The organism is Dechloromonas sp. ZY10 (assembly GCF_041378895.1).
GTDB lineage: Bacteria > Pseudomonadota > Gammaproteobacteria > Burkholderiales > Rhodocyclaceae > Azonexus > Azonexus aquae.
The window spans coordinates 2,345,178-2,402,848 of sequence record NZ_CP144212.1; the positions used below are offsets into that span (position 1 = coordinate 2,345,178).

The following is a 57,671-nucleotide window of genomic DNA, read 5'->3' on the forward strand; positions in this document are numbered from 1 at the left end:
GAAGGCTTGATCTGGAACGGCAACATGAAATTCTCTCTCGTTAGTAATCGTTGAGGTCCGCCCTGCAGGCGGCCAGAAGGCAGAAAAACCTTCCGCGAGAGAGTGCTTGCCAACCGGGTACCCAGACACAACGCGGCAACGCTCCCTCGACGGGGCGCAATCGGTTTGGCTGGCATGGGCGGCGCGAAAAAGCGCGCAGCACCGGCTGGCTAATTGAGATCGATTATCATTGTAACAAAACCTTGCTGACGCGACCAGCCGCCATCGAGGTTGACGCAGCTCGTGAAAGACCGCTGCCGTAGATGATGAAAAAATCTACGCGGGGAAGGCGGTCGGCTTTTCGGCCTAAGCTAACTGTGGGCCGCTGCTCTGGAAGAGGTGGCAATGCGACTCTTACCCGCCGTTCAGCCGCTCATGGTGGCCAACAGCATTATGCCGAAGACTTAGCGCAGCACCCAACCTAAAGCGAAAGTAGCAGGCTTTTAGAAGGTGATGCTCAGGCACCTGCGATGTTTGCAAGTTACTTATTTATATGCCCACTGGGTCAATTTGTGACGTTTCAGGTATTCTTGAAGCTGTTAGAGAATCAGTGGGCAATCAAGGGGGGGCTATGAGTAATAAAGAAGACGAATCGACTTCGGATAGCATTAAAGAACGGATGCAGTGCGGAATCGTAATGCCAATATCTGCAATCGACGGTTGCACTGCGGACCATTGGTCGGAAGTGAAAGCTATCATCACGGATGCAGTGGAGCGTATTGAAGCACCAAAGTTCACAGCAAGGCTAGTGAGCGACGCAGACGATGTCGGGGTGATCCAAAGACGAATTGTTCAAGGAGTCTATGGCGCGGATGTAATCGTTTGTGATGTTAGCGGAAAAAATCCCAATGTTATGTTCGAGCTAGGGATGAGGTTGGCGTTCGATAAACCGACGGTGATCATCAAGGACGACAAGACTGACTACATGTTTGATACAGGTGTGATTGAACACATAACGTATCCTCGAGATTTGCGCTTTCAGCGTATTGTCGAGTTTAAACAGCTCTTGGCGCAGAAGGTACTTGCAACCTATAACGCATCCCTACGCGATCCGGACAACTCAACGTTTCTGAAAAACTTCGGGACGTTCAAGGTTGCGCACTTGACTGAGAAAGAAGCCTCTGCCGAACAAATCATCCTTGATGCAATCGGCGATTTGCAAAGAGAGGTTGGCGCTTTGCGACGTAACTCCATCGCAGGATCAATTCCTTCCGGCTGGCAAAACATCTTCGAACGAGCAGCCTTCACTATGGAGGAGATTGAATCCGTCGTAACCCAAGCTGAGTCCCTTATGGCCTATGGCTCAGGCGAGGCGTTTAGTGAACTTGCTGCAATGCGAGGCACCTTGAAGCGTATCCGCGGATTGCCCTCTCTGCCAGATCGGCTTTCTTCGCGGTTGGATGCAATTCTTGCAGCTGTTCCACCAACAGCTACTACAGATGGTTTTGGGCCTAAAAAGCTGAAAATTACTACTTCCAAATCGCTTGCGTGAAAGCGACTACTCCACCTGTCGGCAATATCTTGTAGACAGAGTTTCTGAAGTGTCAGACTCTTGCCCTGTGGCTTTCACAGAAGCTGCACTATAGACAAGTGCTGGATGGTATGTAAGCGGTTGATTTTTCGGTGTATGGCTTGTGGGTTTTATTTTTTGCACATCACGACCCAAATACTTAGGCCGTTGCCTCGCAAGGTTCAGCAACCTGCCGGAATTCGAAAATTCCGCTGTTACTACACCCGAGCATCGAAGGGCCGCTGAGGCTCGAGAGTTCGTGCTCGTCGCTGATGCATGCCGTATGGCAGTGACAGGTAGCGCAAGTGCCATTGCGAGTGAAAAGCCCTCCCAATTCAAGGAGGGCTTTTCACTCGCAATGGCAAGCCAGCCACCGGATCCAAGCCTGCGATGGAGGAATCAGGCTGGCTGCAGGCACGTCGGCCCGATGGCCGCTAGCGTCGGGCAGCCGCACAGCGCCATGCAGACCTCCAGTTCCTCGCGCAGCAGGCGCAGTAGATGCGCCACGCCGAGCGGCCCGGCGACCGCCAGCGCGGCGATGTAGTGGCGGCCGATCAGGACCGCGTCGGCGCCCAGCGCCAGGGCTGTGAACACATCGCTGCCCCGGCGGATACCGCCGTCGAGGAGCAGCGGATAGCCGGCGCCGAGCGCTGCCCGGATTTCCGGCAAGGCGTGCAGGCTGGCTGGCACCCGGTCGAGCACGCGGCCGCCGTGGTTGGAGACGACCAGGCCGTCAACGCCGAGCGCACGCGCCTTGAGGGCATCGTCGGGATGCAGGATGCCCTTGAGCAGCAGGGGCAGGCGGGTTTGTTCGCGCAGCCAGGCCACATCGTCCCAGTTTGGCGCGCCGGCGAGCGCGGCAAACACCGGGCTGGTGGAGGAAACTGCGGGATTCACGGTCGACGCCGGTTTTGGCACATTTTCCAGGTTGACCGTGGAAAGCCCCGGCGGCAGCCGGAAACCGGCCCGCTGCTCGCGGTTGCGGATGCCGGCCAGGGCCGCATCGACGGTGAACACCAGGGCCTGACAGCCAGCCGCTTCGGCCCGGCGCAACAGGTGCAGCGAAGCTGCGCGCCCGCCCTGCCAGTAGAGCTGGAACCATAGCGGCCCGGCGGCCCGGGCGGCGATGTCTTCGAGCCGGGTGGTTGCCAGCGTACTGACCACGAAGGGCGTTTCCAGCGCCCCGGCCGCCAGCGCCGTCGCCAGTTCGCCGTCGGCGTGAAACAGCTTCTGATAGGCCACCGGTGCCAGCAGCAGCGGATGCTGCAGTTCCTGCCCGAACAGGCGGCAGCGAGTATGGCCGTCGCTCACCGCCGCCAGCGGCCGTGGCCAGAGGCGGAAATCGGCGAAGGCGTTGCAATTTTCCTGCAGGGTTTCCTCGTCGCCAGCACCGCCTTGCAGATAGGCCAACGCGTTGGCGTCCAGGTGCTGGCCGACCCGCCGCGCATAATCGCAGGCGGCAACGACATCGGCGGGGATCGCCGCGAGCGGCGGTAAGGGCGCGTTCATTCGGCCCACTGCTGCAGGAGCTTGTGATAATGCCCGGTCAGCGCGACCAATTCGGCGTTGTCGCCGAGTTGCTGGCGCAGCTTGAGGATGGTCATGTCGAGCTCGAACAGCATCGCTCGCTGCCAGGCATCGCGGACCAGGCTCTGGGTCCACAAAAAGGAAGCGATGCGGACCCCGGCCGTCACCGGCTCGACCCGGTGCAGGCTGGTCGAGGGATAGACGATGGCGTCGCCGGCCGCGAGTTTGACCTCATGACAGCCGTAGCTGTCCTCGGCGATCAGTTCGCCGCCTTCGTACTCGTCGGGGTCGGAGAGAAAGACCGTGGTCGACACGTCGGTGCGCACCTGGCGGCCACTGAAGCGATCGACCTGGATCGCGTTGTCGATGTGGTTGCCGTAATGGCCGCCGTTTTCGTAACGGTTGAACATCGGCGGCAGGATGTACTTGGGCAGCGCCGCCGACATGAACAGCGGGTGCCGGCGCAAGGCCTCGGCGATCCGTGGCGAGAGTTCGGCAAAGGCCGGGGAATCGACCGCCAGCTGGCGATTCTGCTTGATCGTCGCGGCCTGAGCGCCAGCGGTTTGCAGGCCATCAACCCAACCGGCGGCGTCGAGCCGCTGGCGGATGTCGGCGACTTCGGCCTTGCTCAGGACCTGCGGAATGTGCAACAGCATCGGATTCTCCCTGCAATGCGAAAAAGCCCGCCGGGGCGCGGCGGGCGGAGTCTAGCGGCGGACTTAGAACTGCATTTCGGCGGTCAGCATCGCCGAACGCGGGGTGCCCAGAGTCATCCGGGTGCCGCCGTTGTTGAGCGTGCTGATGTATTCCTTGTCGAACAGGTTGTACACGTTCAGGCGCAGGTTCAGGTTCTTGTTCACCCGGTACGCGGCCATCAGGTCGGCCACCCAGTAGGACGGGATATTGGGCATCGGGCTGACGGCGGCGCCGGCGGCGACCACCCGCTTCTGCTCCGACACGTAGCGAGCACCGCCGCCCAGGGTCAGGTTGCCCAGGGTGTAGGAAGTCCACAAGGTGGCGGTCAGCTCAGGCGACCAGCGGACGCCAGTGTTTTGTGTCGCGACGTTGTTCGACAGGCTGTAATTGCTGAGCGCCTCGGTCTTCATGCTCGCCACCCCGGCCGAAATCTGCCAGAAGTTGGTCAGCTGGCCGACGGCAGCAAGTTCGATCCCCTCGACGCGAGTCTTGCCGAACTGCGAGTAGCTGTTGTCAAGCGCGTTGTACGACACCTGCTTGTCGTTCTCGGTGCGGTAGGCGGCGGCGCTCAGGTTGAGGCGCTTGTTGAGCAATTCCCACTTGGTGCCGATTTCGAGGTTGGTGGTTTCCTGCGGCGAGAAGGCGGCGTTGTCGCCACTGCTCGCGGTCGCCGACAGGACAAAGGTCGACGAACCCGGCGGCGTCTTCGAATTGGCGTAAGCGGCATAGATGCTGCCGTTGTCGGCCGGCTTGTAGAGCGCACCGAGCTTCCAGCTGAACAGGTTGTCGGAGACCGACAGGCTGCCCGGCGTCAGTTGGTAGGTCGGTGCCGTGCCGACCAGCGCGGCGCTGTTGGTCGAGGTGCGGAAGCGCTCGAAACGCACACCACCGTTAAGCTGGAAGCGCTCGTTGAGCTTCAGCGTATCGAAGACATAGGCTGCCAGCGTGGTGGTATTGCCGTCGGTGTAGGCGCCGGTAGCGTAGGGCTTGCCCAGGTTGTCGCCGCTGTTGGGGCTGTACAGGTTGGCGTTCGGGTTGACGGTTGCCGGATAAGCCACACCGTTGATCGTCTGCGCAGCGGTGGCAAAACTCAGGTTTTTCTGCCGTTCATACATCAGTTCAACACCGGCCACCAGGTCGTGGCGCAGGCCAGCGGTATCGAAGGAGGTATTGAGGCTGGTCTGATTGGCGATGATCTCGTTGATCTGATCGACGCGCTGGCGGTTGCGGTTAACCGTCCACGTTGCCGGATTGGCGGAGGTGGCGACGAAGGCCGTCGTGCCGGCAGCGACGCCGGTCATCAGGCGGTCCATCGTGGTTCGGCCATAACGGGTGATGTTGCGCAGGGTCGAGCCGTTGCCGAGATCGTGCTCGACCTTGGCGGTCAGCATGTCGGCTTCGACCTTTTCGTAATCGCCCTTGCTGCCGTAGTAATTCTCGCGGCGAACCTTGCTGCCGGCATTGATCGCGGCAGTGGCGTTGTAGAAGCCGGCCATCCCGATGGTCGGAATACCGCCATCCGGAATATTGTCCTGGCGCACGTGCTGCGAATAGAAATAGAAGCGGGTTGGCGTACCGAGGCCGATGGCGAAAGCCGGAGCAATCGCGTAGCCGCTGTTCTCGACCGTATCGCGGCCATCGACACCGCCCTTCTGGGCCATCGCATTGATCCGCAGCGCCGAGGTTTCGCCGACCTTCTGGCTGAAATCGGCGGTGGCGCGCAGCTTGTTGGCCGTGCCGACACCGACGGTGGCGGCATTGACCCCGTCGCGCGTGGGCAGTTTGGAAATCAGGTTGATGTAGCCGGAACCAGCGCCACGACCGATGTCGGCACCGGCAGGCCCCTTGACCACTTCGATCTGGTCGAGGTTATAGACGTCGCGGGAGATCGCCCCGAGGTCGCGGATACCGTCGACGAAGGTCGCGGTCTGGGTCGAGAAACCGCGCATCATGAAGGTATCGCCGGCAGAGGTATTGCCGTTCTCGCCCAACTGCATGGTGATCCCCGGGGTATTGCGCAGGGCTTCCATCAACGAGGCAGCCCCTTGTTCCTGCAGAACCTCCTTCTTGATCACCTGCACGGTCTGCGGGGTATCAACCAGCTTCTGGGTGAATTTCGGGCTGGCGCTGCTTTCGGCCTTGTACGGCACATCGGCATTGGCCTTGACGGTCATTGCCGGCAACGAGGCCTCCTGAGCCTGCGCGGCAGCCGGCAGCGCGGCGGCAACCAGAGCGAGAAGATGCGAGGAATTACGGTGCTTGCGACTACGGATAGAAGCCATCGACTGATCCTTGAAAAAGTAGTGGTCTGGCTGGCTATCCGCATTTTTGCCCGAAGGCCGCAGGCGGAATTGGCTGGCTGATTTGACAGAAATCAAATGATAACAATTCTTGTTACTATTTGTAAAGTTCTGAAACAAATTAAGCGAGCACACTGGATACCGCACTCAGCGCCAAGCCACGGCGATGCGCAGCGCTGGCCCGGTGCAACGGTAGCGGGACTTAAAAAACGTCGCGGCGGTAACGGCCGGCCTGTGCCAGCTGGGTTAACAATGCTTCACCCAAAACGTTGCGCAACACCTGCTCAACCCCGTCACCCATCCCGCGCCGACTGCCGCAAACATAGATCGCCGCGCCCCGCGCAACCCAGTCCTGCAACTCACCGGCGGCCTCGCGCAAGCGTTGCTGAACATAAGCAGGAGCCTGCGGACAGCGGGAAAAAACACGATCAATGCGCACCCCTTCTCCGGCTGGCAATAGCCGCCCGGCGTGATCATCGGCCTGCGGGCAACGCTCGCCGTAAACCAGCCATTGCTCGGCGCTGCCTGCAGCCCGGGCAGCCTTGAGATGGGCCAGCAAACCGGCCAGGCCAACGCCGTTGCCGATCAGCAGCAAGGGGCGCTGCGCATTGTCGGCCAGGTGGAACGGCGCATGCGGCCGAATCTGCCAGTCGACGCAACCATTGAGCGGCAATTCGCTACACAGGAAATTCGATGCCAGACCCGGTCGACCGTGGCGATCAACCTGGCGGCGGACCAGCAATTGCAAGCTGCCGTCGGTTGGCAGCGAGGCAATCGAGTAATCGCGCGGCGCGCCCCAGCCGGGTAATTCAATCCGCGCCAGATCTCCGGACTGCCAGATCGGCCAGTTGCTCCCTCCCCCATCGGCTGCCGGCACAAAGCATAGGCGATACACTTCCCCCCCAGAACTGCCGGGGTTGAGGTGATCGCGTTGCTGCAAACGCCACGCCGTGGTCGCCAGCGCCTGGCGGGTTAATTGGGGTGCTGCGATAAAGGCGCCCAGACCGGCAAACCAATGTTGCAGACTGGCCTCGTCACTGCGGTTGACCCGCAGCATGGCTTGCCAGGGCCGAGCACCGGCTGCCTGCAAGGCCAGATCAAGTTGCTCGCCAAAAGCGCAAAAACCGGGGTAGCGATCATCGCCGAGTGCCAGCAGGGCATACCGTGCAGCTGCCAGCGGCACTTGGCCGGCGGAGGAACGAGTCGCGGCGCACCAGGCGTCGAGCCGGGCACCAAAACGCCGGCCGTTGTCCGGCGCCTCGCCCTCGCCGGCGGTGGCGACGATGAATAAAAACCGGCCCCCGCCAGCCAATCGCTCCAGCGGCAGGAGATCGAGCGGCAGGGGCGGCGGCGCCCCGAGCAGGGCTGCGCTTTCCTCGGCCAGCGCGGCAGCGGTGCCGGTCTGGCTGGCATATACCACGGTCCACTCGCCGGCTGCCGGCAAAAGCGGATGCCCCCGCCGCCAGGCGTGTCGGCAGAGCGCAGCCCAGGCCAGCAACACCCCGCCGGCGGCAGCCAGGCGGAGTGGCGGCACCGCCTCAAGCGCGGCCGAAAAATACTCGAACGCCATCGAACAAGGCTTACTGTGGCTGAACTTCGACCGTACCGGCGTAAGTCCAGCGCTTGGCCGGCGGCGCCGGACGAGGCTGGCCTTCGGCGACGACCGGCCGGGCCGGATAGCTGGCGCTGATCCAGTACATTTCGGCAAACGGCCAAGTGACGCTGAACTCACCCCGGACATCGGTCGTGGCGGTCACTTCGCGCAACACGCCGCGGTAGCGGACATTGCCCGGCACCAGTGCGACCTTGAGTTCGGGCAGCGGCTTGCCGTCGAGCAAGACGCGGAAACGCGCGGCTTCGCCGGCGTGGTATTCGTCGGTGGCGCTCAGCGGCAGCACTTCGAGGCCGACCCCGGCCGGCTTCAGCGCGTCGCCGCCGAATTGCCCGGCGGTGACGATGGTCTCGATCCGGCTGTGGGTGCGGGTCACCTGCAGTTCGCTGGCGCCAGCCGGAATTTCCTTATCCAGCGCCTCAACGCTACCGCGCCAGCGCTTGGCCTCGCCGTTGAGCTTGTAACTGGCCATCGCGTTTTCGCCGACCAGCGCGATGCGGTAGCTACCGGGCTTGGCCAGCTGCACGTCGAAGACGCTACGGCGCTTGCCGGTAAAGCTCTGCGCCGGTGCCACCGGCTTGCCGTCCGGGCCGGTGATGCTGAGGCCGTCGAGCTTGAGCGGGTTGGCGTCGAACTCGAAGGCGTTTTCACCGACCGCCGCATCGACGGTGACCCAAGGGTCCTTACCTTCGACCGCAGTGGTCGAGGGCAGCAGGAAGGAGCGATGAGCCTCCGCAGCAAGCGGCAGCAGTGCCAGCAAGAGTGTGGCAAGCACGGGAGTATTCACGGTCAACCGGTGTTTTTGCATGATTTCGTTCTCCAGGGGAAAGGCGGAATGAGAATGCGCGAGCGACACCGCTCAGGGCTTGGCCTGCAGGCTGACCGCGCCGAGTTCTTCCTGGCCGCGGGCGCTGGCGTTTTGCGCGCTCTTCGGCGGCCAGGCCAGCGGCAGGCGGACTACTTCGCGGCCGCCGCCTTCGCGCGCGGCTTCGACGAACAGCGTGTAATTGCCGGGCGCCAGCTTGTCGAGCGGCGTCTTGCCACCGACAAAATTCAGGGTATGCACACCGGGGGCACGGGTCGCGCTGCTGACGGCATCGAGCGGCAGTTCAAGGTCGCGACCGCCCTTGCGCCACCACTGGCGCAGATCCTTCATCCATTTGAGGCCGGCGTTGTCTTTCTTTTTCTGGTCATACCACACCGCCAGGTGCGTCGTTTGTGCCGGCTCGCCGCCCTCCAGCCAGACGGCCAGGTAGGGTCGGTGGTATTCGGCGACCGGCAGCGGCGGAATTTCGACCTTGAGCGACAGTTCAGCGGCCGCAAGCGGCCCGGCCAGGACGCACAACAGGGGAAGCAGGATGCTTTTTTTCATGGGAGCTTACTTTCTCGAAAAATCAATGGAAGCAGAGCAGGATGATCAGCAGCGGCAGCACAGCACCAGCGGCGACCAGCGGCCAGGTTGCCGCCCGTTGCGCGGCGTGGCGATGCAAAATCCACAAGCCGCTGAACGAAAACACCAGGCTACCAACCGCGATCAGGTCGATGAACCAGGCCCAGGCATCGCCGGTATGACGGCCCTTATGCAGGTCGTTGGCCCAGGCGATCCAGCCTCGGTCGCTGCGTTCGTATTCGATTTCGCCACTCTCCGGATCGAGCCGCAGCCAGGCATCGCCGCCAGGTCGCGGCAAGGGCAGGTAAACCTCGTCCGGCGACCACTCGGCGGCGATCCCGGTCAGTCCGCGCAAGCCCCACTCGCCGGCCAGCCAGGCCCGCACCGAGGGCGGCAAGGCGGTCTGACGGTTGGCGCTGGCCAGCGTAGTCCGCAACTCGACCAGCAAGCTCGGCGGCAACACCGCCTGACGCCGGTCAATGCTCGCCTGCGCCTCGATCGTGCCGGCATGGTTGAGAGTGACTCCGGTCGCTGCGAAGAGCAGCATGCCGACCAGACACAAGGCCGAGCTGATCCAGTGGATGGTCAGAAACAAGCGCAGCGAGGCCGAACGTCCGGCCAGCGCAGCGTGGGCGGACGAAGTGCCAGAAGCAGAGGGAAAATCAGGGGAATTCACGGTCAACCAGCCAAAAACGGAGAATTCCCGCCCGGCATCGAGCCGCAGCCAATGGGCAACCCGCGCTTTCTGGTCGAAAGCAAGGCAGGACGGGGGAACGATGGCTGGCGAGGCAAGCACCGCAGTCACCAACTGCGAGTACCGCCCTTTTGGCTGGCTGGCCGCAATATTAATTGATAATGGTTCGCAATAGCAAGAAGTCGCCCCCGAGCGACCGCGCCGGCAAGGCTCCGCAGCAACTGTCAGCGCGATCGCCGCTCAGAAGCCCTGACTGCCGGCGACCGCCATTCGCCGCCCTGACCGTGCCGCATGGCACCGACCTCCTCGATCACGCCCACTCCTGCGACTGCCGGAGTGCCTGGCAAAACACCGCCCCCCGGCGTTTCAGTTCTTGCGGCCGTGTCCGGTCGGTTTCTGGGTAGCGGCGAGCAGGCCACGCAGGATATTGATTTCTTCGCTCTCCAGCCGGGCCCGGGCAAACAGGCGCTGCAGCTTGGGCAAGAGCCGTCCCGGCTGCGCCGGGTTGTAGAAGCCGGTGTCGGTCATCACCTGCTCCAGATGTCCGAGCAGGCCGGCAATTTCGCGATGGCTTGCGGCCGGCGCGGCATAGACCACCTCACCGCCGACCAGCGGCGGCTGCCCGGCGAAGGCGCTCATCCGGCACTCGTAGCACATTACCTGCGCCGCTGAACCGAGGTTCAGCGAACTGAACTCGGGATTGGTCGGGATCGATGCAACCGCCTGACATTCGCTCATCTCGACATTGCTCAGGCCATAGGTTTCGTTGCCGAACACCATCGCCACCGGGCCGTGCCCGGCCTCGCCGAGCAAACGTTCGACGCCTTCGCGCGGACCACCTAGCGCCGGCCCGAGTTCGCGCGGCCGCGCCGACACCGCCAGCGCGAAGCAGGTATCCGCCAGCGCCGAGCGCAGATCGGGGACGACCCGCGCAGCCTGCAGCAGATCGACGGCACCGGTCGCCCGGGCATCGGCCTCGGCGTCCGGGAACTGACGCGGCTCGACCAGCCACAGATCGCTGAGCCCCATGGTCTTCATCGCCCGCGCCACAGCCCCGATATTGCCCGGGTGACTGGGTCGGCAAAGCACAACCCGGATACGGGCCAGCAGGTCTTCGGGTTTCATGGTGTAAAATCCTGTTTTTCCAAAATCCAGCGGGCGGCTCCCGGCCCCCCGTCAGCTCTTTAAGTCATGCATCCAGCCCTGAATATCGCCATCAAGGCGGCGCGTCGCGCCGGCCAGATCATCAATCGCGCTTCCAACGACCTCGACTCGCTCAAGGTCGCCAGCAAGCAGCCCAACGATTTCGTTACCGAAGTTGACCGCACTGCCGAAGCCGCGATCATCGAAACCCTGCAGGAGGCGTATCCGCATTACGCGATTCTAGCAGAGGAGACCGGCCACACCGCCGCCCGCTCCGGCCAGGAAGCCGAGTACCAGTGGATCATCGACCCGCTCGACGGCACCACCAACTTCATTCACGGCATGCCGCAGTACGCGATTTCGATTGCACTGGCCAAGGGTAATGTGATCGAACAAGCGGTGGTCTATGACCCCAACCGTAACGAACTGTTCACCGCGACCAAGGGCGCCGGCGCCTTCCTCAACGAGCGCCGCATCCGCGTGTCGCGCCGCCTCAAGCTAGGTGAGGCACTGATTGGCACCGGTTTCCCCTACCGCGAACTCGGCCACCTCGACACCTATCTGGCGATTTTCCGTGAACTGGTCGAAAAGACCGCCGGCCAGCGCCGCCCTGGCGCCGCCTCGCTCGATCTGGCCTACGTGGCCTGCGGCCGCTACGACGGTTTCTGGGAATTCGGCCTGTCGCCGTGGGACATGGCCGCCGGCGCACTGCTGATTTCCGAGGCCGGTGGCCTGGTCAGCGACCTGCGCGGTGATGCCAATTACCTCGACACCGGCAACATCGTCGCTGGCACGCCCAAGGTCTTCGCCCCGATGCTCAAGCTGATCCAGGATCGCCTGCCTGAATCCCTGCTCAATCGCGGCTAAGCGCCGCGACCGACACGCCCGACCGCCACCCTGACGACGGCGGGCGCTTTCCCTCCCCGGCTAATCCGTATTACCCTTTCGTTATAAACAAAACAACGAGGGGAAAGCCGATGAAAACCCTGGTCAATCGGCTGCAACATACGGGAGACCTGTGGGGAGGCATCGCCGCGATGCTGGTTGCCCTGCCGGCGGCCATCGCCTTTGGCGTCACCATCTACGCCGCCATCGGCCCCGAATTCGCGGCGCTCGGTGCCCTCGCCGGGATCATCGGCGCCACCCTGATCGGCCTGATCGCCTCAACCCTGGGCGGCACCGACCGCCTGATCAGCGCCCCCTGCGCTCCGGCCGCCGCCGTCCTCTCCGCCTTTGCCATCGAAATGGCGCAGCAAGGCAGCGACCCGACCCGGATCGTGCTCAGCCTGCTGCTGCTCGGCATCCTCGCCGGCGTGTTCCAGACGCTATTCGGCTTTGTCGGCATCGGCCGGGTGATCAAGTACATTCCGTACCCGGTGGTCAGCGGCTATTTGTCGGGCGTCGGCTTGATCATTGTCGGCAGCCAGCTACCCAAATTTGTCGGCGCCGGTGGCGGCCACTGGTGGGAAATTGCCAGTTCCCCCTGGCTGTGGGACTGGCGGGCACTGACCATCGGCCTGGCCACGGTGGCCGGAATGCTGCTCGGCCCGCGCCTGATCCAGCGCATTCCCGGCACTCTGCTCGGCATCGCCGCCGGAGTCGGCTGCTATTTTCTGCTCGCGCTGCAGGATGCCAGCCTCTACCAGCTAAACGACAACCGGCTGATCATCGGGCCGCTCGGCGCCCGTGGCGAAGGCTTTCTCAGCGCCATCCACGAACGCTGGACCGAGGTCGGTGAATTACGCCTCAACCAGGTCGGGGCGCTGTTCGGCAGCGCGCTGACGCTGGCCGCGCTGCTGTCGATCGACACGTTGAAAACCTGTGTCGTGCTCGACCAGATGACGCGCAGTCGCCACGACCCGAACCGCGAACTGGTCGCCCAGGGCATTGCCAACATCAGTTCCTGCGCCGTCGGCGGACTGCCCGGCGCAGGCACCATGGGGGCGACCCTGGTCAATCTCGGCAGCGGTGCCAACACGCGGGCTTCAGGTTTGATCGAAGGCGTTTCGGCGCTGATCGCCGCCCTGATCCTGGGCAGCTTCATCGCCTGGATTCCGGTGGCGACACTGGCCGCGATCCTGATCGTGGTCGGCCTGCGGATGCTCGACAAGGAACCGCTGCGCTTTGTCGAATCGCGTGCCACCGCACTCGACTTCGGCGTCGTCGTTGCGGTCATCGTCGTCGCCCTCAGTATCGGACTGATCGCCGCCTCGGCGGTCGGCGTGGTGCTCTCGATCATCCTTTTCCTGCGCGAGCAGATCGGCGGCACGGTGGTGCGGCACAAGTTCTACGCCAACCAGATGTCCTCGACCTGGCACCGGCCGGAAAACGAGATGCACATCCTCGAACAGAAAGGCGACCAGGCAGTGATCTTCGAACTGCAAGGCAGCCTTTTTTTCGGCACCACCCACCAACTCTACGGTCAACTCGAAGCCGAGTTGAAAACCCGGCAGTACGTCATTCTCGATTTCAAGCGCGTGCAATCGCTCGACGTCACCGCCACCCATCTGCTGCTGCAGGTGCGCGACAGCCTGCGCGAGCGCGGCGCCCTGCTGCTGCTCGCCAATGTCCGCGAAAACCTGCCCAACGGCCGCGACCTGCGCGAATTCCTCGAACAGACCGGGGTCACCGAGGACAGCGAGGTGGTACGCCTGTTCCCGGAACTCGACAGTGCCATCGAGTGGGTCGAAGACCGCATTCTCGGTGAGCGTGAAGATGCGCCGCCGCAGCAGGAAACACCGATTCAGCTGGCCGAGATGGAGTTGTTCAGGCAGCGCAAGGACGAAACCCTGGCCGATCTGGAGTCGCGGATGATCACCCGGGTCTTCGCCGCCGGCGAAACCATCTACTCGCGCGGCGAACCCGGCGATGCGCTGTACCTGATCCGGCGCGGCGCGGTACGCATCTTCATGCCGCTCGGCGCCGGCCGCAGCCGCCACATCGCGACCTTTGGCCGGGGTGACTTTTTTGGCGGCCTGGCCTTCCTTGACGGCCGGCCACGCAGCAACGACGCGGTCGCCTTCGGCGAAACCGAGGTCTTCATCCTGACCCTGGAACAGTTCAACAAACTGGCCGAAGACCACAAAAAAGTCGCCTTCCTGCTCGTCACCGCCATTGCCCGCGCCCTCGCCGTCCGCCTACGCCACGCCGACAGCGAAATGGCGATGCTGCAGGAGTATTGATCGCCGCTGGCGGCACACGGTCGACCGGGGAAAACCCCGTTTTTTGCGGTCGACCGTGAAAACCCGGTGTTACCACCGAGCTTATTCAAAAATCGAATAACAAGATGAAAACAGGTTCTTAAATGAATATTAAGGACGCGCTACAATTCGCGCCATTCGACAATCCCTGCGGACACCTCAGATGACTCAACGCAATCCGTCCAGCGCCACGCTGTCCCATCTCGACTGGCTCGAAGCCGAGGCCATCCACATCATGCGCGAAGTGGCCGGCCAGTGCGCCAACCCGGTACTGCTCTTCTCCGGCGGCAAGGACTCGATCTGCATGTTGCGCATCGCCGAGAAGGCTTTCCGCCCTGGCAAATTCCCCTTCCCGCTGATGCACATCGACACCGGCCACAACTACCAGGAAGTGGTTGCCTTCCGCGACAAGCGCGCTGCCGAACTGGGCGAGCGTCTGATCGTCCGTTCGGTGGAGGATTCGATGAAGCGCGGCACGGTTGTCTTGAAGCACGAAGGCGAATCGCGCAACAAGCACCAATCGGTGACCCTGCTTGAAGCGATTGAAGAATTCGGCTTTGACTGCTGCATCGGCGGCGCCCGCCGCGATGAAGAAAAGGCCCGCGCCAAGGAACGCATCATGAGCTTCCGCGACGAATTCGGCCAATGGGACCCGAAGAACCAGCGCCCGGAACTGTGGAACCTGTATAACGCCCGCAGCCATAAAGGCGAGAACATCCGCGCCTTCCCGATCTCGAACTGGACGGAAATGGACGTCTGGCAATACATCGAGCGCGAAGGCCTGGAACTGCCGAGCATTTATTTCGCCCACACCCGCCCGGTGGTGATCCGCCAGGGCGCCATCGTGCCGGTCAATGTGCCACTGGTCTCCGGCGAGCTGACCAACCTGCCCAAGGCCGGCGAGGAAATCGTTGAGAAACTGGTGCGCTTCCGCACCGTCGGCGACATTTCCTGCACGGCGCCGGTCGAATCGGATGCCGACACGGTCGAGAAGATCGTCGTCGAAACCGCGACCACCACGATTACCGAGCGCGGCGCCACCCGTCTGGACGACCAGACCAGCGAAGCCTCGATGGAACAACGCAAGAAGGAAGGCTACTTCTAGGATCGAGTTATTCGGAGCGAGCTGCCAGCAAAAACCGCGCACTCGATCCTCGATCCTGAATCCTTGATCCTCGCCCCCACGGAAAACAGAAATGTCCACACAAGACCACATTGAAGACCACGGCCTGCTGCGCTTTCTCACCTGCGGCAGCGTCGATGATGGCAAGAGCACGCTGATCGGCCGCCTGCTGTTCGACACCAAGACCATCCTCGCCGACACCCTGAACGCCATCGAAAAAACCTCGCAGAAGCGTGGCATGAGCGCGGTTGATCTGTCGCTCTTGACCGACGGCCTGCAAGCCGAGCGCGAGCAAGGCATCACCATCGACGTCGCCTACCGCTACTTCTCCACCGGCACCCGCAAGTACATCATCGCCGACGCGCCGGGCCATGAGCAGTACACCCGCAACATGGTCACCGCCGCCTCGACCGCCAATCTGGCGATCATCCTGATCGACGCACGCAAAGGCGTGCTGACCCAGACCCGGCGTCACTCGAAACTCGCTGCGCTGGTCGGCATCCCGCACCTGGTCGTCGCGATCAACAAGATGGACCTCGTCGATTACTCGCAGGAAACCTACGAGAAGATCAAGGCCGAGTACCTCGAATTCGCCAAGAAGGTCGGCATCGAAGACATCCGCTTCCTGCCGTTGTCGGCGCTCAACGGCGACATGATCGTCGACCGTGGCGACAGCCTGAACTGGTACGACGGCCCGACCCTGCTCGAAATCCTCGAAGCCGCACCGGCTGCCCATACCGAGCACACCGAGAAGTTCCGCTTCCCGGTTCAGTTCGTCTGCCGCCCGCAGGATTCGGCCAACCCCGATCTGCACGACTATCGCGGCTTCATGGGCCGCGTCGAGTCCGGTTCGATCCAGGTTGGCGACGCGGTCACGGTTTTGCCCAACGGTTTCACGTCGACCGTGAAAGCGGTGCAACTCGGCGGTGTCGACATCCACCAAGGCGTCACCGAACAATCGGTCACCCTGCTGCTGGCTGACGAAATCGACTGCTCGCGCGGTGACATGATCGTCAAGAGCGCAGAAGCCCCGGCGGCGGTCAAGGAAATCCGCGCCACCGTCTGCTGGCTCTCGGAGACCCCGCTCGACCGCGCCCGCACCTACCTGATCCGCCACACCACGCGCGACAGCAAGGCCAAGCTGACCGGCATCAACCACCGCCTCGACGTCAATACGCTGGAAAAGGTTGCCGCCGACAAATTGGCGATGAACGACATCGCCGAAGTCAGCTTCAAGCTGGCCCAACCGCTGTTCGTCGACGCCTACGCCGACAACCGTGCCACCGGCGCCTTCATCGTCATCGATGAGAGCAACAACAACACCGTCGGCGCCGGGATGATCCTGTAAGCGGCCCCGCCGGCAAATCCGGCTTCTGCCACGGTCGACCGTGGCAAAACGTAAAAAACGCCTCGCCAACCTGCGAGGCGTTTTGTTTTTCGGCGGAGTTGTCCGGTGCCTATCGGCAGCGACGGCCAGGCCGGATCGCAACCAGCCACGCCCCCGGTACTCGCTGAACACCTGAGCCAGCTCACCCGTCGCGGCTGCGGCAAACGCCTTGGCGCGGCCGCGTGACGAAAGCATGCAATACTTGCATTTTTCGCCACTGCAGGAGATTTCCGATGCCTATCCCCCTGAAGCGATTGCTCACTGGTGCGCTGTTTGCCGCGCTGCTCGGCGGTGCCGCCCCCTTGTGGGCCGAGGCGCCGCAGCAGAAGACCCAGGTCCCCGGCTACTACCGGCTCAACCTCGGCCAGTTCGAAGTCACCGCGCTCTACGACGGCGCCATCGAACTCGACAGCAAGCTGCTGAAGAACGCCAGCGAGCGCGAGAAGCAGCAGTTGCTGGCCCGCCAGTTCGTCAAGGGCCCCAAAGTGCAGACTGCGGTCAATGCCTATCTGGTCAATACCGGGAGCAAGCTGATCCTGGTCGATGCCGGCGCCGCCAAGCTGTTCGGGCCGTCGCTGGGCCATATCGGCGACAACCTGAAGGCCGCCGGCTACAGCCCGGAGCAGGTCGACGTGGTACTGCTGACGCATCTGCACGGCGACCATGTGAATGGTCTGGTCACGCCCGATGGGCAGATGGCCTTCCCGAACGCCGAAATCTGGTCGAGCAAGGCCGACAGCGATTTCTGGCTGAGCGAGGAAACCGCCGCCCAGGCGCCGGCCGACTTCCAGGCCTTCTTCAAAATGTCGCGCGATGCCGCCGCCCCCTACCGCGCCGCCGACAAATGGCACACCTACATCAACGAGCGCGAACTGCTGCCCGGCGTGTTCAGTGTCGATACCCGTGGCCATACCCCCGGCCACGCCAGCTATCGCTTCGTCAGCGGCGGCCAGCGGCTGCTGGTCTTGGGCGACCTGGTGCATAACCATGCGGTGCAGTTCCCACGCCCGGAGGTTGCGATCGAGTTCGATACCGACCCGCAGCAGGCGGTCGCCGCGCGCAAGCGCATCTTCGACCTGGCGGCGCGGCAGAAGCTGATGGTCGCCGGCATGCACCTGCCCTTCCCCGGGATCGGCCATGTTCGCCGCGAAGGCAGCGGCTACGCCTGGGTTCCGGCCGAGTTCGCACCGCTCGGCAAGTAAGCCCGGCAGCCACGAATGGGCAAATATCGGCCAACTGCCCGGTATTTGCCCATTTTCACGGTCAACGACCGCCTTGAGCCAAAATTCCAGAGTTCCTTGATGCTGCTGCTGCGCTATCCGCTCTACTTCTGTGCCCTGCTGATCATGACCGTGATCGCGATGATCATCACCCCGCTGCTGCCGGCCTTTGCCCGCCCCCGGCTGGGACCGATCAACAATAACAACGGCAGCGGCGTCGAACCGCGCCTGCCGCACTGGCTGGCCTGGTTCGACACCCCGGACAACAGCCTGCTCGGTGACCTCGCCTGGAAGGCGACGCACAACGGCGGCTACGGGTCGCAAGTGCAGTGGCTCTACCGCAACCAACTCTATGGCTTCAAATAGGGGCCGCTGGCGGCGCCGATGCACGCCGCCGAGCGGATCATCCACGGCGACCCGACGATCAACCGCAACAACGGCCGCTTCGGCACGATGAGCATCCGCATGCGCAGCTACTGGCAATGGAAATGCGTCAAGCCGATCGGCCGCAGCGGCTACTGCGTGATGCTCAATTTCGGCTGGCTGCTCGACAACCCGCAGCCGCCGCGCGCGCTGTACATGCTCTCGCCGCGCCTGGCCCGGATCAAAACCCCGGATTGACAGCAGGATCGACAAAAATGATAATAATTCTCAAATAACCAGCCAGCCAGCGCCCGCGCATCAGCCAGCCACTTCACCCGAGATGACGCCCGATGCCGCCGCTTGCCACCCGCCCGCAACTCCACCCCCATACCATCCTCGAATGCCTGACGGCCAGCCGTTTCGGCGTCGAATACCAGCCGCTGGTCTGTACCGGCAGCGGCGACATCCTGTGCTATGAGGCGCTGGCCCGTTTTATCACCGCCGACGGCAGGGCCATGCCACCGGACCTGGTTTTCGAAGCCCTGCACGACAACCCGCTGCTGCTGTTGCACGCCGAACTCGAAACCAAGCGCCTGCAACTCGCCGAAGCGCCGCAACACGGGCAACTCTTCGTCAACCTCGATCCGGACAGCTACGCCCAGGGCGAGGACGAGCACGGCGGCAACCTGTTCCTGCCGATTCTCACAGCGCAACGCAGCCGGTTGGTAGTCGAAGTGATCGAAAACCTGCATCTGCAAGATGTGGCGCTGACCCACCGGATGATGGAAGAACTCGAACGGGAAAAAATTCGCATGGCGATCGACGACCTGTCGTCGTCGCGCGGTCTGGTCTCGTACGCTTCGCTGCTCAACGCTGCCTATCTCAAATTCGACCGCAGCTGGCTGGCTGGCGAACTGAGCGGCAGGCAGCGGACAATCCTGACCTGGGCGCTGGCACAGGCGCGCGACCTCGAACTGAAAACCGTGCTGGAAGGGATCGAAACCCCCGAACATCTGGCGATGGCACGGCAGATGGGCTTCGATCTGGTCCAGGGCTTCATCTTCCGTGATCGTTTCGTCCGCCGCGGCTGCCAGCCGAACCAGGGAATCCCCGCCAAACCGCTGGCAGTAGCCGCCTGAAGCAGGGAGAACAGTAAAATTCCCCCTCCCTCATCCCGGTTATTGCGGGTTGAGGCTAGAATGGACGAGTCGCGCCCATACTGTCACGGCGCCTTTTGTCCGCCATGAATCCAGCCACCGAACTCCGCCTCGGAGACATTGCCAGCCGCCAGGTTCTCACCGTTCCACCGGAACAGCCCCTGCGCGAAGTCATCGAACTGTTTGCCGCCCGGCGTGTTTCCTCGGTAGTGGTGGTTGAACAACGGCGGCCGATCGGGATTGTCACTGAACGTGACCTGCTGCGCCTGGCTTGCAGCGGGTACCGCGAAAACCGTCCGGTCCGGGCGGCAATGAGTGCCCCGCTCACCACTGCCCGCGCCGACCTTGATTTTTCTTCCGGCCACGCCCTGCTCTCCAGTCACGGGATTCGTCATCTGGTACTGGTCGATGCTGCTGGCGATCTGGTCGGAGTCGCCAGCGAAACCGACTTCCGCCGGCACATCGGCAATGATTTGTTTGCCTCGATCCAGACCCTGCACGCAGTCATGGAGCCGGCAGCCGACATGCTGCCTCCCGACCTGTCGCTGGCCGAGGTGCTGGAAACCATGGCTGCACACCGCCTCGACCATGTACTGATCGGCGAGCACGAATGCGCCCGGGGAATCATTACCGAACGCGACATTCCCCGCCTGTTGGCAGCGCATATCGACCCCGAGCAAGTAACGGCCGGGGCGGTCATGTCGCAGCCACTGCGTACGGTTCCCGGCGACATCGCAGCCGCCGACGCTGCCCGCCGGATGACCGAGGAAGGCCTGCGCCATCTGATCGTGCTGGCCTCCGATGGACGCGCCATCGGCGTCGTCAGCCAGCACCGGATGCTTGAACGGCTGAGCACCGCACTGATGGAGCGAGGACGCGACCGGTTGGCTGGCCAACTGGATTTGCTGCTCGAAATGACCGGGGTGGGCACCTGGGAATACGATCATCGCCTCGACCGCACGCAGCGCAGCCCGGCGCTCAACAAGATGCTGGGGTTCCCTGCCGGGCATGGCCCGGAACCCCTGGCCGCGATCTGCGAACGGATCGCCGACGACGACCGAGGGCGAGTCGCCACTCTGCTGGCCGAGTTCCGCAGCGGCACCCGCCACCAACTCAATGTCGAATATCTGACTCGCGATGCACGCGGCCTGCCGCGCTGGGTCAGCGTACGCGGCCGCCAGATCGAAAGCACGGCCAGCGGCGAACCGCTGCGGTCAGCCGGCGTGGCCATCGACATCAACGAGCAAAAGCTCGCCGAGCAAAAGCTGCTGGCCAGCGAAAAACGCTTCCGCTCCCTGCTTGAGAACCTTCCGCTGGCGATTTGCCACATCAACGCCGAAGGCGAAATCACCTTTATCAACCAGCGCTTCATCGCCGATTTCGGCTATACCCCGGCCGACCTCCCGCATCTTGCCAATTGGTGGCAACTGGCAGTTCCCGATCCGGATGCGCGGCAACTGGCAGTAGATCGCTGGAACGATGCCAGCGCGCTGGCAGCGCAAGATGGAGAGGTGATCCGTCCCGGCGATTTCGAAATCTGCTGCAAGGATGGGAGCCTGCGCAGCATTGAAATTTCCGGCATTGTGATCGACGAGGAAATTCTCGCCAGCTTCGTCGATGTCACCGAGCGGCGAGCACAGCAGCGCCTGCTCGAATTCGGCAACAACATCCTGCAACTGATTTCGGTCGGCAGCGAGTTGCCGACCATCCTTGACCGGATCTGCCGCGAGATCGAAGCCCATGATCCGCAGATGCACTGCTCTCTGCTCCTGCTCGACGAAGATGGAGTGCACCTCCGTCATGGCGCAGCCCCCAGCCTCCCGCCTTCCTACTGCGCGCTGACCGACGGGATCGAAATCGGTCCGGAGGTGGGATCATGCGGCTCAGCGGCTTACCTTGCCCGCGAAATATTTTCTCCTGACCTGAGCAGCGACCCCCGCTGGCAGAATTTCCGTGACCTGGTCACCCGCCATGGATTGGCCGCCTGTTGGTCCTCCCCGATCCTGTCGACAGAGGGCAAGGTACTCGGCACCTTTGGCATCTACTGGCGGCAGGCACAGCCCGTGCTGACCCCGCAGATTCGGCGCGACATCGCTGCTGCGACCTCGCTGGCGGCAATTGCCATCGAGCGCCAACGCCGCGATACCGCCGTCCTGCGCCTGCACCAAAGCCTGTCGCGCGCTGAATCAATCGGCCAGATCGGAAGCTGGCGCTGGGACCTGCAAAAGCGCAAGGCCTACTGGTCGCCCCAGATGTATCACCTGTTCGGGCTCGACCCAACCCAGCCGGCACCGGATTTCGAGCAGTTCGTGCGCCTGGTGCACCCAGATGACCAGACCCGGGTCCGCACCGCGCTTAACCAGATTCTTGCTGGCAGCAATCCACCGCAAGCCGTCTATCGCCGCCATCCTGACCTGGGACCGGTGCGCTACCTGCAGCCCAGCTACACCACCCTGTACGACGCCAATCGGCAAGCCTATGCCTGTGAGGGAACCCTGGTCGATGTAACGGCAGCGGTACAAAACGAAGAACGCCTGCGCCAGCAACTCGACGAATTGCGCCGCTGGCAGAAGGTCATGCTCGGCCGCGAAAGCCGGGTACTGGAACTGAAGCGTGAGATCAACGCACTGCTCGCGCGCCATGGCGAAGCTCCCCGCTACGGCAGTGTCGAAACCGGCGAGGAACTGCCATGCAGCGATTGAACTTGGCTGGCGCCGCGCTGCTGCTGCTTGCCGGCCTCGCTCAGGCGGCTCCCACCCGGCTTACCGTAGCGATCGACGACGCCTACCCCCCCTACGTGTTCCGCGACGAACAAGGCGAACTGAAGGGTTACCTCCCCGACCTGTGGCGCCTGTGGTCGTCCCGGACCGGGATTCCCGCCCAACTCCAGGCCCGGCCCTGGGCCGAGGCTCAGGCCTTGTTTGCCAACGGCCAAGCCGAGGTGATCGATACCGTTTTCCGTACCCCGCAACGGGAAGCGGTGATGGACTTCTCCCCACCATACGCCAGGCTGCCGGTGCCCATTTTCGTTCACCACCAACTGCAGGGAATCGACAGCCTCAACACGCTGCAACCCTTTCCGGTCGGAGTCAAGGAAGGCGATGCCTGCGCCGAGTACCTCCGCCGGCACGGCGTCCGCCATCTGGTGACCTACCCCGGCTACGAACAACTCACCGCTGCTGCCGCCAACAACAACATCCGGGTTTTCTGCCTGGATGCACCACCGGCCTACTTCATGCTCGCCCGCAGCGGAAAAAGCAGTGAGTTCAGCGAAGCCTTCACCCTGTACGAGGGAGAATTCCACCGGGCGGTGAAAAAAGGCAATAGCGAGTTGTTGACCGTGGTCAACCAGGGTTTTGCCGCGATTTCGCCGGAAGACTACGCCGCACTGGACAAAAAATGGCTCGGCCGCCCCCTGGCGTCGACCAGCCTCGCCGAGCGTCACCTGCCCTATCTGCTGGCCGCCCTGACCTTGCTTGGCCTCTTGCTGCTGCTTTGGAACCGCGGCCTGCAGCGCCGGGTTCGTACGCGCACGCGCGAACTGCAAGGCGAACGCCAGCGACTTTCGGAAATCATGGATCAGGTAGACGCACTGGTCTTCCAGAAAGACGCCGAAGGCCGCTACACCTACGCCAATCCAGCCTTCTGCCGCCTGCTGGGGCAGGAGACCGCCGGCATTCTCGGCCGCAGCGATCAGGCCCTGCTCCCCCCGGAGACCGCCGGACGACTGGCGGCCCTGGACCGACGGGTTCTTGCCGATGGCGAGCCCCTGCTCCGCCACGAAGAGGAGTTGACCCTGCCAGAAGGGGAAAGCCGCATCTATCTGACCAGCCGAACCCCGATCCGCGACCGCAACGGCCAGGTCGTCGGTCTGCTTGGCGTCGCCACCGACGTCACCGAGCAGAGCCGGGCCAATGCGGCGCTGCAGGCTGAAAAGGCCCGCGCCGACGAATTGCTCGCCGAGGCCGGACAAATCCGGCAAATTCTGCTCAGCACACTGGAAGATCAACAGATGGCCGACGCCCAGTTGCGCAAGCTGTCGCAGGCCGTCGAACAGAGTCCGGAAGCGGTAGTGATCACCAACCTCAAGGCCGAGATCGAATACGTCAATGCGGCCTTTGTCCAGATCAGCGGCTACCGGCGGGAAGAAGTGATCGGCCGCAACCCGCGCCTGCTCCAGTCGCGCCAAACGCCACGCCAGCAGTATCAGGAGATGTGGGAAAGCCTGCTCGCCGGCCGCACCTGGCGCGGCGAACTGGTCAACCGGCGCAAGAATGGCGACCTCTATCACGAACAGGCGCTGATTTCCCCTATCCGCTCAGCTGATGGCCGGATCACCCACTACGTGGCGGTCAAGCAAGACATCAGCGAACAACGGCGCCTGACCCGCGAACTCGAACGCTACCGCCATCATCTCGAAGAACTGGTCACCACACGCACCGCCGAACTGGCGGCAGCCAAACAGGCTGCAGAAGTGGCGAATCAGGCGAAGAGCGCCTTCCTGGCCAACATGAGCCACGAAATCCGTACCCCGATGAACGCGATCATCGGACTCACCCATCTGTTGCAAAAGAATGTTCAGGACCCGGCGCAACGCGAACGGCTCAATCAGGTCCGCGACTCGGCCGACCACCTGCTGGCGGTGATCAACGACATCCTCGACCTATCCAAGATCGAAGCCGGCAAGGTCGAACTGGAAAATATCGCCTTCAGTCTCGACAGCCTCTTTGCCCGAGTCGGCATGCTGATGCGCGACAAGGCTCAGGACAAGGGACTCGATTTGGTGGTTGAAACCCCACCGCTATTGCCCGGCAACCTGCTTGGCGATCCGACCCGCCTGACCCAGGCACTGCTCAACTACCTCGGCAACGCGATCAAATTCACTGAACAGGGTCATGTCAGCCTGCGTTGCCAACGACTGGACGAAAACGCGCAGCAGGTACTACTGCGCTTCGAGGTCAGCGACACCGGCATCGGCATCGAGATAGAAGCCCTTGAACGACTGTTCAAGGCATTTGAGCAAGCCGACAACTCGACCACCCGCAACTATGGCGGAACCGGGCTCGGGCTGGCGATCACCCGCCGGCTGGTCCAGCAGATGGGAGGTCAGACCGGTGTTGAGAGCAGCCCCGGCCGGGGCAGCACATTCTGGTTCACCGCCCGTTTCAGCCTCAGCTCGGCGCCAGCCACCGATCTCTTGCCTCCGCCAGCCGGCGACGAGGAAACGAGCGCGGTTCATGGTGCCGGCCGCCACGTCCTGCTCTGCGAGGACAACCCGATCAACCAGGAAGTAGCGCTTTCACTGCTGGCCGATGCCGGGCTGCAAACCACGGTCGCCACCAACGGCCGCGAAGCGGTCGAACTCGCTGCAGCCGGGGGGTACGACCTGATCCTGATGGATATGCAGATGCCGGTCATGGATGGTCTGGAGGCTTGCCGGCAGATTCGTTGCCTGCCACAGGGACAGCATCTCCCGATCATTGCGATGACCGCCAACGCCTTTGCCGACGACCGTGAGCGCTGCCTTGCCGCCGGGATGAACGACTTTCTGCCAAAGCCGGTGAATCCGGCCGCACTCTACCGCTGCCTGCGGCACTGGCTGAGCCAGCCGACCATCCCCGCAACGCCTTCGCCGACCCCCGCGACAACCTCGACATCGACGCCCCTACCCTTGCTCGAAGCAGGCAAGCTCGACCTCGAACGCGCCAGCGCTGTCACCCGGAACGATCCGCAACGCCTCAGACGCCTGCTGGCGATGTTTGCCGAGAGTCACGCCAGCGACCTCGAACGGCTGGGCCTGGAATGGGCCAACCGCGACCTTGCCGCTGCCGAGCGGATCGCACATTCATTGAAGGGCGCAGCGGCAACCCTCGGCATCCAGCCGCTCGACCAGCTGGCCACTGCCCTCAACCTGGCGCTCCGCGAAAACCAGGAGGCAGCCCGGATCGAAGCCTTGCTGAGCAGCACCCGCGCCGAACTGGCGATGGTCTGCGAGTTGATCGAGGCCGATGCACCGCAGTCAAAATCGGCCTGATTTACGGTCGACCGTAAATCAGGCCGAAAAAAAGCCTCCCCGGAGGGAGGCTTTGCGCTTTGCCACGGCAAACGAGCGGGGCTCGGCTTACAGCATGCCCAGCTGACGCGGCAGCCACAGCGACAGGTCGGGCCAGTAGGTGACGATACCGAGGAAGACCAGCATCGACAGCAGCCACGGCCAAACCGCGATGGTCAGTTCGGTGATCCCCATCTTGGTGATTCCGGACGCGACGTAGAGGTTGAGGCCGACCGGCGGGTGACACATCCCGACTTCCATATTCACCACCATCAGGATGCCGAAATGCACCGGATGGATGCCCAACTGGACAGCAACCGGGAACAGGATCGGAGCGAAGATCAGCACGATCGACGACGGCTCCATGAAGTTGCCGGCCAGCAGCAGGATGATGTTCACCGCCAGCAGGAAGGTGATCACGCCCAGACCGTTGCCCAGCATCCAGTCGGCCAGTGCCTGCGGAATGTTCTCGTTGGTCATGATGAACGAGAAGAGCACGGCATTGGTGATGATGTAGAGCAGCATTGCCGACATGTTGGCCGAATTGAGCAGCACCTTCGGCACATCCTTCAGACCCATGTCCTTGTAGATGAACACAGCGACGATGAAGGCATAGACGGCGGACATCGCAGCGGCTTCGGTCGGGGTGAAGATGCCGGAGTAAATCCCGCCCATCACCACCACGATCAGGAACAGGCCCCAGATCGACTCGCGGAAGGTACGCAGACGCTCGGCCCACGACGCCTTGGGCTGGCGCGGATAGTCGAACTTCTTGGCCCGGTACCAGGTCACGCCACCCAGGGTTGCCGCCAGGGCCAGACCCGGAATCACGCCGGCCATGAACAGGGCGCCGACCGAAGTATTGGTCGCCACCGAGTACATCACCATCACGATCGACGGCGGAATCAGAATCCCGAGCGCCCCCGAGGTCGAGATCACTCCGGCACCGAAACGGTTCGGGAACCCCGCCTTGACCATCGCCGGCAGCAAGATCGAACCGATCGCCACCACGGTTGCCGGACTGGAGCCGGAAACTGCGGCAAACAGCGCGCAGGCGAGCACCCCGGCCAGGCCGAGACCGCCATACCAGTGACCGACCATCGAGGTGGCAAAGTTGATCATCCGCTTCGCGACCCCGCCATGGGTAAGGAAGTTGCCGGCGAGGATGAAGAACGGAATCGCCATGATTTCGAACTTCTCGATCCCGGTAAACAATTTGAGCGCCACCGATTCGAGCGGCACCTGGGTCATGGTGAACAGGAAGGTCAGTACCGTCAGGCCGAGCGAAATCGAGATCGGCATACCGGTCAGCATCAGCACAGCCAACAGGCTGAAAATCACCAGTGCGTTCATTGCTGGCCTCCCTTCTTGCCATCGTCGCCCAGCGGTTTGTGCTTGAGGTCGTGCATGTGCAGGTTATCGTCCATGTTGTACGGGTTGGCTTCGACGTGCGCACCTTCCTCTTCCAGGCCATCGACGTGACCATGGTCGTGGTGCGGCAGTTCGCCCGTTTTGATGAAGCCCCAGGTCACTTGCAGGAAGCGGAAGCACATCAACGAGGAACCGAAGGGAATCGCGCTATAGACGATCCAGGTCGGCCATTCAAGATCAGGCGTGATCGGGCCTTCGAACAATTCCTCGCCGGCAATTCCGAGCGCGTTGTAGATCGCGTAGTGAGCGCCGTTTTCCCAGACGAAATGAGCTCCCAGCATGGCCACGATGCCGGTAAAGGTGGCGCCAGCGAGCAGGCCGAAGACGATGAATTTGCCGCGCGCCTTGTCATCCAGGCGGTTGATCAGCACATCGACGCCGACGTGGATGCCGGTACGCACCCCGTAGGCCGCGCCGAACTTGGCCATCCAGACGAACATGATGATGCACAGTTCCTGCGCCCAGCCAACGTTGAGGCTGAGCAACCAGTCCTGCAGGCCGGGAATGTCATAGCCCGACAGGTAGCGGTGCATCACGGAAATGAAGATGATGATAGTCGCCGCCCCCATCAGGAAAGTGACCAGCAACTCCTCAAGGTGATTGAGTATGCGGTTGAACATTGGATTGATCCCCTGTTGTTGTTTTTCAGAGAAATTCGGGGGCCGCAGCCCCCGAATCAGCATTCCCTGAACGGCGACTGCTTAGAGGCTGTCCGGCTTGAAACCGGTGTCCTTATAGACAGCCTGGATCACATCCTTGCCGACCCGGCCCTCCATCTTCTGATGTACCGGGATCAGGGCCTTCTTGAAGGCCAGACGCTCTTCCTTGGTCGGGGTATAGACCGAGGTCTTGCCGCTCTTCTTGACCGCGTCCAGCGCGCTGTCATTTTCAACCTTGGCGATCTGGTTAGCGTAGCGGGTGGACTCTTCCATCGCCTGTTCCAGTTGCTGGCGGATGTCAGCCGGCAAACCGTCCCAGAACTTCTTGTTGACGATCACTGCGTAGCCCAGATAGCCATGCTCGGTCAGCGTCAGGTGCTTCTGCACTTCGTGCATTTTCTGGGTGTACAGATTGGAAATCGGGTTCTCGGTCCCGTCGACCACACCAGTCTGCAATGCCTGATAAACCTCCGAGAAGGCCATTTGCTGCGGCAGCGACCCGAGCGAACGCATCTGCTCTTCCAGCACCTTGGACGACTGAATGCGCATTTTCTTGCCCTTCAGATCGGTCGGCGCCTTGATCGGGTTGTTGGCGGAAAAGGATTTGAAGCCGTTATCCCAGTAAGCCAGGCCACGGATGCCCTTGGGTTCCAGTTTGGTCAGCAACTGCTTGCCGACGGCACCGTTGGTGACCTTACGCAGTGCATCGTAGTCGCTGAAAATGAACGGCAGATCAAAGACTTCGAACTCCTTGACCCCGAGCGGACCGAACTTGGCCAGCGACGGAGCCAGCATCTGGACCGCGCCCAGTTGCAGCGCTTCCATTTCTTCCTTGTCCTTGTACAGCGTCGAGTTGGCATAGACTTCAACCTTGACCTTGCCCTTGGTCATATCCGCCGCCTTCTTGGCGAACATTTCGGCGGCCTTGCCCTTGGGCGTATCGGCGGCAACGACGTGGCTGAACTTGATCACGATCGGCTGCTGGGCATAAGCCCCCAGCGAAGCGGCACAGAAAAACAGGCCGGCCAGCAGTTTGGATACCTTCATTGGTTTTTCCTCCGGGAAATGTAACTTTGTTATTGCGTCACTAAACGTAATTGATTTACACGCCGGCAAAGTATTACCAAAGTCCGATGGGGGGCGTATTGTGGAAATCCACAGGTCGCCGCAACGACAAAAAAAAACCGCCGGACCAGCCGGCGGTTGAAAGCGGCACCCGACCTCGGGGCCACGGGGAGATATCCTTAAGATAACTGCAGGCGGTTCGCCCTCAGTGATGCTCGACCATCGGCCGCGGGGCATGCGGAATCGGCGGCTCAACGGCATCATCGAGAACCAGTTCGGGATGCTCGGCCTCGTCGCTGGTTTCGTTGTTGAGCACGGCGGTGAGTTTTTCGCTATCGAGAGCGTTACACCACTTGGCGACGACCAGGGTGGCGACGCTGTTGCCGATGAAGTTGGTCAAGGCGCGAGCTTCGGACATGAAGCGGTCGATCCCGAGAATCAGCGCCAGGCCGGCCACCGGCACCGTACCGACCGCCGACAGGGTGGCAGCGAGCACGATGAAGCCGGAACCGGTCACACCGGCCGCCCCCTTCGAGGTCAACAACAGGATCAGCAACAGAGTGATCTGGTGCTGCAGGTCGAGCGGAGTATTAGTAGCCTGGGCAATGAACACCGCCGCCATGGTCAGGTAGATCGAGGTACCGTCAAGGTTGAAGGAGTAGCCAGTCGGCACTACCAGGCCAACCACCGACTTCTGGGCACCGGCATTTTCCATCTTGGCCATCAGGCGCGGCAGCGCCGATTCGGACGACGAGGTGCCGAGCACCAGGAACAGTTCTTCCTTGATGTACTTGATCAACTTGACGATCGAGAAGCCGTGAATCTTGGCGATCACGCCCAGCACCCCGAAGATGAACACCAGGCAGGTGAGGTAGAAAGCCCCCATCAAGCTGGCCAGTTGTTGCAGGCTGCCGACGCCGTGCTTGCCGATGGTGTAGGCCATCGCACCGAAAGCACCGATCGGTGCCACCTTCATGATTACGCCGACAATCCCGAACAGCACGTGCGAGAGCTTTTCAATCAGTTCGAAGACCGGCTTGCCGCGCTCGCCAAAGGCGTTCATCGCGTAGCCGAAAAGTACCGAGAAGAACAGCACCTGCAGCATGTCGCCCTTGGCGAAGGCATCGACCACGCTAGTCGGAATCACGTTCATCAGGAAGTCGACCGTGGTTTGCATCTTGCCCGGACCAACATACTTGTCGATCCCCTTGGTATCGAGCGTTGCCGGATCGACATTCATCCCGACGCCCGGCTGCCAGACATTGACGATCACCAGACCAATGATCAGCGCGATGGTGCTGACGACTTCGAAGTAAAGCACGGCATAACCACCGGTCTTGCCGACCTTTTTCATATCCTCCATGCCGGCAATGCCGACGACGATGGTGCAGAAAATGATCGGGGCGATGATCATCTTGATCAGCTTGATGAAGGCATCGCCCAGCGGCTTCATCGCCGCGCCGGTCTCGGGATAGAAGTGCCCGAGAGAAACACCGATGGCGATTGCCACCAGTACCTGAAAATACAAACTGCCGAAAATTGTTTTCTTGGCCATGAGTCCCGCTCCATTGTTGGTATTTGGAATCGCGTACGATTCCCTCCGCGGGGACGCAGTATCGGCATCGATGCTAAGGCGGGCCATTGTGGATTTCCGAATTGTGGATAGCCACAATGCGGAAATCCACAATCGCCGCCAGCCCGTTTTTCTGTTGGTGTACCATCCGTCGCATGCCGCCCCTAGCTCCTTTGCCGCCGACCCTTGAACAAACTCTGAGCGGTCTCCAGACCCGCCGCCTGCGCTGGCTGCTGGCCGTGCCGAAATTAGGCATCGTGCTGCTGCTGGCGGCCTTGTTTTCACTGTTGTGGCTATTGCATTACAACGAAATCGAGGAAGAACGCAGCGCGCTGATCAAGGATGTACTGTGGCTGGAGCAGAACCTGCGCTTTCACTTTGACAGCACCGAAGAGCAACTCCAGCAACTGGCTGCCGAAATCGCCAGCGGACACGCTGGCGAGCCGCAATTCCGGGTACGCGCCACCCACCTGCTAAAAACCATGCCGGAGGTCAGCCACCTGTTCTGGCTGGACCAGCGGCAGCGAATCGTTGCTGCCGAACCGACTGCCAACCTGCCGGATGAGGAACTCTCCCCGCTCGGGCCGACCGCGACCAGTCGTGGCATCGACGTCGCACGGCGCTTCGGCAAACCGGTCTATGGCGAATTCTTCCGCAGCAGCAATCAGCAGGCATTGAACGAACTCCTGGTTCCAATCCACAGCCAGGGCCAAACCCACGGCATGCTGATCGCCGTGTTCAATCTCGAACAGCTACTGGCCGGCCAGGTGCCCTGGTGGTTCACCGAAAAATACAAGGTCGACATCATTGACACCGACGACAACGTCCTGGCAGTCAAGACCCGGATCGAGGACACCGGCGGCCAAAGCTATGAAATTCCGCTCGAACCACCGGGACACGGACTCAAACTGCGAGTGACCGGCTACCGCAGCCAGGAAAACTCGCTACAGCGCCTGCTGGTGGTTGCCATCATCGTGCTGGCGATTGGCGTTTTCTGGAGTCTTTGGCTGGTCCGCGAACTGATGCAAAAGCGCAGCCAGGCCGAAGAAGCCCTGCGCGCCGAACACGCCTTCCGTACCTCGATGGAAGACTCGCTGACTGTCGGCATGCGCGCCCGCGATCTTGAAGGCAAGGTGATTTACGTCAACCCCGCTTTCTGCAAGATGACCGGTTTCGCCAGCGACGAACTGGTCGGACAGGTTCCGCCGATGCCTTACTGGGTCCCTGAACAGATCGACGAAACCTTTGCCATGCACCAGGCGGTGCTGGCCGGCAAGGCCCCGCCAGATGGTTTTGAGATGACCTTCCGGCGAAAAAACGAAGAGCGCTTCCATGCGCTGGTCTACGAGGCCAAACTGATCGACGGCCACGGCCAGCATATTGGCTGGATGGCCTCGGTCCTCGATATCACTGAACGCAAGCATGCCGAAGACCTGGCCCGGCAGCAGCAGGAGCAACTGCAATTTACCGCCCGCCTGGTAACCATGGGCGAAATGGCTTCCACCTTGGCGCATGAACTGAACCAACCCCTGGCAGCCATTGCCAGCTACAACTCGGGCTGTCTCAATCTGCTGGCCAATGACAATGCCAACCCTAGCGAACTGCGCCCGGCGCTGGAAAAGATCGGTCTGCAGGCACAGCGCGCCGGAAAAATCATCCGCCGCGTACATGATTTCGTGCGCAAGAGCGAACCCCGGCGCGCACCCTGCGACCTGCGCGAGGTGGTTGAAGACTGCCTCGGTTTCATCGAGCCAGAAGCGCGCAAACGGCATATCCGCTTGACTTGCCAGCAAGACTCGCCGCTACCGCTGATCCCGGCCGACCGCCTGATGCTGGAGCAGGTTCTGCTCAACCTGCTGCGCAATGGCATGGAGGCCATGAACGACACGATCGAGTCCCAGCGTCGCCTGGAAATCGCCGTCTGTCTGGGTGACAACGAAATTTCAGTCAGCGTCAGAGATCAGGGGTGCGGCATTGCCAACGAGATTCGCGACAAGCTGTTCACCGCTTTTTTCACCACCAAGGCTGAGGGCATGGGGATCGGGCTGTCGATCTGCCGCTCAATTGTCGAATTTCACCGTGGCCGCCTGTGGGCTGAAGACAACCCCCATTCGCGCACGGGAACAGGTACGATATTCACTTTTTCGCTCCCCTTAACTGCCGACTGAGCCTGACGGATCACCGATGAGCAATGCCTGTGTTCACATCGTCGACGATGACGAAGCCATCCGCGATGCGCTGGCCTGGATGTTGAAATCCCGCAACCTAACCAGCCGCTGCTACGACTCGGCGGAAAGCTTTCTGGCCAATTGGTCCCCGGAACTTGGCGGCTGCGTGGTGATGGACATGCGCATGTCGGGCATGACCGGCTTTGACTGCTTCGAGGCCCTGCTCAATCAGGGATCGACCCTGCCGGTTATTTTCCTGACCGGCCACGGCGATGTCCCGCTGGCCGTCGCCACCCTAAAAAAAGGCGCTTTCGATTTCTTCGAAAAGCCCTTCGACGACCACGCCCTGGTCAATCGCATTCACGAAGCGCTCACGGCAGATGCCTGCCGGCGAGCCGCCGATGCAACCGTGGATTCGGTACGCAACCGGCTGGCGAGCCTGACGGCCCGCGAACGCCAGATCATGGAACTGGTCCTCGCCGGAAAATTCAACAAGGTTATTGCCGACGAACTGAAAATCAGCATGCGTACCGTAGAGGTCCATCGCGCCAATCTGTTCGACAAGATGCAGGTCAAAACCGCCGTCGAACTGGCGAATCTGCTCAAAGGCAGCAACTAAATGCTGACCGGGTTGCGTGCGCGTACCACGCTGCTGCTTCTGGTCATCACCCTGATTGTTGCTGTTGCCGCCATTGCCATCGGCCGGCAAACACTGAATTCGCTGCGCCACGACCTCGGCTCGGTTCTGGTCAGAGACCATGCCCGGGTGGTTCAGCAGCGAATCCAGAGCCGGGTTGGGCTAGAACTGGCGCTATCTCAACGACTGGCGGCCTCCAGCTTGCTGCATGAATGGCTGGCCAACGAAACCTCGGAACCGGCGCGCCGCCGCTTCATCGCCGAGGCGGAAGGGTTTCGTCAGGCATTCTCCAGCCACAGCTATTTTGTTGCCAGCGAGACCAGTCGCAATTTCAGCTATTCCGACAACAATACTGGTAGCGACTTGAAACAGGGCTACCAAGTCAAGGAAGACAAGCCGGAAAATGCCTGGTATTTCGCGACTTTGCGCGAAAAGAACGGCTACTGGATCAATGTCGACTTCGACAAAACGCTCGGTCTGACCAACATCTGGATCAATGTTGCCGTTCAAGATTCCACCGGTAAAGCCCTCGGCGTGATTGGAACCGGCATCAATCTGAATGATTTTCTCCGCGAAGTTCTCAGCAGCAGCGAGCCGGGGCTGACCACCATGGTGGTGGACCGCAAAGGAAATATCGTTGCCCACCCGGATGTTTCTCAAATGCAATTTGATCTGGCGGCAACCAGGGAGAGCGAAAAAACCATCTTTCGCCTGCTGAAGCCTGATGCTGCGGCCCAAGTAAGGACGATGATCGCAGCAGAAATCGAAACGGCGGCCGGCCCATCAACAATGCTCGCCGAACTCAACGAACAACCGCGCCTGCTTGCAATCGCCATGGTCCCAAGTCTCGGCTGGAGCATCATCGCCGCACTCGACATGGAGAGCGGCAGCTTGCTGAGTCCGCTACATCTGAGCGGGCTACTGATAGCCTGTGCGCTACTCCTGATGCTCCTGCTTGCCGCCAGCACACTGGGAGTTGACTCGCTGATCTTGCGGCCACTGCTACGCCTGAGCGAATCAGCCCGGCGGATGGCAAACGGCAACTACGAAGTTGAATTGGCATCCACCCGTACTGACGAACTGGGACAGCTAACCCGGGTTTTTGATCAGATGGCTGCTCAGGTCAGAACCCATTCGCAGAATCTCGAACAACAGGTAGCCCAGCGCACCAGTGCGCTGGCCACAACCAACCGCAAGCTCACCGACAGCATCCGCTACGCCAGCCTGATCCAGCGCGCCCTGCTGCCAGACAGCGCGCTCTGCGAAAATTTTGGCGATGAGCACTTTGTGCTTTGGCGCCCCCGGGATGTCGTGGGTGGAGACCTCTATTTCTATCGCTGCGGCCCCCAAGGGCAATTGCTCGGCGTCATCGACTGCGCCGGGCATGGTGTACCCGGTGCCTGCATGACCATGATCACGCATGCCACACTAGAAATGACCCTGGCCGACACGCCATGGCAACAGCCGGCCGAACTGCTCAAGAAAATGGATGAACGCATCCGGAAAATGCTTTCGACCGACCAGGGACAAACCAAGCTGGCCACCAGTATTGACCTGGGAATTTGCCACATTGCCCCTGACCGGCAGCACCTGCACTTTGCAGGCGCGGGCATTTCCCTGGTGCGACACGATCCGGAAGGCACTCACTGGCACAGAGGGGAAAGGCGTGCCTTGAATGATCGCAAGCCAGGCACTTACGCAGCAGAAACCATTCCGCTGAGTTCGAGCCAAACCATCTACCTGACCACCGATGGTCTGCTTGACCAGGCTGGTGGCGATGCCGGGTACGCTTTTGGCGAAACGAGGCTGCGAGCATGGATTACCGAAAACTCACACCGCAGCATGCCGCAACAACTGCAAGCGCTGCAAAGCACCCTGGCAAGTTATCAGGCAGATGAAGTCCAGCGCGATGACATCACCGTACTCGCCTTTCGCCTTCATCCCCCGCAGTAACCCCGCAAACGGAGGAAAAATTGTCGCTTTGCCCACCTGCTCAAGCCATTGCCCCACCTGACCTGCACGAATTGCGGACAAGCCTTAGCCGCCAGAATATCCTGCTCTGCTTCAACGGCCCGATCACTGCACCATTGATTGAAGAAATCGGTGCAGCCCTGCGCAGGCACATGGAAAACAACGATGAATCACCATCTGCGGTTTCCGATGTATTTTCGGTCTATATCGAAATTGCCCAGAATATTCGCCGTTATGCACAAGCACAGAGCAGCGAACACGAGGCGGCAACCATCGTCATTTCCAGAGACGAGCCTGGACGCTATGTGATCTGTGCCGCCAACCTTGTTTCCGGAAAAGATGGCAAAGCCCTGGTCGACCGCATCACTACCTTGGCCAGCCTTGACAAAACGGCACTCAAGGCAGCATTCAAGGCACAACTGCGGATTCCGCGCGACGCCCTGGGTCAGGGCGCCGGACTGGGTCTAATCGACATGGCACGCAAATCCAGCGAGCCACTGAGTTGCGCCTTACAAACACAGGATGACGGTCGCGCCTTGTTCAGCCTCCGGGTGGTACTCTAAAATCGAGAAAATGGAAAATCTGCAAATCGACCGCACCAATTCTTCCCCGTCAATCGATGCTGACTGGGACAAGGGCATCATCCGCATGCAAGGTGATTCCTACCCGGAAAATTCCTTCGAATTATTCCAGCCACTGATTGACTGGGTCGCTGCTTACCTGCGACAAACCGACCGGCCTCTGAAACTGGAACTGGAACTGCTTTACCTGAACACCAGCAGCATCCGGGCAATGATGGACATTTTCGACATCATGGAAGAAGCCTACCGTCAGGGAAAAAGCGTGGCTGCCAGTTGGTCGTATGATGCGGCAAACGAGCGAGTCGGCCAGTTGGCCGATGAATTCAAGGAAGACTGCAGCTTCCCCTTCGCCATTCAAGACAAAGCATCTTCATGAATAAAAATCCGCCACTGGAAGAGCGGATTGAAGCCTTGCTGCGGGAAAGGTCGCAAGCCGGCAACGAATGGCATGCAGCACTCAGTGAGCTTTATGACCGCTATCGAAGCCAAGAACGCCTGCTTGAACGGATTACACGAATTTCCGACCTCTTTCAACGCGCCGAAAGGGACCGCGGACAGAGTTATGCCGAGCAACTGGAACGCAAGGTTCGCCAGATCGAAAAGATTGTCCGGATCAGCGACCGCTACCAACTGATGCTACGCGACCTCAATGACCGGCTGACCAACATTTCGACGCACGACGAGTTGACCGGCTTGCCCAATCGCCGGTTCATGCAGGAAAAACTGCAGTACGAAATTTCGAGAATGGAGCGTCAGGGCACCCGTTTTTCGATAGCCCTGGCCGACATCGACCATTTCAAGCGAATCAACGACAGCGCAGGCCACGGTTGCGGCGATACCGTGCTGCGCGCCCTGGCCGAATGCCTTCGCAACAATCTGCGCGAGTACGATAGTTGCGCCCGCTGGGGAGGAGAGGAATTCCTTCTCCTCTTTCCCGACTGCGAACTCACACAGGCAGCAAAGCTGGCTGAACGAATCCGGGTTGCGGTACAGGCATTCGAGGCAGAAGGAGTTCCGCAAAACATTCGCCCGACAATCAGCTTTGGAGTATCCGAGTACGCCCCAGGCAAAGGGCTCGATCAAGCATTGCGCGAAGCTGACCTGGCCCTGTATCAGGCCAAAGCAGACGGTCGCAACCGTGTTGTGTCGTACCAGGAACAACCGGGAGCCGGAGCCGATCCCGGAAACACGCTTCCCTAAGCCATTTTTTTTCGCTAGCATCACGCCACAATTATTTTTGCCGGCTACAGCTCGCAGCGATCCGGCAGCCTTTTCAGAACAGACCCCAAACTCACGAGGACATTCATGAGCGAGCATATCCACTACGTTACCGACGACACCTTCGAAGCCGAAGTGCTGCAAGCGCAGCAACCGGTTCTCGTCGACTACTGGGCCGAGTGGTGCGGCCCCTGCAAGATGATCGCCCCGATCCTCGACGAGATCGCCAATGAATACGCCGGCAAACTCAAGGTGGCCAAGGTCAACATCGACGAAAACCAGGGTACGCCGGCCAAATACGGTATCCGCGGCATTCCGACGCTGATGATCTTCAAGAACGGCAATGTCGAAGCCACCAAGGTTGGCGCAATGTCCAAGTCGCAACTCGCCGCCTTCATTGACAGCAATCTGTAATCGCCGTACTCTGCGCGCCTGAAAACGCGGTCCGCGTTTTCAGGCAGACGCCGCCGATCCTCTCCTTTCCGGCCCGCGTCTCGTTTTTCCCGCACCGCCCCTCCTTCGAGCCCTGCGCTCGCCCCTCCGCATTTACTGCCCGGCGCCTTGCCACCCCTGGCCTTCATGGCGCCCAGAACTCCATGCAACTCTCCGAACTGAAGACCCTACACGTCAGCAAACTGCTGGATATGGCCACCGATCTTGGCATTGAAAACGCCAACCGGATGCGCAAGCAGGAGCTGATTTACGCTGTGCTCAAGGCCAAGGCCAAGAACGGTGAAACCATCCACGGCGACGGCACCCTCGAAGTCCTGCCCGACGGCTACGGTTTCTTGCGCTCGGCCGATACGTCCTACCTCGCCAACCCGGACGACATCTACGTTTCGCCGTCGCAGATTCGCCGCTTCAACCTGCGTACTGGCGATACCGTCGAGGGTGAGATTCGCACCCCGAAAGATGGCGAACGCTACGTCGCACTGACTAAACTCGACTGCATCAACGGTTTCCCGCCGGAAGCCAACAAGAACAAGATCATGTTCGAGAACCTGACGCCGCTGCACCCGACGCGTCACCTCAAGCTCGAACGTGAGATCAAGTCCGAAGAAAACATCACCAGCCGGGTGATCGACATGATCGCGCCGATTGGCTGCGGCCAGCGCGGCCTGTTGGTCGCACCGCCGAAGACCGGCAAGACGGTGATGCTGCAGAACATCGCCCACGCAATCACCGCCAACCACCCGGAAGTCGTGCTGCTGGTGCTATTGATCGACGAACGCCCGGAAGAAGTGACCGAAATGACCCGCACGGTCAAGGGCGAAGTCGTTGCCTCGACCTTCGACGAACCGGCCACCCGCCACGTTGCAGTTGCCGAAATGGTCATCGAAAAGGCCAAGCGCCTGGTCGAACACAAGAAGGACGTCGTGATCCTGCTCGACTCGATCACCCGCCTCGCCCGCGCCTACAACACCGTGCAGCCGGCCTCCGGCAAGGTGCTGACCGGCGGTGTCGACGCCAACGCCCTGCAGAAGCCGAAGCGCTTCTTCGGTGCTGCGCGCAACATCGAGGAAGGCGGTTCGTTGACCATCCTCGCCACCGCGCTGATCGATACCGGCTCACGCATGGACGAGGTGATCTACGAAGAATTCAAGGGTACCGGCAACTCGGAAATCCACCTCGACCGCCGCATGGCCGAGAAACGGATGTACCCGGCAGTCAACGTCAATCGCTCCGGCACCCGCCGCGAAGAGTTGCTGCTCAAACCGGACGTCTTGCAGAAGATGTGGGTGCTGCGCAAGCTGTGCTACCCAATGGACGACCTCGAAGCGATGGAATTCCTGCTCGACAAGGTCAAATCCACCAAGGGCAATGCCGAATTCTTTGATGCCATGCGTCGCGGCTAAAGCGCAGCGGCCACCCGACTTTGCTGCTTTTTTCACGGTCGACCGTGAAAAAAGCCAAAAACCGGGGTGGCTAAGCTTGCCAAAAACCCTCGATTAATAGATAATCCCGAGCTTCCCAGATCGGCCACATCCGCCGGTCGCTTGATTAAAGGACAAAAGATGCAAGCCGATATCCATCCGAATTACAAAGAAATCCAGGTGACCTGCTCCTGCGGCAACACCTTCGCCACCAAGTCCACGATGAGCAAGGACGCCTTCCATATCGAAGTCTGCTCCCTGTGCCACCCGTTCTACACCGGGAAGCAGAAGATCGTCGACACCGCCGGTCGCGTCGAGAAGTTCAACCAGAAGTTCGGCGCCCTGCGTCGCAAGTCTGCCTGATCTTCAGGATCGGATTCATCCGCCCAAAAGGCAGCCCGATGCGGCTGCCTTTTTCATTTTCTGCTCGCGCATGACGACAGCCCTTCCGTTTGCCAACCGCTTCCGTCGCGGCATGCACCTGCCGCCGACCGGTTGGGCACTCGCCGCGATGCTCGCCTTCTACGTTCTGGCCGGCCTCTTCGGCCGCGACCCGTGGAAAGGTGAAGATGCGCTGCACATCGGAGCGGCCTGGCAGATGCTCAGCCACGGCCAATGGCTGACTCCGGAAATCGCCGGCCGCGCTTTCCACGAACCGCCGCTTTATTACTGGACCGCAGCCCTGACCGGCAAGCTGTTCGGCTGGCTGCTGCCGGCGCACGAGGCGATGCGCCTGGCCAGCGGCGCCTGGGTCGCACTGGCCTTGTCCGGGCTTTACTACGCCGGCCGCGAGCTTTACGGCCAGGATAACGCCGCCGCCAGCCCGCTCTTGCTGGCCGGCTGCGCCGGCCTGCTGGTGCACGCCCACGATGCCCAGCCCATGCTGATTGCCATCGCCGCCTACGGCGGCGCCATCGGCAGCCTTGCTGCACTCGGCCGCAAACCGCGCCTGACCGGCGGTATCTACGGCGCAGCCCTCGCCGCCTGCGTACTCGGTGCCGGTATCGCGCCCGCCCTGCCGCTGCTGCTAATGGCCCCGCTCGCCTGGTGGCTGTCGCCGGACCGGACCAAAGCGGCACAAACCCTGCTGCTCGGCCTGCTCCTTGCACTTTGCCTGCTCGCCCCATGGCCGCTGGCCCTGTACTGGCTGGCTCCGGAACGGCTCGCCGGCTGGCTGCAGGCCGAACTCGCACCGCTGCAGACGCCGTTCTCGGCCGGCGGCCTCGGACGTTTTGCCGCCCTGCTGCCATGGTTCGCTTTTCCCGCCCTGCCGCTCGCCTTGTGGACGCTCTGGATTCGCCGCCGGCAATGGGGTGCCCCCGCCCAGTTGCTGCCGCTGACACTCTTTGTGCTGACCTTGCTGCTGCTCGCACTCGCCTACCGGCCGCGCGAAATCCCGGCCTTGCTGCTGCTGCCGCCACTGGCCCTGCTCGCCACCCCGGGCGCGCTCGCGCTGCGCCGTGGCGCGGCCAACGCCTTCGACTGGTTCGCGATGATCAGCTTCACGCTGTTCGCCAGCCTGCTCTGGCTGGCCTGGTCGGCCATGGCGCTGGGCCTGCCGGAACGCCTGGCGCACCGGGTCACTGCCCTGCGTCCCGGCTTCGTCGGCCAGTTCGACCTCTCCGATTTCATCGTTGGCGTCGGGGCCACCCTGTGGTGGCTGTGGCTGATCTTCACTGCCCCACGCTCGCCCTACCGCAGCCTGACCCATTGGACCCTGGGCTGCACCATCAGCTGGCTATTGGCCACCTCCCTGATCCTGCCCTGGTTTGATTACGGCAAGAGCTACCGCCCGGTAGCCGAAGCCGTGGCCCGCACCTTGCCTGACCGCAGCACCTGCCTCGCTGAACGCGGCCTGACCGACACCCAGCGCGCCTCGCTGGCGTACTTTGTCGGCCTGGAAGCGGTCGAGGAGAAAAGTCGTGCCGGTCGCCAATGCAACTGGCTACTGGTCACCGGCCGCAGCGCACGTGAAACCGCAGCACCTGGCAGCGACTGGAAACTCGCCTGGGAAGGCAGCCGCCCCGGGGACCGCAAGGAAAAATTCCGGCTTTTCCGGCGTTGACCGTGACAGACGCCCAGCCAGTAAAAAGGGCAGCCGCAACGGCTGCCCTTTTTTCCGACGAGCGACCACTCGCAATCAGCCCTTCAGGAAATGCTCGCGGTAATACTTCAGCTCATCGATCGATTCGTAGATGTCGGCCAGCGCGGTATGCTTGCCCTTCTTCTTGAAGCCTTTGTAAACCTCGGGCTGCCAGCGCTTGCACAACTCCTTCAGGGTGCTGACATCGAGGTTACGATAGTGGAAGAAATCCTCCAGCGCCGGCATGTAGCGAGCCATGAAGCGACGATCCTGACCAATGGTATTGCCGCACATCGGCGAATAGCCCTTGCCCGAATATCGGTGCATGAAGGCCAGCGCCTCCTGCTCGACCGTTGCCTCGTCAGTAGTTGAGGCACGCACCCGCTCGATCAGGCCGGAACGGCCGTGCGTCTTCTGATTCCACTCGTCCATGCCGGCGAGCACGGCATCGGACTGGTGCACCACCCAGACCGGCGACTCGGCGACCAGCTGCAGGTTCGAGTCGGTAACCACCATTGCCAATTCCAGGATGCGGTCGTGATCGGGCAGGAGACCAGTCATCTCCATATCCAGCCAGACGAGGTTGTTTGCGTTGCCTGCCATATAATTCGGATTCTCTGAGATTTGACTCCCGCCTGGCGGCGGACTCCTCCGCGGTAGCAGATGCTCCAGCCGAGACACCTAGCTTGCGGCCGGGCGTCGTCAGACCGTGGAGTCGGTTTACGAATACGTGAAAGCCGGCATTTTCGCACAGCTTTCGTCCATCCCCTCCTTCCCTGCTGATGACCGCCAACGCCTCCCTGCTGAATATCCTGTTCATTGCCGCAGTCCTGCTCTCGCTGAGCCTTCGCCTGAGCTTGAACTACCGCCAGATCGCTCACGTGCGCCGGCATCGAGACACGGTGCCGCCCGCATTCGCCGATCGGATCAGCCTGACCGAGCACCAAAAGGCGGCTGATTACACGGTCGACCGTGCACAAAGCGGTTTTTTCGCGATTTTCACCGATACCAGCCTGCTGCTGGCCCTTACCCTCGGCGGCGGACTGGCCGCACTGGCCGACTTCTGGCAGCATCACCTTGGCGGCGGACTAGCCTCCGGTGCGGCCCTGATTTACAGCGTAATGCTGCTATCGAGCGCAGCCGATCTGCCGCTTGCCTGGTACCGACAATTTGTCATCGAAGCCCGCCATGGCTTCAACCGCATGACGCCAACACTATTTCTTGCCGACCTAGGCAAACAGGCGCTCCTCGGATTCATCATCGGACTGCCCCTGGTGCTGGCGGTACTCTGGCTGATGCAGGGCATGGGCGACCACTGGTGGCTATGGGTGTGGGCTTGCTGGAGCGGTTTCAATCTGTTGCTGCTATTCATCTACCCGACCTGGATCGCACCACTGTTCAACCGCTTCACCCCGCTCGCCGACGGCGAAACCAAGACCCGGATCGAAGCCTTGCTCAAGCGCTGCGGTTTTCGCGCCAACGGCCTCTTCGTCATGGACGGATCAAAGCGCTCCAGTCATGGCAACGCTTATTTCACCGGCTTCGGCAAAAACAAGCGAATCGTCTTTTTCGACACGCTGCTGGAACGCCTCAGCCCCGGCCAGATCGAAGCCGTACTGGCACACGAGCTTGGCCACTTCCACTGTCGCCATGTACAAAAACGCATGCTCCTGATGTTTGCCGGCTCACTGATTTTCCTCTCGCTGCTCGGCCAACTTCTCGATGCCCCATGGTTTTATGCCGGGCTTGGCGTGCCACTAAGCACCGAAACCCCACAAACGGCACTGGCACTAACCCTGTTTTTTCTGACCTTGCCGGTTTTCCTGTTTCCCCTGAGCCCACTGGGCAGCTGGCTCTCCCGCCGCGACGAATTCGCAGCCGATGCCTTTGCCGCCCGCCATACCTCGGCCCACGAGCTGGCACAGGCGCTGGTCAAACTCTATCAGGACAACGCTGCCACCCTGACCCCGGACCCACTATATTCGCTCTTTTATGACTCACACCCGGGCGCCAGCCAGCGCATCGCCCACCTGCAGACCCTGGAGAATCCGGCATGAAGCCCGCCCTGATCGCCCTCACCCCCTTGCTGCTGACCGGCGGCGCTCTCGCAGCCCCCTGGGGTAGCGCCGATCCACAGGCCGGCCAGGCTCGCCATGAACAATCCTGTGTGGCCTGTCATGTCCGGCTCTATGGCGGCGATGGCAGCAAGATGTACACCCGGGACGGGAGCCTGATGACCAGCCAACTCGATCTCCTGCAAAGGGTGGCCGCCTGCAATTCACAAGTTCAGGCAGGCTGGTTCCCCGAAGAAGAGGCCGACGTAGCCGCCTGGCTCAACCAGCAGTATTACCGGTTCAAGCACTGATGCAGGGCCGCATTGTTGCCGCTCATGGCCGGCTCTATCTGGTGGAACTGGCCGACGGCTCCCGCCTGCCCTGTTTCCCGCGCGGAAAAAAAAGCGAGGTCGCCGTTGGCGATCAGGTTGATGTTGCGCGCGCCTCCGTCGACCAGGGCGTGATCGAGGGCATTTCCCCGCGCCGCAGCCTCCTCTATCGCTCGAACGAAATCCGCCAAAAGCTGATTGCCGCCAACGTCGACCAGTTGGTTGTGGTAGTCGCCACCGAACCGGCGTTTTCAGACGAGTTGATCACTCGCTCCCTGCTCGCAGCAGAAGATCAGGGCATCGACATCCTGATCGTCCTCAACAAATGCGACCTGAGCGACAAGCTTCCCGCCGCACGCGAGCGTCTGCAACTCTTCACCCGCCTTGGCTACCGGATTCACGAAATCAGCGCCAGGCTGCAGGCCGAAGACCTGCGCCCCGAACTACTCGGCAAAACCAGCGTTCTGGTCGGCCAATCGGGGATGGGCAAATCGACCCTGGTCAATGCGCTAATCCCAAATGCCGGTGCAGCCACCCGGGAAATTTCACTGGCGCTCGACTCGGGCAAGCACACAACGACCCATGCCACGCTCTACCACCTCGATCCGCACAGCCAGTTGATCGACTCGCCGGGACTGCAGGAATTCGGTCTCGGATACCTTGACCGCGACGACCTTGCCCATGCCTTTCGGGAGTTCCGTCCATTTCTCGGCCAATGCCGCTTTCGCAACTGCCAGCACGACAGCGAACCGGGCTGTGCGCTGAGCGCCGCAGCCGAACGGGGAGAAATTGACAGCCGCCGCCTTGCGCTCTTCCGTCGCATCGCTGCAGCCCATCAGGCGCGCTGATGCAGTTGCCTTGGGGCCGGGTGGCGATGGTAGTATGGGAACCAAAATAACAATAACGACAATCCATCACCGAAGCATGCCGAGGAACCATGGCCGCAACCCAATCAACCATTCTGGTGGTCGATGACACTCCCGAAAACCTTGCAGTTCTCGGAGAGTTGCTGCAGCCTTACTATCGTGTCCGTGCCGCCAACTCGGGAAGCCGGGCATTGCAGATTGCCGGAGCACAACCGCCCGACCTGATTCTGCTCGACGTGATGATGCCGGAGATGGACGGCTACGAAGTACTCTCCCGACTCCGCTCTGCACCTGCTACGCGCGACGTGCCGGTGATCTTCGTCACAGCCATGGATGGCGTTGCCGACGAAGAGCACGGCCTTGAACAAGGGGCTGTCGATTACATTGCCAAGCCAATCCGCCCGTCAATAGTCCTGGCCAGAGTTCGCGCGCATCTGGAACTGAAGGCCGCCCGCGATATCCTGCGCGACCACAACCGCTACCTGGAAGCCGAAGTCGCCCGCCGGATGAGCGAAAATCAGGAAATTCAGCGAGTTACGATTCATGCGCTCGCGCGCCTGGCTGAAACCCGAGATCCGGAAACCGGGAACCACCTGTTACGCACCCAGGAATACGTTCGCACCCTGGCTCAAGGGTTGCGCAAGCACCCCCGCTACACAGCCGAGCTTGATGACAAAACCATCGACGCACTCGCAGAATCGGCACCACTCCATGACATCGGCAAAGTCGGAATCCCCGACAACATCCTGCTCAAACCCGGGAAGCTGACCCCGGAAGAGTGGGAAATCATGAAAACCCATGCCATTCTCGGCAGCAAGGCGATCGAACAAGCCGAAAAGGATGCCCGCAAGCCGGTGGAGTTTCTCGCCATCGCCAAGCAGATTGCCCACTGGCACCATGAGAAATGGGATGGCAGCGGCTATCCCGATGGCCTGGCCGGCGAGGCCATTCCCTTACCCGCCCGACTGATGGCACTCGCCGATGTTTTTGATGCACTGATTTCGAAACGGGTATACAAGGATGCGTTTGATTTCTCGACCGCCAGCCAGATCATCGTGGACGGGCGAGGCCATCACTTTGACCCCGACATTGTCGACGTCTTCATCCGCGAATTCAGCACCTTCCAGCACATCGCCGAGACTTACGGCGAATAGCTAGCCCTCCCCTTGCCGGAGAACCCGATGCGTACCTTTCTGCACCATTGGCCGGCCACCGTGATTGTCACACTGGCACTGGCGGTCTGGTTGTCCGGTAACAGACTGGCCGAAGAAGACAGGACTGCACAGATCAGCCTGGCTGAAACCCGGTTGATGGCCATTGCCACTCTGAAAGCGCAACAATTCAGCGAATGGCGCCATGAACGAATTGCCGATGCGCAGACTCTTAGCGACAACCCGCTGCTGGTTGACCGTGTCGGCGAATTCCTTGATCAAGCCAAACCCGACGATCTCCGAACCAAGGCGCTGCGCAGCTATTTGCAAGCGATCAAGGAAAACTATCGCTACGACGATGTACTGATCCTCGACAATCACGGCAACATCCGCCTCAGTCTCAATCAGCAGCAAGGTTCCCTGCGCCCCGCCCTGGGTGCCCTGCTGGTCGCCAGCCGCATCAGCGGCCGTGCAGAAATTTCCGACTTTCACCCGGCTGCTTACGGTGGCGACTTCCATATTTCCAGCGTTGCCCCCCTGGCCAGCGGAAGCGAACCGGTCCGCCAGCAACGTGGTTACATCGTCCTCCAATCTTCGCTGGAAAACGCCCTGCTTCCCCTGCTCAGCCCACCGCACCTACTGGGCAAAGGTGTACGCAGTTACTTGGTTCGCCGCGAAGACGAACAACTCCGAGTACTCGGCCAACCCGGCCTGACCTCAAGCGAGCCATTGCTGCGCAAGATCAATTTACGCGAAAGCGGGTTGCAGGATTTACTGACCCAGCCCACCGGGCAGAGCAACGTGGTCACCGCTCCCCCTCTGAGCCGACAACCAATCCTGGCAGCAACGGCCATCTCCACGGGCAGCGAGTGGAGAATCCTGAGTCTGGACGAAAACACGCTGCCATTGCCGACCAGCCGGATTACCCGGCTGGCGCAAGGAGCCACAGCTGCCTTGCTGCTGGCGCTCGGCCTTTGTCTTCTGGCTGATCTGCGCTCCCGGCGCCAGCCCCCCCCTTCCCTTCTGCCGGACACTGAATTACCGCCCTCCTCGCCGACTGAAGCTCGCGCCCCTTCGTCAGATTGGCCGGCAGCAGCGGTTATTCCACCCAGCACCTCTACCTCTGTGCAACCAGTCCCTGCTGCAGCCCCCCCGGTATCTGTCGCACCGACCCTAATGCACAACGGCCTCGCCCGCCTGGCAGGAATCCCGGGGTTCGATGTCAGATCAGGATTACGCGTTGTTGCCGGCCGGGAAAGCCGCTATCTGGAACTGCTCGGCAAATACCTCGAACACCACCGCGAACTCGGCAATCAGATTGCCGATGCCATCCTGGACGGCAATTACAGCCTAGCCCAAAAACTAAGTCATACTCTCAAGGGCGCCGCCGGCACGCTCGGTCTGCAAGCCAGCCAGGCGGCTGCCCGTGAACTGGAATACAGCCTGCGCGATGCCAATACCGAGCTAATCCCATCCTGTCTGGCTGAACTGAGCAGGGTGCACGAAGCGCAATGCGCCCAGTTGGAACACCTCTGTTGCCGCCAAGCCCCCAGCCAAACCACTGTCCCCGAGAACCATGCAAAGCCGATTGATCCTGCTGCGCTAGACCAATTGTGCCGCTTGCTGGCCGATGACGACATTCGTTGTAACGAACAGGCCCGCCAGTTACGGCCCGCTCTGGCGGCATTGCTCGGCAAGCGCCACGACGAGTTCTGGCATGCACTCGACCGCTTCGACTACCCGGCGGCACTGGCTGCCCTGACCGATCGCCAAAAGACCATGCTAACAACAGGGCAATAACACGCCCGCAAAATCCTTGAATACGCCAGGAACGCGCAGCCAGCTAACCGAAAGCGCTGCAAGGGCAAGCTAAATCGGCTATTGCGACAGCCATCATTTTTGGCAAATATTGATGCCCAGCCAATGTTTTTAGGTAATATCACGCCTAATGCACCGTAGCGCCGGCCTATGCCCACACCATCGGCAGCAGCAAACCGCCACGGTAACAGTAGCCCGCATCTGCCTGCCTCACCCGGAGTTTTTCCTCAATGAAAACCATTTTTCTCGTCGACGATTCGGCCACCATCCTGCTCAGCATTTCCAACATTCTGTCCAAGGCCGGATACGCCACCGAAAAAGCCAGTAATGCCGAAGAGGCCCTGAAAAAATTTCAAGCCGGAGTCAAGGTTGACCTGCTGATCACCGATCTGAACATGCCCGGCATGAATGGGATCGAACTAATCAAGGAAGTGCGCAAGCTCCCCAACTATCGCTTCATGCCCATCCTGTTCCTGACCACCGAATCACAGCAGTCGCGCAAAATGGAGGCCAAGGCAGCCGGCGCTTCGGGCTGGATCGTCAAACCTGCCACCGCAGATGAACTGTTGAACACGATCAAGCTCGTTCTGCGGTAACCCTCTGCCCATGCTAGAAAACACCACGCCTGCGGAACCAGCCCCGGCCGAATATTTCAAACGTGCGCTGCTGGTTGCATCGATCGTCGCGCTAGGCGCTTTCGTTTCGGTGTACTACCTCAACGACTGGTTCCACAGCAACTTCCTGCCGATGCTGAACGTCTCATCACCGGCCGGAGACGCGATCGGCGCAATGCTGCTGGTCTTGATTTCCTACGCATCCCAACGCATGGTTTCGTATGCTTTTTACCGAGACGTGCTGTTCGGCCTGGCCAATGACCAGAAGCAGGTGTTCAGCAAAGTCTATGACGTCGAAAATGTCGGCAATGAAGTAGCCGACGAACTGGAAAGCATCCGCTCATTCAATGACGTTCTGCGCAAACAGTTGCGCAGCATCATCGATGAAACCGAAGCTGCAGCTTACGCAATTACTTCCCGCCTGCAAACCATCGACGGTGTGGTCACCGACCTTGAAGCTTTTGTCACCAGCAGTACCGATGCAGCCAAAGCCATCGCCGAAGACTCGGAAGCCAAAATCAGCGGTAACCAGCGTCTGATTGACCGCATGGACGCCTACATCCGACGCCGGATCGAAGATGCAGAAGCCGACCGTCAGCGGATCGCTCGCATCGTTCAGGATGCCGACGAACTCGGCAAACTGGTGCAACTGATTCGTGAAATTTCGGGCCAGACCAATCTGCTGGCGCTCAATGCAGCAATCGAGGCCGCCCGGGCTGGAGAACAAGGACGTGGTTTCGCCGTCGTTGCGGACGAGGTGCGCAAACTGTCGAGCGAGACCGATACGGCCGTAGACAAGATCAACCAAGGCATTCTGTCGGTCGCCGGCAACATTCGCGGCCAGTTCCAGGACAAGCTCGCGCACAGCAATACCAACGCCGAACGCGCTGCCCTGACCGAATTTTCCGACCAACTGAACAATCTCGGACAAAGCTACCGCGAATTGCTTGAACACGACCTGACCATGGTTGAAAAAGTGAAGTCATCGAGCGATGCCCTCGCTACCATGTTCATGGACACCCTGGCCAGCGTCCAGTTTCAAGACATCACCCGGCAGCAAATCGAACAGGTACTCAAAGCGCTGGACATCCTTGACCAGCATGCCAGCAACCTGGCCCGCCGGATCAAGGCCTCGGAAGGCGACAATTTCACCTACACCCCACTCACCGAGCACCTCGATCAGTTGTACAGTCTGTACGTGATGGACAAGCAGCGGGCCGATCATCATCAGGCACTGCAGCACGACGCCCCCCCTGGTCAATCGACCGCTGGCGGGTCCGCCAAAATCGAATTGTTCTGAGGATCACCATGAGCGATGTCAGCCGTATCACCATTACCGAAGACCTGACGATCTATAACGCGCTCGAACTCAAACAACGCCTGACCGAGGCCGTCGAGCAGGGCTCAGCCCTCGAACTGGACCTTTCGCACGTTGCCGAGATCGATACTGCCGGCCTGCAGTTGCTGATTCTGGCCCGACGTGAAGCCGGCAAGCAAAACAAGCCCATGCTCATCTGTGCAATGAGCGACAACGTCCGGCAAACCGTAGAATTCTGCAATCTGACCCGCTATCTTGGCGAAGCTGCGGCAATCAGCGAAGCCCCAACGGCCTGAGGCGACGAGAACATGGATGAACTTACCAGCGTCTTTATCCAGGAAGGGCGCGAGCAACTGCAGGCGATGGAAAGCGGTTTGCTCGAACTGGAGCAAAACCCGGACAACCATGACGGAATCAATGGCATCTTCCGGGCAGCCCATACAGTCAAAGGAGCTTCGGGCGTCATTGAATGCCACTTCATCGAAAGCTTTATGCACAAGGTTGAGAACGTACTCGACCGCCTGCGCAATGGAGAGATTGCAGTCTCCTCTGACCTGACCGGCCTGCTGCTCCGTTGCTGCGATCAACTGGGTGCGCTGATGGACGTTCTCGAAGCGGGTCAGCCGGATGCGCCGGCACCAGTACAGGCCACCGGCGATGGCTTGTTGCTCGAACTGGCCGTCTACACGGGAGGCGCTCCGGCCGCAATTGCCGGATCTGGCGAGCACTGCGAGGAAGACAGCAATCCGGCTGCGGTCAACACCGACAGCTGGCATATTTCGGTTCGTTTTGGCCCGCATGTGCTGCGCGGCGGAATGGACCCGCTTTCCTTCATCCGCTACCTGGCCAGCCTGGGCGAAATTCAGGCCCTCGAAACGGTACCCGATGCCATGCCGGCAGTTGCCGAGATGGATCCCGAATCCTGCTACCTGGGTTTTGAAATCCGCTTGCAGACCCGCGCCTCAAAGGCAGACATCGAGCGTGTCTTCGACTTCTGCCGCGACGATTGCGACCTGCGCATCCTGCCGCCGAACAGCAAGCTGGCCGAATACGTCAAATTGATCCGCGAACTCCCCGAGGACGACATGCGTCTGGGAGAGATGCTCGTCCGCTGCGGAGCACTGACCCAGAGCGAACTCGACGACGGTCTCCTTTCGCAGCAGCAACCGGAACATAGCGAAGACAGCGAACAACCACACATTGGTGAGATTCTGGTCGACCAAAAGGTGGTTCATAAGGAAGTAGTCGAAGCAGCGATCAGCAAGCAACACCAGGTCAGTGAAAAGAAGGCGGTCGAAGCCCGCCTGATTCGGGTTCAAGCCGACAAGCTGGACCAGTTGATTGATCTGGTTGGCGAGCTGGTGATTGCTGGAGCTTCAGCCAACCTGCTGGCGCAGCGCAGCGGCCAAAGCGATCTGGTCGAATCGACTTCGGTTTTGTCACGACTGGTCGAGAACATCCGCGACTCCGCACTGCAACTGCGGATGGTCCAGATCGGAGAAACCTTCAACCGCTTCAACCGGGTAGTCCGCGATGTCTCCAAGGAGCTGGGCAAGGAAATCAATCTGGTGATCAGCGGTGCGGAAACCGAACTCGACAAGTCGGTGGTGGAAAAGATTGGCGACCCATTGATGCATCTGGTCCGCAACTCCATGGACCACGGTATCGAAGCCCCGGACACCCGCGAAGCAAAGGGCAAGCCGCGATCCGGAACGCTTGAACTCAACGCCTACCACGACTCCGGCAGCATTGTGATTGAGGTGATTGACGACGGCGCGGGTCTGCCGCGCGACAAGATACTCAACAAGGCGATCGAGAAGGGGCTGGTGCAACCGACACAAACCTTGACCGACCAGGAAATCATCAACCTGATCTGGGAGCCCGGCTTCTCCACCGCTGACAAGGTGACCAACCTGTCCGGCCGCGGCGTCGGCATGGACGTCGTCCGCCGCAACATTCAAAGCCTGCGTGGCAGTTGCGAAGTTTCCAGCACCGAAGGCAACGGTGCAACCTTCACCATCCGTCTGCCGCTGACACTGGCGATCATCGACGGCTTCCTGGTTGGGGTTGGCCGGGCTGCCTATGTCATCCCGCTCGACATGGTGATCGAGTGCATCGAACTGAAGACCAATACCGCTGACCGCGATTTCCTCAATCTGCGCGGCGAAGTCCTGCCTTTTGTCCGCCTGCGCGAAATGTTCGACATTCCCGGGGAACGGCCGGCACGCGAAAACATCGTCGTCGTCCAATACGCAGGCCAGAAGGCCGGGATTGTCGTCGATCAGTTGATGGGTGAGTTCCAGACCGTAATCAAGCCGCTCTCCAGCATTTTCCGCCATCTGCGCGGGATTGGCGGCTCGACCATCCTGGGCAGCGGTGAAGTCGCGCTGATCCTCGATGTACAGGCGTTGATACAGCGCAATGCACGAGCCGAAGAACGCGAAATGAACACAGCCAGCAGCCTGCTGCGGTCAACTGTGACAAATCAATAATTTGAGAATATTGGGGAGGAAATCATGCTGAACAACATGAAGATCGGCCTGCGTCTGGGCATAGGTTTCGCTGCTACCTTGCTGTTGCTACTGACCATCTCGGTAGTCGGCACCCTGCGCCTCGGCCAACTCACCGACAATCTCGACTTGGTGATCAACGATCGCAACCCCAAAATCGCCCAGGCCAACGACATCATCGATGCCCTGAACGTGATCGCCCGTTCAATGCGCAATGCACTGTTGGAAACAACACCAGACAAGGTCAAGCGTGAACTTGAGCGGATTACCGACCAACGCCGGATCATTGGCGAGCGGATCGAGAAACTGGATGCAACAATCTCGACTCCCAAGGGCAAGGAAGCCCTCAAGGCGATGAAGGATGCGCGCGCGGCCTATGTTCCGATGCAGGAAAAATTCGTTGAGTTGGCCAAGGCAGGCAAGCGCGACGAAGCGCTGGAACTGATGCTTGGTACCATCCGGAAACAGCAGTCCGACTATTTCAAGGCAATCAACGACCTGATCGGGATGCTCAACGAAATTACCGCCAGCGAAGGCAAGACAGCGATCGATAGTGCTCAGAATGCCCAAAAACTGATGATCGGGCTGGCATTGCTGGCCGCCTTACTGACCATTGTCTTCGCCCTGCTGATCACCCGTAGCATCACCCGCCCGGTTGGCGAAGTCGTCGATGCCGCCCGCAAAATGGCTGCCGGCGATTTCAATTTCACTCTCGCCTCCAGCAATCGCGACGAAGTCGGAGAAGTCGTCCGGGCAGTAGCCTCGGTTCAAGGTTCGGTCCAGTCCATGACGCAGGATGTCAACGCGCTGGTTGCCGCTGCCACCGCCGGGCAACTGGCCACCCGTGCCGATGCTGGCAAACATCAGGGCGATTTCGCAAAAATCGTTGCGGGCATCAACGCGACGCTGGATGCCGTGATCGGGCCGCTCAACGTCGCTGCCAGCTACGTCGACCGCATCTCCAAGGGCGACATCCCACCACGTATCTCCGACACCTACAACGGCGACTTCAACACCCTCAAGAACAACCTCAACACCTGTATCGACGCCGTCAATAAACTGATCTCTGATGCCGGCCTGCTCGCCCAGGCCGCCGTCGCCGGCCAACTCTCCACCCGCGCCGACGCCGCGCAGCACCAGGGCGACTTCCGCCGCATCGTCGAAGGCGTCAATAACACCCTCGACGCCGTCATCGGCCCCCTCAACGTCGCTGCCAGCTACGTCGACCGCATCGCCAAGGGCGACATCCCCCACAAGATCACCGACAGCTACAACGGCGATTTCAACGCCATCAAGAACAACCTCAACACCTGCATCGACGCCATCAACAAACTCGTCGCCGATGCCAACATGCTCTCCGCTGCTGCCGTCGCCGGCAAGCTCGACACCCGGGCCGAGGCCTCCCTGCATCAGGGCGACTTCCGTCGTATCGTCGAAGGCGTCAACGACACCCTCGACGCCGTCGTCTCTCCGATCCAGGACGTGCAACGCGTGATGTCCGCGATGGCCGCCGGCGACATGACCCAGACCATCGCCAAGGCCTACCAGGGCGATTTCGCCACCCTCAAGGATTCGATCAACGACACCATCGGCAAACTCTCGGAAACCGTTTCCCAGATCATCACCGCTGCCGACGCGCTCTCGAATGCCGCCGGCCAGGTCTCGGCCACCGCCCAGAGCCTCTCGCAGTCCTCTTCCGAACAAGCTGCCTCGGTCGAGGAAACCACCGCGTCGCTTGAGGAAATGACCGCTTCGGTCGCCCAGAACACCGAGAACGCCAAGGTCACCGACAACATGGCCTCCAAGGCCGCCAAGGAAGCCGGCGAAGGCGGCGATGCCGTCGGCAAGACCGTCGAAGCCATGAAGTCGATTGCCGACAAGATCGGCATCATCGACGACATTGCCTATCAGACCAACCTGCTCGCCTTGAACGCCGCCATCGAAGCCGCCCGCGCCGGCGAACATGGCAAGGGCTTTGCCGTCGTCGCCGCCGAAGTGCGCAAGCTCGCCGAGCGTTCGCAGGTTGCCGCTCAGGAAATCGGCGAACTCGCCGGTTCCTCGGTCAAGGCCGCCGAGCGCGCCGGTTCGCTGCTCCAGGAAATGGTCCCCTCGATCCAGAAGACCTCCGACCTGGTCCAGGAAATCGCCATGGCCAGCCAGGAACAGTCTTCCGGCGTCCTCCAGATCAACAACGCGATGGGACAACTCAACAAGGCGACGCAGCAGAACGCTTCGGCCTCCGAAGAGCTCGCCGCCACCGCTGAGGAACTCGGCGGCCAGGCCGGCCAGCTGCAGCAGTTGATGGGCTTCTTCCAGGTCGACGATGGGCATCATCGTGGCGCTTACCGCCCGGCCCTGCCCAGCAGCCGCCCCGCCGCCTCCGCACCCCGTGCCGCCGTTGCCAGCCGCCCCAGCGTGGCCGCCTTCGACGAGTCCGACTTCGAGAAGTTCTGAGCAGGAGCCGCCTGATGGGACACCCCGCTCCACACGGCGCCAATAGCCGTCCGGCAGCCTCCGCTGCCGGCGGTACGCCGCAGCAATACCTCACCTTTACCTTGGGCGGCGAGATGTTTGCCCTCGCCATCCTCAACGTCAAGGAAATCATCGAGTACGGCAGCATCACCGAAATCCCAATGATGCCCACCTTCATCCGTGGCGTGATCAACCTGCGCGGCGCCGTCGTTCCAGTCATCGACCTCGCCTGCCGCTTCGGCGGCCAGCCTACCCAGGTCGCCCGCCGTACCTGCATCATCATCGTCGAGCTGATCGAAGGTGACCAGAAACACGATATCGGCGTGATGGTCGATGCCGTTTCCGAAGTCCTCGAAATCGCTGCCGCTGACATCGAACCCCCTCCCGCCTTCGGCGCACGCATCCGCGCCGACTTCATCTCCGGCATGGGCAAGGTCGGCGGCAAGTTCGTCATCATCCTCGATATCGGCCATGTCCTCTCCGTCGAGGAAATCGCCATGCTCTCCCAGATCGCTGACAGCGAACAGGATTCCAGCAACTGAATTGCAACACCCAGGAGTCAGCACCATGTCCCTCGCCAAAAGGCTTTATTTACTCATTTGTGCCGCCGCACTCGGTGTAGCAGCCGTTGCCGGTATTGGCTTCACCCAAATGGTGAGCGTTTTCAACCAGGCAAACTACTCCAACGAAAACGTCGTTCCCAGCCTGATTGTTCTGAACCGCTCACAGCAGGAGTTTTCCCGACTGCGAATCGCTGTCTTTCGTCTGATCCTCAACAACGATGCCGCCAAGGCGCCGGAATTTGAGGGGCGGGTCAAGGAAGCCCTGGAAAAGACTGCGACTGAACTCAAGCGCTATGAAAACCTGCTCAGCGATGACAAGGACAAGCAACTCTTCCAAAACAGCCAGACCCTGCTCAAGGAATACGACGGCGCCCTCAAGCTAATCCTGCGCAATGATCGGACACAGGACACCATCGCCCAAGGTGGGGCTGTTGCCGAAAAGCTGAACCAGGCGCTTGCCGCACAGTCGCTGTATAACGAGGAACTGGCCAAAACTGCAGCCGATGCAGCGCAAAGCACCCGCAGTTCGGCCAACATCATGTTGCTGGTCTGCGGCCTTCTGACCCTGCTCGCAGTCACCGCACTCGGCCTGATTACCCTGCGTGCGGTTCTCCGCCAACTGGGCGGTGAACCGGCGGTCGCCACCGAGCTGGCCCGTCAGATCGGCGACGGTGACCTCAGCGGCGAAATCCCCCTGACTGCCAACGACAATGACAGTCTGATGGCCGCGATGAAGTCGATGCAGACCAGCCTGCGTAACATGGCGGCCGAAGCCGGACGCCTCGAACAGGCGGCCATCGAAGGCCGCCTTGCCACCCGCGCCGATGTCAGCCGCTACAAAGGCGAGTACGGCCGTATCGTTGCGGGCATCAACGCGACGCTGGATGCCGTGATCGGGCCGCTCAACGTCGCCGCCAGCTACGTCGACCGCATCTCCAAGGGCGACATCCCACCACGTATCTCCGACACCTACAACGGCGACTTCAACACCCTCAAGAACAACCTCAACACCTGTATCGACGCCGTCAATAAACTGATCTCTGATGCCGGCCTGCTCGCCCAGGCCGCCGTCGCCGGCCAACTCTCCACCCGCGCCGACGCCGCGCAGCACCAGGGCGACTTCCGCCGCATCGTCGAAGGCGTCAATAACACCCTCGACGCCGTCATCGGCCCCCTCAACGTCGCTGCCAGCTACGTCGACCGCATCGCCAAGGGCGACATCCCCCACAAGATCACCGACAGCTACAACGGCGATTTCAACGCCATCAAGAACAACCTCAACACCTGCATCGACGCCATCAACAAACTCGTCGCCGATGCCAACATGCTCTCCGCTGCTGCCGTCGCCGGCAAGCTCGACACCCGGGCCGAGGCCTCCCTGCATCAGGGCGACTTCCGTCGTATCGTCGAAGGCGTCAACGACACCCTCGACGCCGTCGTCTCTCCGATCCAGGACGTGCAACGCGTGATGTCCGCGATGGCCGCCGGCGACATGACCCAGACCATCGCCAAGGCCTACCAGGGCGATTTCGCCACCCTCAAGGATTCGATCAACGACACCATCGGCAAACTCTCGGAAACCGTTTCCCAGATCATCACCGCTGCCGACGCGCTCTCGAATGCCGCCGGCCAGGTCTCGGCCACCGCCCAGAGCCTCTCGCAGTCCTCTTCCGAACAAGCTGCCTCGGTCGAGGAAACCACCGCGTCGCTTGAGGAAATGACCGCTTCGGTCGCCCAGAACACCGAGAACGCCAAGGTCACCGACAACATGGCCTCCAAGGCCGCCAAGGAAGCCGGCGAAGGCGGCGATGCCGTCGGCAAGACCGTCGAAGCCATGAAGTCGATTGCCGACAAGATCGGCATCATCGACGACATTGCCTATCAGACCAACCTGCTCGCCTTGAACGCCGCCATCGAAGCCGCCCGCGCCGGCGAACATGGCAAGGGCTTTGCCGTCGTCGCCGCCGAAGTGCGCAAGCTCGCCGAGCGTTCGCAGGTTGCCGCTCAGGAAATCGGCGAACTCGCCGGTTCCTCGGTCAAGGCCGCCGAGCGCGCCGGTTCGCTGCTCCAGGAAATGGTCCCCTCGATCCAGAAGACCTCCGACCTGGTCCAGGAAATCGCCATGGCCAGCCAGGAACAGTCTTCCGGCGTCCTCCAGATCAACAACGCGATGGGACAACTCAACAAGGCGACGCAGCAGAACGCTTCGGCCTCCGAAGAGCTCGCCGCCACCGCTGAGGAACTCGGCGGCCAGGCCGGCCAGCTGCAGCAGTTGATGGGCTTCTTCCAGGTCGACGATGGGCATCATCGTGGCGCTTACCGCCCGGCCCTGCCCAGCAGCCGCCCCGCCGCCTCCGCACCCCGTGCCGCCGTTGCCAGCCGCCCCAGCGTGGCCGCCTTCGACGAGTCCGACTTCGAGAAGTTCTGAGCAGGAGCCGCCTGATGGGACACCCCGCTCCACACGGCGCCAATAGCCGTCCGGCAGCCTCCGCTGCCGGCGGTACGCCGCAGCAATACCTCACCTTTACCTTGGGCGGCGAGATGTTTGCCCTCGCCATCCTCAACGTCAAGGAAATCATCGAGTACGGCAGCATCACCGAAATCCCAATGATGCCCACCTTCATCCGTGGCGTGATCAACCTGCGCGGCGCCGTCGTTCCAGTCATCGACCTCGCCTGCCGCTTCGGCGGCCAGCCTACCCAGGTCGCCCGCCGTACCTGCATCATCATCGTCGAGCTGATCGAAGGTGACCAGAAACACGATATCGGCGTGATGGTCGATGCCGTTTCCGAAGTCCTCGAAATCGCTGCCGCTGACATCGAACCCCCTCCCGCCTTCGGCGCACGCATCCGCGCCGACTTCATCTCCGGCATGGGCAAGGTCGGCGGCAAGTTCGTCATCATCCTCGATATCGGCCATGTCCTCTCCGTCGAGGAAATCGCCATGCTCTCCCAGATCGCTGACAGCGAACAGGATTCGGCCAGCTAGTCTGACGCATGCAAAAGCGCCGGTTTTCACGGTCGACCGTGAAAACCGGCGCTTTTGCTTTTCCGGCCATGCGCCATGGCACCTTCATTTCCGCCGCTCTGTCAAGGCGTGACTTGCCCTGGATACGCCAGTATCATCGCCGGTAGTACGGGCTTGACCGCAGCCTGCGGATTGGTCGTACAGCGCTTCCATTGACGCATGATTGATTACACCTCCCTCCCTTCGCGTGAAATCGAGCGCCTGTCCCGCAGCATCGGACCGGGCGAATGGGCCATCGAGCGGCATCGGCCGATTTCGACCCTGCTCGGCTCCTGC

The 57,671-nt window shown here is 61.1% G+C and carries 49 protein-coding genes (2 of these 49 cut by a window edge); 35 read left to right on the forward strand and 14 right to left on the reverse strand.

Annotation, left to right across the window (positions count from 1 at the left end; translation table 11 throughout):
- A protein-coding gene (locus tag VX159_RS10665) for a TonB-dependent receptor (protein WP_371322867.1) crosses the window boundary here: on the reverse strand, positions 1-26 show its beginning. It extends 2,080 nt beyond the left edge of the window; only the first 26 of its 2,106 coding nucleotides appear in the window; its start codon is at positions 24-26; its stop codon lies off the left edge, out of view.
- Positions 27-610: 584 nt separating this feature from the next.
- Here VX159_RS10665 and VX159_RS10670 point away from each other — a divergent pair.
- On the forward strand, positions 611-1,531 hold the full coding sequence (locus tag VX159_RS10670; RefSeq protein ID WP_371322868.1) for a hypothetical protein: 921 nt from the start codon (positions 611-613) through the stop codon (positions 1,529-1,531).
- 417 nt (positions 1,532-1,948) lie between these two features.
- Here the strand turns inward: VX159_RS10670 and VX159_RS10675 are convergent, their stop codons facing one another.
- From VX159_RS10675 to VX159_RS10710, 8 genes are all read right to left on the reverse strand, one after another.
- Positions 1,949-3,058 carry an alpha-hydroxy acid oxidase gene (locus VX159_RS10675; RefSeq protein WP_371322869.1) on the reverse strand — a complete coding sequence of 370 codons (1,110 nt, stop codon included), beginning with the start codon at positions 3,056-3,058 and terminating at the stop codon, positions 1,949-1,951.
- Positions 3,055-3,732 carry a Fe2+-dependent dioxygenase gene (locus VX159_RS10680; protein ID WP_371322870.1) on the reverse strand — a complete coding sequence of 226 codons (678 nt, stop codon included), beginning with the start codon at positions 3,730-3,732 and terminating at the stop codon, positions 3,055-3,057. Before VX159_RS10680 ends, VX159_RS10675 begins: the two co-directional genes overlap by 4 nt.
- 63 nt (positions 3,733-3,795) lie before the next feature.
- Positions 3,796-6,054 (reverse strand): catecholate siderophore receptor Fiu, encoded by a 2,259-nt coding sequence (locus VX159_RS10685; protein WP_371322871.1) that lies wholly within the window; start codon positions 6,052-6,054, stop codon positions 3,796-3,798.
- A gap of 220 nt (positions 6,055-6,274) precedes the next feature.
- Positions 6,275-7,642 (reverse strand): NADPH cytochrome P450 oxidoreductase family protein, encoded by a 1,368-nt coding sequence (locus VX159_RS10690; protein WP_371322872.1) that lies wholly within the window; start codon positions 7,640-7,642, stop codon positions 6,275-6,277.
- Between the two features lie 10 nt (positions 7,643-7,652).
- Positions 7,653-8,492 carry a DUF4198 domain-containing protein gene (locus VX159_RS10695; RefSeq protein ID WP_371322873.1) on the reverse strand — a complete coding sequence of 280 codons (840 nt, stop codon included), beginning with the start codon at positions 8,490-8,492 and terminating at the stop codon, positions 7,653-7,655.
- Positions 8,493-8,543: 51 nt separating this feature from the next.
- Positions 8,544-9,056: a DUF2271 domain-containing protein gene (locus tag VX159_RS10700; protein ID WP_371322874.1), complete on the reverse strand. Its 513-nt coding sequence runs from the start codon at positions 9,054-9,056 to the stop codon at positions 8,544-8,546.
- A 22-nt stretch (positions 9,057-9,078) separates the two neighbouring features.
- A complete protein-coding gene (locus VX159_RS10705) occupies positions 9,079-9,870 on the reverse strand; it encodes a PepSY-associated TM helix domain-containing protein (RefSeq protein ID WP_371322875.1) in 792 nt (263 codons plus the stop codon).
- Between the two features lie 264 nt (positions 9,871-10,134).
- The gene (locus VX159_RS10710) at positions 10,135-10,893 is read right to left on the reverse strand and encodes an RNA methyltransferase (protein ID WP_371322876.1); all 759 of its coding nucleotides are present in this window, start codon (positions 10,891-10,893) and stop codon (positions 10,135-10,137) included.
- Between the two features lie 66 nt (positions 10,894-10,959).
- Between VX159_RS10710 and VX159_RS10715 the strand changes: the two genes are divergently transcribed.
- From VX159_RS10715 to VX159_RS10760, 10 genes are all read left to right on the forward strand, one after another.
- Positions 10,960-11,778 (forward strand): inositol monophosphatase family protein, encoded by an 819-nt coding sequence (locus tag VX159_RS10715; protein ID WP_371322877.1) that lies wholly within the window; start codon positions 10,960-10,962, stop codon positions 11,776-11,778.
- Between the two features lie 110 nt (positions 11,779-11,888).
- The gene (locus VX159_RS10720; RefSeq protein ID WP_371322878.1) at positions 11,889-14,093 is read left to right on the forward strand and encodes a SulP family inorganic anion transporter; all 2,205 of its coding nucleotides are present in this window, start codon (positions 11,889-11,891) and stop codon (positions 14,091-14,093) included.
- A 181-nt stretch (positions 14,094-14,274) separates the two neighbouring features.
- Positions 14,275-15,216 carry a sulfate adenylyltransferase subunit CysD gene (gene cysD, locus VX159_RS10725; protein WP_371322879.1) on the forward strand — a complete coding sequence of 314 codons (942 nt, stop codon included), beginning with the start codon at positions 14,275-14,277 and terminating at the stop codon, positions 15,214-15,216.
- A 91-nt stretch (positions 15,217-15,307) separates the two neighbouring features.
- The gene (locus VX159_RS10730) at positions 15,308-16,582 is read left to right on the forward strand and encodes a sulfate adenylyltransferase subunit 1 (RefSeq protein WP_371322880.1); all 1,275 of its coding nucleotides are present in this window, start codon (positions 15,308-15,310) and stop codon (positions 16,580-16,582) included.
- Between the two features lie 272 nt (positions 16,583-16,854).
- Positions 16,855-17,823, forward strand: a complete 969-nt coding sequence (locus tag VX159_RS10735) for an MBL fold metallo-hydrolase (RefSeq protein ID WP_371322881.1) — start codon at positions 16,855-16,857, stop codon at positions 17,821-17,823.
- Between the two features lie 99 nt (positions 17,824-17,922).
- Positions 17,923-18,207, forward strand: coding sequence for a hypothetical protein (locus tag VX159_RS10740; RefSeq protein ID WP_371322882.1), 285 nt, complete (start codon positions 17,923-17,925; stop codon positions 18,205-18,207).
- 18 nt (positions 18,208-18,225) lie between these two features.
- Complete coding sequence (locus VX159_RS10745) at positions 18,226-18,462, forward strand: hypothetical protein (protein ID WP_371322883.1); 237 nt, start codon at positions 18,226-18,228, stop codon at positions 18,460-18,462.
- 92 nt (positions 18,463-18,554) lie between these two features.
- Positions 18,555-19,343: an EAL domain-containing protein gene (locus tag VX159_RS10750; protein ID WP_371322884.1), complete on the forward strand. Its 789-nt coding sequence runs from the start codon at positions 18,555-18,557 to the stop codon at positions 19,341-19,343.
- A gap of 104 nt (positions 19,344-19,447) precedes the next feature.
- The gene (locus tag VX159_RS10755; RefSeq protein ID WP_371322885.1) at positions 19,448-22,063 is read left to right on the forward strand and encodes a CBS domain-containing protein; all 2,616 of its coding nucleotides are present in this window, start codon (positions 19,448-19,450) and stop codon (positions 22,061-22,063) included.
- Positions 22,051-25,395 (forward strand): PAS domain S-box protein, encoded by a 3,345-nt coding sequence (locus VX159_RS10760; RefSeq protein WP_371322886.1) that lies wholly within the window; start codon positions 22,051-22,053, stop codon positions 25,393-25,395. The genes VX159_RS10755 and VX159_RS10760 overlap by 13 nt, the downstream gene beginning before the upstream one ends.
- An 87-nt stretch (positions 25,396-25,482) precedes the next feature.
- Here VX159_RS10760 and VX159_RS10765 read toward each other — a convergent pair whose 3' ends face one another.
- From VX159_RS10765 to VX159_RS10780, 4 genes are all read right to left on the reverse strand, one after another.
- Entirely contained in the window at positions 25,483-26,766 is a 1,284-nt protein-coding gene (locus tag VX159_RS10765; protein ID WP_371322887.1) for a TRAP transporter large permease, read from the reverse strand.
- Positions 26,763-27,464: a TRAP transporter small permease gene (locus VX159_RS10770; RefSeq protein WP_371322888.1), complete on the reverse strand. Its 702-nt coding sequence runs from the start codon at positions 27,462-27,464 to the stop codon at positions 26,763-26,765. The genes VX159_RS10765 and VX159_RS10770 overlap by 4 nt, the downstream gene beginning before the upstream one ends.
- Positions 27,465-27,545: 81 nt before the next feature.
- On the reverse strand, positions 27,546-28,550 hold the full coding sequence (locus tag VX159_RS10775) for a TRAP transporter substrate-binding protein (protein ID WP_371322889.1): 1,005 nt from the start codon (positions 28,548-28,550) through the stop codon (positions 27,546-27,548).
- Between the two features lie 223 nt (positions 28,551-28,773).
- Positions 28,774-30,123, reverse strand: a complete 1,350-nt coding sequence (locus VX159_RS10780; protein WP_371322890.1) for a dicarboxylate/amino acid:cation symporter — start codon at positions 30,121-30,123, stop codon at positions 28,774-28,776.
- Positions 30,124-30,296: 173 nt separating this feature from the next.
- Between VX159_RS10780 and VX159_RS10785 the strand changes: the two genes are divergently transcribed.
- The 10 genes from VX159_RS10785 to VX159_RS10830 all read left to right on the forward strand — a co-directional run bounded on the left by VX159_RS10785 (position 30,297) and on the right by VX159_RS10830 (position 40,655).
- On the forward strand, positions 30,297-32,309 hold the full coding sequence (locus VX159_RS10785) for an ATP-binding protein (protein ID WP_371322891.1): 2,013 nt from the start codon (positions 30,297-30,299) through the stop codon (positions 32,307-32,309).
- A gap of 16 nt (positions 32,310-32,325) precedes the next feature.
- Positions 32,326-32,928, forward strand: coding sequence for a response regulator transcription factor (locus tag VX159_RS10790; RefSeq protein WP_371322892.1), 603 nt, complete (start codon positions 32,326-32,328; stop codon positions 32,926-32,928).
- A complete protein-coding gene (gene siaA / locus VX159_RS10795) occupies positions 32,929-34,899 on the forward strand; it encodes a biofilm regulation protein phosphatase SiaA (protein WP_371322893.1) in 1,971 nt (656 codons plus the stop codon).
- A 20-nt stretch (positions 34,900-34,919) separates the two neighbouring features.
- Positions 34,920-35,480: a biofilm regulation protein kinase SiaB gene (gene siaB, locus VX159_RS10800; RefSeq protein ID WP_371322894.1), complete on the forward strand. Its 561-nt coding sequence runs from the start codon at positions 34,920-34,922 to the stop codon at positions 35,478-35,480.
- A 10-nt stretch (positions 35,481-35,490) separates the two neighbouring features.
- A complete protein-coding gene (siaC, locus tag VX159_RS10805) occupies positions 35,491-35,874 on the forward strand; it encodes a biofilm regulation phosphoprotein SiaC (RefSeq protein WP_371322895.1) in 384 nt (127 codons plus the stop codon).
- A complete protein-coding gene (siaD, locus tag VX159_RS10810) occupies positions 35,871-36,698 on the forward strand; it encodes a biofilm regulation diguanylate cyclase SiaD (protein WP_371322896.1) in 828 nt (275 codons plus the stop codon). The genes siaC and siaD overlap by 4 nt, the downstream gene beginning before the upstream one ends.
- 105 nt (positions 36,699-36,803) lie before the next feature.
- Positions 36,804-37,130: a thioredoxin TrxA gene (gene trxA / locus VX159_RS10815; RefSeq protein WP_371322897.1), complete on the forward strand. Its 327-nt coding sequence runs from the start codon at positions 36,804-36,806 to the stop codon at positions 37,128-37,130.
- Positions 37,131-37,312: 182 nt separating this feature from the next.
- Positions 37,313-38,572 carry a transcription termination factor Rho gene (rho, locus tag VX159_RS10820; protein ID WP_371322898.1) on the forward strand — a complete coding sequence of 420 codons (1,260 nt, stop codon included), beginning with the start codon at positions 37,313-37,315 and terminating at the stop codon, positions 38,570-38,572.
- A gap of 159 nt (positions 38,573-38,731) precedes the next feature.
- Complete coding sequence (rpmE, locus tag VX159_RS10825) at positions 38,732-38,953, forward strand: 50S ribosomal protein L31 (RefSeq protein ID WP_371322899.1); 222 nt, start codon at positions 38,732-38,734, stop codon at positions 38,951-38,953.
- A 70-nt stretch (positions 38,954-39,023) separates the two neighbouring features.
- A complete protein-coding gene (locus VX159_RS10830) occupies positions 39,024-40,655 on the forward strand; it encodes an ArnT family glycosyltransferase (protein ID WP_371322900.1) in 1,632 nt (543 codons plus the stop codon).
- 75 nt (positions 40,656-40,730) lie between these two features.
- Here VX159_RS10830 and orn read toward each other — a convergent pair whose 3' ends face one another.
- Positions 40,731-41,276 carry an oligoribonuclease gene (gene orn / locus VX159_RS10835; RefSeq protein WP_371322901.1) on the reverse strand — a complete coding sequence of 182 codons (546 nt, stop codon included), beginning with the start codon at positions 41,274-41,276 and terminating at the stop codon, positions 40,731-40,733.
- Positions 41,277-41,455: 179 nt separating this feature from the next.
- On the opposite strand from orn, the gene VX159_RS10840 reads away from it, so the two are divergent.
- From VX159_RS10840 to VX159_RS10905, 14 genes are all read left to right on the forward strand, one after another.
- Entirely contained in the window at positions 41,456-42,730 is a 1,275-nt protein-coding gene (locus tag VX159_RS10840) for a M48 family metallopeptidase (protein WP_371322902.1), read from the forward strand.
- Positions 42,727-43,038, forward strand: a complete 312-nt coding sequence (locus tag VX159_RS10845) for a cytochrome c (protein WP_371322903.1) — start codon at positions 42,727-42,729, stop codon at positions 43,036-43,038. The genes VX159_RS10840 and VX159_RS10845 overlap by 4 nt, the downstream gene beginning before the upstream one ends.
- Positions 43,038-43,904 carry a ribosome small subunit-dependent GTPase A gene (gene rsgA, locus VX159_RS10850; RefSeq protein WP_371322904.1) on the forward strand — a complete coding sequence of 289 codons (867 nt, stop codon included), beginning with the start codon at positions 43,038-43,040 and terminating at the stop codon, positions 43,902-43,904. Before VX159_RS10845 ends, rsgA begins: the two co-directional genes overlap by 1 nt.
- Positions 43,905-43,993: 89 nt before the next feature.
- Positions 43,994-45,076 (forward strand): two-component system response regulator, encoded by a 1,083-nt coding sequence (locus VX159_RS10855; RefSeq protein ID WP_371322905.1) that lies wholly within the window; start codon positions 43,994-43,996, stop codon positions 45,074-45,076.
- A 27-nt stretch (positions 45,077-45,103) separates the two neighbouring features.
- Positions 45,104-46,873, forward strand: a complete 1,770-nt coding sequence (locus tag VX159_RS10860; RefSeq protein ID WP_371322906.1) for an Hpt domain-containing protein — start codon at positions 45,104-45,106, stop codon at positions 46,871-46,873.
- 248 nt (positions 46,874-47,121) lie between these two features.
- The gene (locus tag VX159_RS10865) at positions 47,122-47,487 is read left to right on the forward strand and encodes a response regulator (RefSeq protein ID WP_371322907.1); all 366 of its coding nucleotides are present in this window, start codon (positions 47,122-47,124) and stop codon (positions 47,485-47,487) included.
- A gap of 565 nt (positions 47,488-48,052) precedes the next feature.
- A complete protein-coding gene (locus tag VX159_RS10870) occupies positions 48,053-48,805 on the forward strand; it encodes a methyl-accepting chemotaxis protein (protein WP_371325513.1) in 753 nt (250 codons plus the stop codon).
- An 8-nt stretch (positions 48,806-48,813) separates the two neighbouring features.
- Positions 48,814-49,119, forward strand: a complete 306-nt coding sequence (locus VX159_RS10875) for a lipid asymmetry maintenance protein MlaB (protein WP_371322908.1) — start codon at positions 48,814-48,816, stop codon at positions 49,117-49,119.
- A 12-nt stretch (positions 49,120-49,131) separates the two neighbouring features.
- On the forward strand, positions 49,132-51,315 hold the full coding sequence (locus tag VX159_RS10880; protein ID WP_371322909.1) for a chemotaxis protein CheA: 2,184 nt from the start codon (positions 49,132-49,134) through the stop codon (positions 51,313-51,315).
- A gap of 24 nt (positions 51,316-51,339) precedes the next feature.
- Complete coding sequence (locus tag VX159_RS10885; protein WP_371322910.1) at positions 51,340-53,787, forward strand: methyl-accepting chemotaxis protein; 2,448 nt, start codon at positions 51,340-51,342, stop codon at positions 53,785-53,787.
- A 14-nt stretch (positions 53,788-53,801) separates the two neighbouring features.
- Entirely contained in the window at positions 53,802-54,347 is a 546-nt protein-coding gene (locus VX159_RS10890) for a chemotaxis protein CheW (protein WP_371322911.1), read from the forward strand.
- A 25-nt stretch (positions 54,348-54,372) separates the two neighbouring features.
- Entirely contained in the window at positions 54,373-56,796 is a 2,424-nt protein-coding gene (locus VX159_RS10895) for a methyl-accepting chemotaxis protein (protein WP_371322912.1), read from the forward strand.
- A 14-nt stretch (positions 56,797-56,810) separates the two neighbouring features.
- Entirely contained in the window at positions 56,811-57,356 is a 546-nt protein-coding gene (locus VX159_RS10900; protein WP_371322913.1) for a chemotaxis protein CheW, read from the forward strand.
- 198 nt (positions 57,357-57,554) lie between these two features.
- Positions 57,555-57,671: the 5' end (the start) of a chemotaxis protein CheD gene (locus VX159_RS10905; protein ID WP_371322914.1), read on the forward strand. Its footprint extends 486 nt past the window's final position; 117 of the gene's 603 nt are visible here — the first part of the coding sequence; the start codon lies at positions 57,555-57,557; its stop codon lies off the right edge, out of view.

Excerpts from the sequence above, each read along its gene's own strand:
- VX159_RS10670 (WP_371322868.1), top strand. The coding sequence starts at position 611 with ATGAGTAATAAAGAAGACGAATCGACTTCGGATAGCATTAAAGAACGG.
- VX159_RS10675 (WP_371322869.1), bottom strand. The coding sequence starts at position 3,058 with ATGAACGCGCCCTTACCGCCGCTCGCGGCGATCCCCGCCGATGTCGTT.
- VX159_RS10680 (WP_371322870.1), bottom strand. The coding sequence starts at position 3,732 with ATGCTGTTGCACATTCCGCAGGTCCTGAGCAAGGCCGAAGTCGCCGAC.
- VX159_RS10685 (WP_371322871.1), bottom strand. The coding sequence starts at position 6,054 with ATGGCTTCTATCCGTAGTCGCAAGCACCGTAATTCCTCGCATCTTCTC.
- VX159_RS10690 (WP_371322872.1), bottom strand. The coding sequence starts at position 7,642 with ATGGCGTTCGAGTATTTTTCGGCCGCGCTTGAGGCGGTGCCGCCACTC.
- VX159_RS10695 (WP_371322873.1), bottom strand. The coding sequence starts at position 8,492 with ATGCAAAAACACCGGTTGACCGTGAATACTCCCGTGCTTGCCACACTC.
- VX159_RS10700 (WP_371322874.1), bottom strand. The coding sequence starts at position 9,056 with ATGAAAAAAAGCATCCTGCTTCCCCTGTTGTGCGTCCTGGCCGGGCCG.
- VX159_RS10710 (WP_371322876.1), bottom strand. The coding sequence starts at position 10,893 with ATGAAACCCGAAGACCTGCTGGCCCGTATCCGGGTTGTGCTTTGCCGA.
- VX159_RS10715 (WP_371322877.1), top strand. The coding sequence starts at position 10,960 with ATGCATCCAGCCCTGAATATCGCCATCAAGGCGGCGCGTCGCGCCGGC.
- VX159_RS10720 (WP_371322878.1), top strand. The coding sequence starts at position 11,889 with ATGAAAACCCTGGTCAATCGGCTGCAACATACGGGAGACCTGTGGGGA.
- cysD (WP_371322879.1), top strand. The coding sequence starts at position 14,275 with ATGACTCAACGCAATCCGTCCAGCGCCACGCTGTCCCATCTCGACTGG.
- VX159_RS10730 (WP_371322880.1), top strand. The coding sequence starts at position 15,308 with ATGTCCACACAAGACCACATTGAAGACCACGGCCTGCTGCGCTTTCTC.
- VX159_RS10735 (WP_371322881.1), top strand. The coding sequence starts at position 16,855 with ATGCCTATCCCCCTGAAGCGATTGCTCACTGGTGCGCTGTTTGCCGCG.
- VX159_RS10740 (WP_371322882.1), top strand. The coding sequence starts at position 17,923 with ATGCTGCTGCTGCGCTATCCGCTCTACTTCTGTGCCCTGCTGATCATG.
- VX159_RS10745 (WP_371322883.1), top strand. The coding sequence starts at position 18,226 with ATGCACGCCGCCGAGCGGATCATCCACGGCGACCCGACGATCAACCGC.
- VX159_RS10750 (WP_371322884.1), top strand. The coding sequence starts at position 18,555 with ATGCCGCCGCTTGCCACCCGCCCGCAACTCCACCCCCATACCATCCTC.
- VX159_RS10755 (WP_371322885.1), top strand. The coding sequence starts at position 19,448 with ATGAATCCAGCCACCGAACTCCGCCTCGGAGACATTGCCAGCCGCCAG.
- VX159_RS10760 (WP_371322886.1), top strand. The coding sequence starts at position 22,051 with ATGCAGCGATTGAACTTGGCTGGCGCCGCGCTGCTGCTGCTTGCCGGC.
- VX159_RS10765 (WP_371322887.1), bottom strand. The coding sequence starts at position 26,766 with ATGAACGCACTGGTGATTTTCAGCCTGTTGGCTGTGCTGATGCTGACC.
- VX159_RS10770 (WP_371322888.1), bottom strand. The coding sequence starts at position 27,464 with ATGTTCAACCGCATACTCAATCACCTTGAGGAGTTGCTGGTCACTTTC.
- VX159_RS10775 (WP_371322889.1), bottom strand. The coding sequence starts at position 28,550 with ATGAAGGTATCCAAACTGCTGGCCGGCCTGTTTTTCTGTGCCGCTTCG.
- VX159_RS10780 (WP_371322890.1), bottom strand. The coding sequence starts at position 30,123 with ATGGCCAAGAAAACAATTTTCGGCAGTTTGTATTTTCAGGTACTGGTG.
- VX159_RS10785 (WP_371322891.1), top strand. The coding sequence starts at position 30,297 with ATGCCGCCCCTAGCTCCTTTGCCGCCGACCCTTGAACAAACTCTGAGC.
- VX159_RS10790 (WP_371322892.1), top strand. The coding sequence starts at position 32,326 with ATGAGCAATGCCTGTGTTCACATCGTCGACGATGACGAAGCCATCCGC.
- siaA (WP_371322893.1), top strand. The coding sequence starts at position 32,929 with ATGCTGACCGGGTTGCGTGCGCGTACCACGCTGCTGCTTCTGGTCATC.
- siaC (WP_371322895.1), top strand. The coding sequence starts at position 35,491 with ATGGAAAATCTGCAAATCGACCGCACCAATTCTTCCCCGTCAATCGAT.
- siaD (WP_371322896.1), top strand. The coding sequence starts at position 35,871 with ATGAATAAAAATCCGCCACTGGAAGAGCGGATTGAAGCCTTGCTGCGG.
- trxA (WP_371322897.1), top strand. The coding sequence starts at position 36,804 with ATGAGCGAGCATATCCACTACGTTACCGACGACACCTTCGAAGCCGAA.
- rho (WP_371322898.1), top strand. The coding sequence starts at position 37,313 with ATGCAACTCTCCGAACTGAAGACCCTACACGTCAGCAAACTGCTGGAT.
- rpmE (WP_371322899.1), top strand. The coding sequence starts at position 38,732 with ATGCAAGCCGATATCCATCCGAATTACAAAGAAATCCAGGTGACCTGC.
- VX159_RS10830 (WP_371322900.1), top strand. The coding sequence starts at position 39,024 with ATGACGACAGCCCTTCCGTTTGCCAACCGCTTCCGTCGCGGCATGCAC.
- orn (WP_371322901.1), bottom strand. The coding sequence starts at position 41,276 with ATGGCAGGCAACGCAAACAACCTCGTCTGGCTGGATATGGAGATGACT.
- VX159_RS10840 (WP_371322902.1), top strand. The coding sequence starts at position 41,456 with ATGACCGCCAACGCCTCCCTGCTGAATATCCTGTTCATTGCCGCAGTC.
- VX159_RS10845 (WP_371322903.1), top strand. The coding sequence starts at position 42,727 with ATGAAGCCCGCCCTGATCGCCCTCACCCCCTTGCTGCTGACCGGCGGC.
- rsgA (WP_371322904.1), top strand. The coding sequence starts at position 43,038 with ATGCAGGGCCGCATTGTTGCCGCTCATGGCCGGCTCTATCTGGTGGAA.
- VX159_RS10855 (WP_371322905.1), top strand. The coding sequence starts at position 43,994 with ATGGCCGCAACCCAATCAACCATTCTGGTGGTCGATGACACTCCCGAA.
- VX159_RS10860 (WP_371322906.1), top strand. The coding sequence starts at position 45,104 with ATGCGTACCTTTCTGCACCATTGGCCGGCCACCGTGATTGTCACACTG.
- VX159_RS10865 (WP_371322907.1), top strand. The coding sequence starts at position 47,122 with ATGAAAACCATTTTTCTCGTCGACGATTCGGCCACCATCCTGCTCAGC.
- VX159_RS10870 (WP_371325513.1), top strand. The coding sequence starts at position 48,053 with ATGGACGCCTACATCCGACGCCGGATCGAAGATGCAGAAGCCGACCGT.
- VX159_RS10875 (WP_371322908.1), top strand. The coding sequence starts at position 48,814 with ATGAGCGATGTCAGCCGTATCACCATTACCGAAGACCTGACGATCTAT.
- VX159_RS10880 (WP_371322909.1), top strand. The coding sequence starts at position 49,132 with ATGGATGAACTTACCAGCGTCTTTATCCAGGAAGGGCGCGAGCAACTG.
- VX159_RS10885 (WP_371322910.1), top strand. The coding sequence starts at position 51,340 with ATGCTGAACAACATGAAGATCGGCCTGCGTCTGGGCATAGGTTTCGCT.
- VX159_RS10890 (WP_371322911.1), top strand. The coding sequence starts at position 53,802 with ATGGGACACCCCGCTCCACACGGCGCCAATAGCCGTCCGGCAGCCTCC.
- VX159_RS10895 (WP_371322912.1), top strand. The coding sequence starts at position 54,373 with ATGTCCCTCGCCAAAAGGCTTTATTTACTCATTTGTGCCGCCGCACTC.
- VX159_RS10900 (WP_371322913.1), top strand. The coding sequence starts at position 56,811 with ATGGGACACCCCGCTCCACACGGCGCCAATAGCCGTCCGGCAGCCTCC.